This is a genomic window from Roseinatronobacter alkalisoli (genome assembly GCF_028745735.1).
Classification (GTDB): Bacteria; Pseudomonadota; Alphaproteobacteria; order Rhodobacterales; family Rhodobacteraceae; genus Roseinatronobacter; species Roseinatronobacter alkalisoli.
This window is the reverse complement of record NZ_JAQZSM010000003.1, coordinates 225,458-282,087: the sequence shown is the minus strand read 5'-3', so window position 1 is coordinate 282,087 and position 56,630 is coordinate 225,458. Positions and strand designations below refer to the sequence as shown.

Genomic DNA, 56,630 nt, shown 5'->3' with positions numbered 1-56,630 from the left:
GCAATTCCCCCGGACGGGAGACTGCGCCGGATCGGGGCGGTATGAATCGGGTGTCGGAAATTCCCAAACAGCGCGGAACAAAGGCCGCAGGGTTTGAAGGGACCGTCGCGCCAGTGGCGCGGCGAAAGCCCGGAAAACGCGCCACGGGTCTGGCCGTCCCGCGGCCTGCCGATTTTGCCAGCGACACGCCAAGCCTTTGATGCCGGAATATGCCGCCTGCATAAAGTGAACTACACCAACGCTGGACCGGCAGGCCCCGGCCCACCGATCGCGCGGGCTTTATTCCCTGCGGCCCCCGTTATCCCGGCAGTTTGTCGCGCAGGAAGGACAGGGCGAGGGACAGCCCGTCATGGGCGATGCCGTGGCCGGTGCCTTTGGACACATGCGCATAGGTTTCAAACCCTGCTGCTGTCAGGGCGTCTGCGGCCTCTGACAATGACTGCGGGGGCACGACTTCGTCCTGATCGCCATGGACCAGCAGGACAGGCGGGTGCGACAGGGCGTCATCTACCAGATGTTCAGGCTGCATCAGCCGCCCCGAAAAGCCCACGATCCCGGCCAGCGCCTCGTTGCGGCGTGGGGCCACATGCAGGCTGATCATCGTGCCTTGGGAAAAGCCCACCAGCGCCAGCGCATCCGGCGTCAGCCCCTCATCCGCCAGTACCTGATCTATGAAGGCATCCAGATCGCTTGCAGCGGCCTGCAGGCCTGTCAGCGCCGCTTCCTCGGTTGAGCCGTCAAGCCATGGGATGGGGAACCACTGAAACCCCATCGGGTTGCCTGTGCAATGCTCGGGCGCGTTGGGGGCATAGAAGGCCGTGCCCGGCATATGCGGCCCCAGCGGGTCGGCCAGCCCCAGAAGATCGGCGCCATCCGCGCCATAGCCATGCACGAAAATCACAGCGGATTTTGCCTGCCCCTTGGGCGCACCTTTGCGGGCAGATGTCAGAATGCGGGTCATAGAATGCCTTCCCTGTCGGTTTCCACGCGGTAATAAGCCCAGAGTAACCCCGCTGCAACCGTGCGCCATGGCGACCAGTCAGCGGCCATATGGCGCAATGCGGCTTCGCGCGGGCGGTCGGGCAGGCCGAACAGGCGGCGCGCGGATTCCTGCAAGGCCAGATCGGCAGGGGCAAACACATCGGCCCGGCCCAGGCTGAACATTGCATAGATTTCCGCCGTCCAGCGGCCAATACCGGGCACTTCGACCAGTATGCGGGTCACGTCCGCGTCGGGCAGGGTGCGGAGTTCGTCGAAATCAATGCCTGCCGCGGCCAGCGCGCGGGCATAGCGCATTTTCTGCCCCGACAGGCCCGGCGCGCGCAGGGTCACATCATCGGCGGCCAGCACAGCGGCGGGGTTGGTCAGGCCCGCATCCACCATCCGGCCCCAGATGGCGCGGGCGGCATGGGTGCTGACCTGCTGGCTGACAATCGCTTCCAGAAGCTGGGCAAACCCGTCATCGCGTCTGCGCAGGGGGGGCGGTCCGGTCAGGGCCAGCGCATGGGCGAAGCGCGGCTCATTGGCGGCCAGCCAAGCGGCCCCTTCGGCCATGCAATCGTCTGATGTCAGAATGCGCCCGACCATCAGGATCGCCTGCGCGACAAACTGGTGCACATGTAAAATTCCCCTTTTCCTTGGCACAGTGATTGGCTAATCCTGCGCGTATGACAGACATGATTGCAACCCATGATGATGCCCGCGCAAAGCGCAATGTAATCGTGCTTGTGGCCGCGCAGGCGGTTGTGGGCGCGCAGCTCCCGGTGATTTTCATCATTGGCGGGCTGGCCGGGCAGATGCTGGCGCCCAACCCGTGCTGGGCCACATTGCCGATTTCGCTGATCGTGCTGGGGTCGATGCTGACGGCCACGCCGCTGTCGGGGTTCATGCAGGCTTACGGGCGGCGTGCGGGGTTCTGGGTTGCTTGCGGGGCAGGGGCCGTGGGGGCTGCCATCGGGGCCTATGCGCTGATGCTTGGCAGTTTCACGCTGTTCCTGCTGGGGTCGTTGCTGACGGGTGTATATATGTCCGCCAACGGGTTTTACCGTTTCGCCGCGACCGACATGGCCAGCCCCGAATTCCGCCCCAAGGCGATTTCCTATGTCATGGCGGGCGGGCTTTTGTCGGCGGTGTTCGGGCCGCAACTGGTGTCCTTCACCGCCGAAGCAATGCCGGTGCCGTTTCTGGCGACATATCTGGGGGTTATCGTTCTGAACCTTGCGGGCATGGCGCTGCTGAGCATGCTGGACATTCCGACCCCTGCGAAACCGGATCTGAGCCTGCCGCAAGGGCGGTCGCGGCGCGAAATGCTGCAAACGCCGGTGATTGCCGTGGCCATCATTTGCGGCACCGTGTCCTATGCGCTGATGAACCTTGTCATGACATCCACACCGCTGGCAGTGGTGGGATGCGGGTTTGCCACATCGGATGCGGCCAATATTGTGTCGGCGCATGTTCTGGCGATGTATGCGCCGTCGTTTTTTACCGGCCATCTGATAGCCCGCTTCGGGGCGCGCAATATCGTGGGGCTTGGGCTGGTCATTCTTGCCGGTGCAGGTGCCGTTGCCATGTCCGGCGTGGAACTGGAGCAGTTCTATATCGCGCTGATCCTGCTGGGTGTCGGGTGGAATTTCGGCTTTATCGGCGCGACATCCATGCTGACCGCATCCTATTCGGTGGAAGAACGCGGGCGCGTGCAGGGGCTGAATGACATGATCGTTTTTGGCGGCGTGTTTCTGGCCTCGCTCAGTTCGGGGACATTGATGAACTGTTCGGGGGGAACAGCCGAAACCGGCTGGCAGCTGGTCAATATGGCGATGCTGCCCTTTCTTGTGCTGGCAGGTGGGGCCTTGATCTGGCTGGCGCTGCGCCCGAGTGAGAGAGAAGCGGGATAGGGTTGCACACCTGCGGGCTGGATTGTGCGGGCGTCAGGTGAAACCGCAAGGGCATGTTGAGTTCGGCGTGAAGCGAGGTGCCGGGGGGGATGCTTTGGCACGGAGCAAAAGGGCGCAAGCCGCCGCGTCATCGGTGGGCCGTCCTGCGGCCTGCCGATGACGCCGGTGGCGTACCAGGCCTTGGATGCCGGAGTATTTCGCCTGCATAAAGTGAACCCCGCCAACGCCGGACCGGCCCACCGCTGGCGCGGGCTTTGTGCATCCCCGCAACACCCTGCTTCAGGCAATGCTTCAGGCAATGTCGCCCGTTCAGAGCATACGCAGGCGGCTCGTCACACGTCGCGCGCAGATCGTCCCCACGATATCTGAGTCGTCCTTGCAACACTGCACAGTGCTGTCGTGACCCGCGCATTGACTTTCGGCAGGCGCGCGCGGATTCTATGTTCTAACGCGCGAAAAAGACGCGAATTTTCGAGTGAGGCAGGTTATGAGCAGGCATTTTTTCGTCGCGGCCCTGATGGGGTCTGCGACCGTTCTTTCGGCATGTGGTGGTGGCAGTAGTGGTGGCGGTGCGCCCGCGGCAACGCGCAGTTCCACCAGCGTCCTGAGTCAGGGCACCGACGCGCAGGAGGGCACGTCGCGGGTTTTCGCAACGCTGCGCGAGTCCGGCGAAGTTCAGTTTCAGTTCGAAGATGGCGCGTTGCAGGACATGGTGGTGATCTGCGTGGATTATTCCGGCGCAAGCTGCCGTGTTGTCGGTGGTCCGCAAGGCACATTGGAAACCGCCACTCTTGAAGGGCGCATGGCAGGTGAGTATGCCTATGCGGGTAGTTTGCGGCTGGACCACGCCACTGACGGGCAGATCACGCATTCCTATCACCGGCTTTATCAATCCGCACCAGCCAGCGCGCCGACACTGCCAGCAATGCCGCAAGGTGTGCAGGATTATCGCGGTCATTTCATGGCCGGTGCCATCGTCAATGGCGAAGGGGGTATTGCCGAAGGAGGTATCGCGCTTACGGTCAATTTCGACAGCGCGTTGATGTCCGGCACACTGAACGGCACATTGCGCGACAGTGCGACGGACCTGCGTGCGGGGTTCAACAATGTCACCATCGACCAGCAGACCGGCCAGTTCGCCGCCACAAATACCAGCACTTTCACCTTTGATGGTGCCGTGGCGGGCGGCACGGTTCAGGGTGGGTTCTATGGTCCGCAAGCCGATGAGGCAGCAGGCGCGTTTGAAATCGGCCTGAATGACGCCAATGGCATGAGCGGGGTTTTCCTGGCCTGTCAGGGGCTTCAGGACAGCTGTGTTTCGCATGGGAACTGATGCGCGCTGCGGTTGAGGCATTGAACGCCCCCTGAATTCAGTGCAAGACGGGCGCATGCTGTCCTATCAACATATCTACCATGCCGGAAATCTGGCTGATGTGCATAAACACGCGCTTCTGGCGTGGGTGCTGGCATATCTGACGGCCAAGGACAAACCGCTGAGCTATCTTGAAACACATGCGGGGCGCGGGCTTTATGCGCTGGATGCGCCCGAGGCGCTGAAAACCGGCGAGGCAGCAGCAGGGATCACGCGGATGCAGGCGCGGTTTGCGCCGGATCATCCGTACCGCGTGGCGCTGAATGCCATCCATGCGCGCCATGGCGAAAATGCCTATCCCGGATCGCCGCTGATTGCCGCCACCTTGTTGCGCGCGCAGGACAGCATGGCATTGGCCGAACTGCACCCGCGCGAATTTGCCGCCCTTCGCACGACCATGGCGGGGACCGGCGCGCATTTGCGCCATGAAGACGGGCTGGACATGGCAATGTCCATCTGTCCACCGACACCACGCCGCGGTGTTCTGATGATCGACCCCTCCTATGAAGTGAAGGAAGATTACGCGCGCCTGCCCAAATTGCTGGGCGATCTGCGACGCAAGTGGAATGTGGGGGTGCTGATGCTGTGGTATCCGGTTCTGCAGGCGGGTATGCATGGACCGATGCTGGCGCGCATCGGGCAAGACCACCCCGATGCCGCAGTGTTCGAGATTGCATTTCCCCCTGTACGGCAGGGGCACCGGATGGTGGGCGCGGGGCTGGTCGTTGTGAATCCGCCCTGGGGCATGGCGCAGGAAGCGCAGCGTGTAAAAACCCTTCTGGCGCAGGATTGACGGGAAACCGGGCCTGTAATCCCTGAAATTGCGGCAAAACACCACTTGTTTTGCCCGATTTGGACATTACCCACTTGCGCAAACACGGTGCTGGCGCTAGGAAACCGGCAATCAAGAAGGCCAAAGGTCACATTCTGAACGGGCAGGGTCGGGCGCAAGCCACGACCCTTTGTGTTTGTTGCGCGTTCTGAACCGACCTTGATGTGGTCCTTTTGATCCCAGTCCACAGACCGGCGGAGTCAACCGTCAGGCCAGAAACATGATGAAAAAGGAACCATATCTGAATGTGCGCTAAAGCAACCATGGAAGAATTCGAGGCAATGCTCGCTGAAAGCCTCGAAATGGACACCCCTGCCGAAGGCAGTGTTGTCATTGGCCGTGTGATCGCCATCGAGGCAGGTCAGGCCATTATCGATGTCGGCTACAAAATGGAAGGCCGCGTCGAGCTGAAAGAATTTGCAAGCCCCGGTGAAGCCCCGCAGGTAGCTGTTGGTGATGATGTCGAAGTTTTCCTGGAGCGTGTCGAAAACGCCCGTGGCGAAGCTGTCATCAGCCGTGAAAAAGCCCGCCGCGAAGCCGCCTGGGACCGTCTGGAAAAAGCCTATGCCGACCAGGACCGCGTTGAAGGCGCGATCTTTGGCCGCGTCAAGGGTGGCTTCACTGTCGATCTGGGCGGTGCTGTGGCGTTCCTGCCCGGCAGCCAGGTCGATGTGCGCCCCGTGCGCGATGCAGGCCCGCTGATGGGTCTGAAGCAGCCATTCCAGATCCTGAAAATGGACCGTCGCCGTGGCAATATCGTTGTGTCGCGCCGCGCGATTCTGGAAGAAAGCCGCGCAGAACAGCGCGCCGAAGTCATCGCCAAGCTGGCCGAAGGTCAGATCGCCGATGGTGTGGTCAAGAACATCACCGAATATGGTGCGTTTGTTGATCTGGGCGGTGTTGACGGCCTGTTGCACGTCACCGACATGGCATGGCGTCGCGTCAACCACCCGTCGGAAGTTGTCACCATCGGTGAAACGATCAAGGTGCAGGTCATCAAGATCAACAAGGAAACCCACCGCATCAGCCTGGGCATCAAGCAGCTGCAGGCCGATCCATGGGATTCGGTTGGCCAGAAATACCCGCTGGGTTCGGTGCATCAGGGCCGCGTGACCAATATCACCGATTACGGCGCATTTGTTGAACTGGAAGCCGGTGTCGAAGGTCTGGTCCATGTCTCGGAGATGTCCTGGACCAAGAAGAACGTGCATCCCGGCAAGATCGTCTCGACCAGCCAGGAAGTCGATGTCATGGTTCTGGAAATCGACGGCGACAAGCGTCGCGTGTCGCTGGGCCTGAAGCAGACCCTGCGCAACCCGTGGGAAGTGTTTGCCGAAACCCACCCCGCCGGCACCGAGATCGAAGGCGAGATCAAGAACATCACCGAATTCGGTCTGTTCGTTGGTCTGGAAGGCGATATCGACGGCATGGTTCACCTGTCCGATATCAGCTGGGACCAGCGCGGCGAAGATGCGATCCAGAACTTCCGCAAAGGCGACACGGTTCAGGCCGTTGTGGCGGATGTCGATGTTGAGAAAGAGCGTATCTCTCTGTCGATTAAAGCACTGGAAAACGACAGCTTCTCCGATGCGGTCGAAGGCGTGAAACGCGGCTCGATCCTGACCTGCACTGTCAGTTCCATCGAAGAAGGTGGCATCGAGGTTGAATTCAACGGCATGAAATCCTTCATCCGCCGTTCGGATCTGGCCCTTGAGCGTGCAGACCAGCGCCCCGAGCGTTTCCAGGTCGGCGACAAGGTTGATGCGCGTGTCACATCTGTGGACAGCAAGACCCGCCGCATCGGCCTGTCGATCAAGGCGCGCGAGATCGCGGAAGAAAAAGAAGCCGTGGAACAATACGGTTCTTCCGATGCCGGTGCATCGCTGGGCGATATTCTGGGCGCAGCACTGAAAGACCGCAGCTGATCTGATCGCTGAACACGATCTGAAATAACGAAAAGGCCCTGGTGAAAACCGGGGCCTTTTGGCTTGCATCCCGGTGGTGTCGCGCGTGTAATCGCGCCATCAATCCGGTGCGGATAAAGGGGTGGGCAGTGTCAGATTCGGACGTCACGCAAGCGGCAAAATGGGATTTCTGGATTGACCGTGGTGGCACCTTTACCGATGTGATCGGGCGTGCGCCAGATGGCGGGCTGCACCCGCTGAAACTGCTGTCCGAAAACCCCGAGCAGTATGACGATGCCGCAATCGAAGGAATCCGCCGCCTGCTGGGGGGCGCGGTTGACCCCGCGCGCATCGGCACGGTCAAGATGGGCACGACAGTTGCCACAAACGCGCTGCTGGAACGCAAGGGCGAACGCGTCGCGCTGCTGATCACGCGCGGGTTCCGCGATGCGCTGCGGCTGGCTTATCAGGCACGCCCGGATATTTTCGCCAAGGATATCATCCTGCCCGACCAGCTCTATGACAAGGTTGCGGAAATTGACGAACGGCTGTTCGCCAGTGGTGAAGTGGAAACACCGCTGGACCGCGACGGCGTGCGCGCTGCATTGCAGGCGCTGCGCGATGACGGGTTTGATGCGGTGGCGATTGTGTTCATGCATGCGTGGAAAAACCCCGCCCATGAAATTGCTGTGGCCGCAATGGCACGCGACATGGGGTTCACCCAGGTTTCTGTCAGCCATGAGGTCAGCCCGCTGATAAAGCTGATCGGACGCGGCGATACGACAGTGGTGGATGCCTATTTGTCGCCGATATTGCGGCGCTATGTGGCGCGCGTGGCCGATGCACTTGGCGCAACGCCTGCCGGTGTGGCGGGGCCGACATTGCAATTCATGATGTCATCGGGCGGCATGACCGCCGCTGATGCGTTCGAAGGCAAGGACGCCATTCTGTCCGGCCCTGCGGGCGGTGTGGTGGGCATGGTCCAGACCGCACGCGTCGCCGGGTTTGACCGCGTGATCGGGTTCGACATGGGTGGAACCAGCACAGATGTTGCCCATAGCGCGGGGGAATATGAACGCGCCTTTGATACTGAAGTCGCCGGTGTGCGCATCCGCGCCCCGATGATGCGCATTCATACGGTGGCTGCGGGTGGCGGGTCAGTGCTGCATGCCGATGGCGGGCGTTTCCGTGTCGGTCCTGACAGCGCGGGCGCAGATCCCGGCCCGGCCTGTTACCGGCGTGGCGGGCCGCTGACAGTGACGGATGCCAATCTTATGCTGGGGCGGGTGAACGCGGATTATTTTCCAGCCATTTTCGGCCCTGAGCAGAACCAGAAGCTGGACCGCGACACAGTGGCGGCGCAATTTGCCGAAATCGGTGCGCGCGAAGGGAAAACCCCCGAACAGGTGGCCGAGGGGTTTTTGCGCATCGCCGTTGAAAACATGGCCAATGCCGTCAAGAAAATCAGCGTGCAGCGCGGCTATGATGTGACGAAGTACCTGCTGAATTCATTCGGTGGGGCCGGGGGGCAACATGCCTGCGCCGTGGCTGATGCATTGGGCATGAAGGCCGCGCTTATTCACCCGTTTTCGGGGTTGCTGTCGGCTTATGGTATTGGTCTGGCAACTGTGTCGGTCAGCCGCCAGCAGGGGCTTGTTCAGGAACTGGATGAGGGCAGCGTCGATACAATTGCAAATCTGCTGAGCGATCTGGAATCTGAAGTGACGCAGGCGCTGTCCCGTCAGGGCGTGGCGGATTTCACGCTGAGCGCGCGGCTGCATCTGCGCTACAGCGGCACGGATTCCGCGATCATCCTGGCCTATGATGGCGATATTGCTGCTGTGCGCGAAGCGTTCGATGCTGCGCATAAGGCGCAGTTCGGATTCAGCAGCCCCGACAAACCCCTGACCGTGGAAACAGTAGAGGTTGAGGGCACAGAGAACCGCGCGCACGGCCCGGCGGCGGCGGCACGTCAGCGACAGTCACATGACGCCCCGGCGACTGACCACACCCCCCTTTATGCGGCCGGGGAATGGCACCGCGCAGCCGTGATCCGGCGTGGTGACATGCAGCCCGGTGCGCGTGTCACCGGCCCCGCACTGATCATTGAACCCAACCAGACAATCGTTGTCGAACCGGGCTGGCGCGCGGAACTTGGGGCCGGGGATGATATTCTGCTGCGCCGCTACATGGTGGCAGAACGCGCTGCAGTCGCTGGATCGGCCAAGGCGGATCCGATCCTGCTGGAAGTGTTCAACAACCTGTTCATGAATATCGCCGAACAGATGGGGCTGGCGCTGCAAAACACAGCGCATTCCGTCAATATCAAGGAACGGCTGGATTTTTCCTGCGCGGTGTTCGACAGCACCGGTGCATTGGTGGCCAATGCGCCGCATATGCCCGTGCATCTGGGGTCGATGGACCGGTCCGTTGAAACCGTGATCCGCCTGAACCCCGACATCCGGCCCGGTGATGTGCATGCGCTGAACGCGCCTTATAATGGTGGCACGCATCTGCCCGATATTACTGTCGTATCGCCCTTGTTTGATGAAGATGGCAAGACTGTGTTGTTTTGGGTCGCCTCGCGCGGGCATCATGCCGATGTGGGCGGCACGGCACCGGGATCCATGACCCCGCTGGCCACGACTGTCGATGAAGAAGGCGTGTTGATCGATAATTTCAAGCTGGTCGAAGGGGGGCGGTTCCGGGAACAGGCACTGCGTGATCTGCTGTGCGATCATCCCTATCCGGTGCGCAATGTCGTTCAGAATATCGCGGATCTGAAAGCGCAGGTTGCCGCAAATGAACGCGGTGCTGCGGAATTGCGGCGCATGGTGGGTGATTTCGGGCTGGATGTGGTGCAGGCCTATATGGGCCATGTGCAGGACAATGCCGCCGAGGAAGTGCGCCGTCTTCTGGGCCGGCTGTCGGATTGCAGCTATAGCTATGACACAGATACCGGCGCGCGCATTCAGGTGGCCATCCGTGTGGACCGGGACGCGCGCGAAGCCGTGGTTGATTTTACCGGTACGTCACCTGCATTGGCGGATAATTTCAACGCGCCGGAACCCGTGACGCGCGCGGCGGTGCTGTATGTTTTCCGGGTGATGGTGGAAGCGCCTATTCCCATGAATGCAGGCTGCCTGCGCCCGATCCGTATTATTGTGCCGGATGGCTGCATGCTGGCGCCGCGCTATCCGCGCGCAGTGGTGGCGGGGAATGTGGAAACCAGCCAGCATGTGACCAATGCCCTGTTCGGCGCGTTGGGGGTTATGGCCAATGCGCAAGGGACGATGAACAATCTGACGTTCGGGAATGCAGAGTATCAGTATTACGAAACCATCTGTTCCGGTGCGCCTGCGGGGGTCATGAATGACGGGCGCGGGTTTCATGGCACATCAGGGGTGCATACCCATATGACCAATTCGCGCCTGACCGACCCGGAGGTTCTGGAACAGCGTTTTCCCGTGCTTCTGGAAGAGTTCAGCCTGCGCGACGGGTCCGGCGGGCAGGGGAAATGGTGCGCGGGCGATGGCACGCGCCGCGTGATCCGGTTTCTGCAACAGATGGATTGTGCCATTCTGTCATCCCATCGTAAAGCCCCCCCGCGCGGTGTGGCGGGGGGCAGTGACGGGCAGGTCGGGCGCACCGAAATCCGCCAGACCGACGGCCAGGTCAGGGTGCTGGCCGCCTGTGATCAGACAGTATTGCGCGCGGGGGATGCGATTTGCCTGATCACGCCGACCGCCGGGGGCTATGGCGCGCGGTGATTTTTCGGGGGCGCTGCAGGGCGCGTTTGCTGAAAGCCCGCGCCACCGGCGGGCCGGGGTCTGCCGGTCCGGCGTAGTAGAAGTTCACTTTATGCAAGCTCCATACCCCGGCATCCAAGGCATGAATCAGCACCAGCAAAACCGGCAGGCCGCGGGACGGCCCGCCGGTGGCGCGGGCCAGCCTTGCGGCCTTTGTTCCGCGCCTTTGGCATTTCCAACGGTTGCTTCACATCAGAATCAAGCGGGTCTGCGCGTCACCCAGCGCGCCGCAGCTTCCGGCGGTAATCATTCGCGCGCCAGTCCGCACGCGCCAGCCATTGCGATTCTGGCTGGCGGGTGGCCAGTTCGGCGCTGATTTCAACCTCGTCAAAACCCGACCGGCGGGCCATTGCGTATTGGTCGGCGATAACATGCCCCTGCGCGCGCAACCGCCCGCTGAACCCCATGCGCCGCAGCCGCGCCGCAAGGGTGAAGCCCCGCCCGTCGCTGAAGGCGGGAAACTGAACGCGGATGGCGCTGTTCTGCGCCAGTGCTTCATGCAGCGCGTCATCACTGGCGTCGGGGGCCAGATCGGCCCATGTGCCAGTGAATGTTTCGGGACCAAAGCCCGTATCGGTGACAATTATGGTCATGATGCCTGCCTTCTGATGACGCGGCCATTTGCAATATGGATGCCGCATTCCACCTTGTCCTGTCCGCGCCAGCGCCCGGCACGCGGGTCTTCGCCAGTGGCGACAGGGGCTGTGCAGGGCGCGCAGCCGATGGACAGGTATCCGTGCGCGACCAGCGGGTGGCGCGGCAGATCATGGCGGTCCATGTAATTTGCGATATCTGCGGGGGTCCACCCGGCCAGCGGATTGATTTTCAGGTGATCCCCGTCACGTTCAAACATGTTCAGGTCGCTGCGTGTGCTGCCCTGATAGCGTTTGCGCCCGGTGATCCAGCCATCGAAACCCTGCAAGGCCCCTTCCAGCGGTTGGGCCTTGCGCAGCGCGCAGCAGGTATCGGGGTCGGCGCGGTGCAGCAGATTGTCAGGGTCGCGTTCAAACAGTGCCGCCCGGTCAGGGGTGATGGTGCGCAGATCGCGCAGATCCAGCCGCGCTGCCAGGTCCCGCTGATAGGCCAGCGTTTCGGGAAACAGCATCAGCGTGTCGATGAACAGCACTGGCGTTTCGGGTGCGATGCGCGACACCAGATGCAGCAACACGGCCGATTCCGCGCCAAAGCTGGACACCAGCGCCACCCGGCCCAGTGCCCCGGACAGCGCGAAACGCAGGCCCGCTTCGGCATCATCGCCGAAGCGATTGTTCAGCGCGCTCAGATCATGCAGCATCGACCTGCTCCGTCTCGTAGAGGGCCGTCTTGAATGGCTCCGCGCCCAGCCTGCGATAGGTTTGCAGGAAGGTTTCCGCGCGGTCACGGCGCAGCACCAGATAGGCCTGCAGAATTCGTTCGATCGCAGGGACAATCTGATCATAGGCGAAACCCGGACCAGTGCGCGTGCCGATGACCGCATCTTCCGTGCCATCGCCGCCCAGCGTGATCTGATAATTTTCAACCCCTGCGCGGTCCAGCCCCAGAATGCCAATATGGCCGACATGGTGATGCCCGCAAGCGTTGATGCAGCCCGAAATCTTGATCTTCAGCGGGCCGATATCATGTTCCAGCTTCAATGAATCGACAGATTCAGCAATCTGCTGGGCAACCGGAATTGACCGCGCCGTGGCCAATGCGCAGTAATCCATGCCGGGGCAGGCGATGATATCGGATGCCAGCCCCACATTCGCCGTGGCCAGCCCTGCCGTGCGCAATGCGGCATGCAGCGCAGGCAGGTCCGCCTGCGCGACATGAGGCAGAACGAGGTTCTGTTCATGGCTGACACGGATTTCACCCTGCGCGTATTGTTCGGCCAGATCCGCGACAAGCTGCATCTGCGCATCGGTCGCATCGCCCGGGGTGCCGCCATGCGGTTTCAGGCTGATGGTGACAATGCTGTAGCCTGCCACGCGATGCGGGTGCAGGTTGGTGTCTGCCCATGCGCGGAACACCGCATTGCTGCGATAGGCCGCCTGATAGGGCGCGTCATCGCGCGGCGGCAACTCGGGTGCTGCGAATTGCTGCTTGAGCAGAGCAAGCTGCGCGGCGGCGGCATCCGCATCAAACTGCGGCGCAATCGCGGCAAACTGCGCTTCAACCAGATCGCGCACCTTCTCCAGCCCGTTTTCATGCACGGTGATCTTGATGCGGGCCTTGTATTTATTGTCGCGCCGTCCCAGCAGGTTATAGGTGCCGACGATCGCTTCCAGATAGGGCAGCAAATCCGCCACTGGCAGAAAGTCGCGGATCACCTTGCCGATCATCGGGGTGCGCCCAAGGCCACCGCCCACGATCACCTCGAACCCGGTTTCACCATCGCGCTGCACCATGCGCAACCCGATATCATGCGCCTTGGTCACAGCGCGGTCATTGGGGCTGCCGGTGATGGCGATCTTGAACTTGCGCGGCAGGAACTGGAATTCCGGGTGGTCCGTGGACCATTGGCGGATCAGTTCCGCATAGGGGCGCGGGTCTTCGATTTCATCCGCAGCAGCAGCGGCGAACTGGTCTGAGGTGACATTGCGGATGGTATTGCCCGATGTCTGAATGGCATGCAGGCCAACTTCAGCCAGCGCATCCAGAATGTCAGGCACATCGTTCAGGCGCGGCCAGTTATACTGGATGTTCTGGCGCGTGGTGAAATGCCCATACCCCTTGTCCCAGCGTGTGGCGATCATGGCAAGCTGGCGCAATTGCGCGGAACTGAGTGTGCCATAGGGAATGGCCACGCGCAGCATATAGGCGTGCAATTGCAGATACAGACCATTCATCAGGCGCAGGGGACGGAATTCTTCCTCTGTCAGGCTGCCATCGATGCGGCGTTCCACCTGTGCGCGGAACTGCCGGTTGCGTTCCGCGATAAAGGTGCGGTCGAAATCATCATACTGATACATGATGCTTATCCTTGCGATTGCTTGCCATGGGCATAGTTTGACGGGCCACGGCGGCGAAAATCTTCGCGGAAATGGGTTGGCTCCAGCCCTGATGCGCCAAGGCGCATATCGGCCAGGTAACAACCCACCACTTCGTCATGGCGCTGGCTTGCCTGTTGCAGCGCGGCGTCCGCCTGTTCCGGATCGGAAAAAGGCAGAGCATCTGCCAGATGGCGGGTCCAGTTCCCATCGTGGGACAGCCAGACGACATCGCCTTCCAGCAGCGCATTGGCAGTGATGACTTTGATCGGGGTAGTGCGGGTCATGTCAGGCGGACTCTTCTATCAGTTGGGGCAGGACAGATACGGCACCAGCAGGCGAAAGTCCCAGCAGCATGACAACAGGGCCACGCAGGGACCGCACTGAATGGGCGAGCGTTTCCAGCCGACAGGCGGTGATGGTCTGGGTTGCATGCGATGCGTTTTCAACCAGTGTAACAGGGGTGGCAGGGGCGGCGCCCTGCATCAGCAGGCGGCCCTGAATGACGCGCGCGGCGCGCTTGCCCATATAGATCGCGGCAACTGCATCCGGGCGGGCCAGCGCGGACCAGTCCAGATCGGCAATGCCGTCCTTGTCATGCGCGGTCAGGATATGCAGTCCGGTATTGCGCCCGCGCCGTGTCAGGCTGCGCCCGATTGCGGCGCTTGCCGCGCTGGCAGCCGTAATGCCGGGTGTCACGCCCCAGTCGATGCCTGCCGCGTCCAGCGCGTCGGTTTCTTCGTCAAGGCGGGCAAAAATGGCGGCATCGCCACCTTTCAGCCGTACGACATGCGCACCCTGGCTGGCGTGTTCAATCATCAGCGCGTTGATATGCTCCTGCGGGGTGGAGGGGCCGAACCCTTCTTTGCCCACGGCAATGAACAGCGCTTCACGCCGCGCGAGTTCCAGAATATCGCCCGTCACCAGCCGGTCATGAATGACAACATCGGCGCGGTCCAGCAAACGGCGCGCGCGCAGGGTCATCAGTTCGGGGTTGCCGGGACCGGCACCAACCAGATCAACGCGGCCCGCGCTTGCGGTTGTCGCAAGATGGCGGTGCAGCAATTCCTGCAGTGCGTCCTGTGGGGTGGTGCTGCCTGTGCCCGCCAACAGGTCCGGCCCGGCCTTCAGGTAGTAATCGGCCCAGAAATCACGCCGCGCGCGGCCATGGGGCAGGGCTTCTGCCTGCGGGCGGAACGCCTTGCCCGCGCTTGCAAGTGTGCCCAGACCTGCGGGCAGATGGTCTTCGATATCTTTCTTAATGGCGCGTGCCAGAACCGGGGCCGCCCCTTCGGTGCCGATTGCCACGACAACAGGGTCGCGGTCCACAATCGCGGGGGTAATGAAGTCACTGCCATCCAGATTATCGACGATATTGACCAACGCGCCAACCGAACGGGCGAGGGCCGCATTCGCGGCATCCTGCGCGGCATCTTCGGTCGCGGAATAGACCAGCCGCATTCCCGCCAGATCCTGCGCCTGTGGGGCATGTGCGATCAGGGTATGCCCCTGCGTTTTCACAGCATGGGCCAGGTCCGGTTCCGCAGCGGGCGCGAACACAGTGATCCGCGCCTGCGTCTTGAACAACAGGCGCAGCTTTGCCAGCGCGGCCGCGCCATTGCCGATAACGGCGATGTCGGCACCTGCGGTGTCAAGGTAGATCGGAAAATGCTGCATGACAGGCCTCTGATTTCTTGGTGTATTTAGAACAAAATTCTGGAATTAGTGCAATTCCCTGTGGGAAATAAGAACAATGCACCGGACTGTGGGTGCAGGTCGAAAAATATTCTTGAAAATAGCAATGCGGGTGAATGGCTGGTCCGGTTCGGACGTTCAAACCGGAACCGCGTTGGTTCCAACCCTTGAATAAGATGCACGCGCCTGGGCGGGTGGGGCGGATATCCCCCCACGGAATCACGCCAGATTGCTGCGCGCCACGTCGTTATTTCTGGTCGAGATATATGGGGAAATGGTGGGCGACCCTGGAATCGAACCAGGCGTGGGTCTCCCCGGCGGAGTTACAGTCCGCTGCCGCACCTTGCAGCTCGTCGCCCTCTGACGTGGCGCTTCGATACCGAAGGGCCGCAGCAGCGTCAAGGCCCGAAACCATGCCAACAGCCAGATATTTTGCGCAGGTGCAATGGGGCGTGCATTGGGGGTTGATCCCGCGTGCAGGGCTGCGCATGGTCAATACTGAAGGCCAATTGCGCATATGGCAGAACTGGGGGCGTGGTATGAAGAAACCCGATTGGGTCATCGACAAGGAAAAGGCGCGGCGTGCGGCGAAAACAGAATCGCTCTGGCTGTTTGGCCTGCATGCGGTGCGCGATGCGTTGATGAACCCCATGCGCGACAAGATGCGTCTGGTTGTGACACTGAATGCGGCGCAGAAGCTGGAAGACGCAATCGCGGCCAGCGGCATGACCCCCGAAATTTCCGATGCGCGCAGATTCGCGGCCCCGGTCGCGGCGGATTCCGTGCATCAGGGCGCAGCGCTGGAAGTGCGGCCACTGGACTGGGGCAACATTGCTGCGCGCTGTGCGCCGAAGGGCGGGGCGGGGCTGGTCGTGCTGCTGGACCGGGTCAGCGACCCGCATAATGTGGGCGCGATCCTGCGGTCGGCGGAAGTGTTCGGTGCCTGCGCTGTGATCGCCACGCAGCGCCATGCCGCCCCTGAAACCGGCGCGCTGGCCAAGACCGCCAGCGGTGCACTGGAACGACAGCCCTATCTGCGGGTGCGCAATCTGGCGGAGGAAATGGAAAGCCTGAAGGATATGGGCTATGTCATGATCGGACTGGATGGCGACGGGCCGCAGACGCTTGGCCAGACATTGGCTTCGGTGCCGGGCGGTCCTGTCGGGCTGGTGCTGGGGGCCGAAGGGCCGGGGCTGCGCGACAAGACTCGCGAGAGCTGCGACTATATCGCGCGCATTCCGGCGGCGGCGGATTTCGGATCGTTGAATGTGTCCAACGCGGCGGCGGTTGCCCTTTATGCGGCGCATCTGGCGCAACCGGAGCTGACGCCGTGAAAGGGGCCGTCCTGCCGCTTCTGGGGCTTGTGATTCTGGCGTCCTGCGCCTCGATCAGCCGCGAAGAATGCCTGCAAGGGGACTGGACCGCTATCGGGCTGCGTGACGGGGCGGCGGGGGAACGGCCCGATATGCAGTTTGAGCGCCACCAGCGCCAATGCGCAAAGGTGGATGTTGCGCCGGAACGCAGCGCGTGGCAGCGCGGGTATGATCAGGGGTTGCGGCAGTTCTGCACCCCCTTGTCGGGACTGGCCGAAGGGCAGCGTGGGCGCATCAACCGCAATCTGTGCCCGGCGGCGCAGGCGGCAGGGTTTGATGAAGGGCATGCGCTGGGGCTGCGCGAACATGCGCAACGGATGCGGGTTCAGAATTTATTGAATGAAATAAATAGCCTGCGTGACAGAAGTAATGTGATTGTCGGGGCGTTGGCTGCAGACAGCGACACGGGCTTGCGCGCGGAGTGGCAAAATAACCGGTCCGAAATTCTGCATCTGCAACTGGAACTGGGGCTGGAACGCGCGGCGCTGCGGCGGCTGGAACGCGAGGTGGCGGCCTTTCGCGCGCGCGTCGGCGGATGATTGAGGCAGTTTTTCCGCAAGCGCAAACCAGGTTCCCATGATTCCCGTAGCGTGGGTCAGGGCATATCAGCAAATCAGATTGGGCAGGCGTTGTTCGTTGGGGAAAGCCCCACGCGCCAGCGCATGATCGTGGCAGGCAGCATCGCAAGGCAGGTCTGATCCGTGCTGGGGCTGTCGTTTGCGCCCTTTGCGGAATTCCCAAACCTCGGCAAAAGACCGGATTCCACCTGCAGAGATTTCAAGCTGATCCGACCATGCCATCGGTCAGTGTCAGCAGGCCGCGTTCGCCCATGGCTACGCGGCGCAGAACGGCGGGATACAGGCGATGCTCCATTGGCAACACCCGTGCGGCCAGCGACTCTGCGGTGTCGCCTTGCAGCACCGGCACACGCGCCTGACCCAGAATCGGCCCGTCATCCAGTGCGGGGGTCACTTCATGAACCGTGCAGCCTGCGACCGTGTCGCCTGCGGCAATTGCACGGGCATGGGTGTTCAGGCCCCGGTATTTCGGCAGAAGCGACGGGTGAATATTCAGCATCCGCCCTTCGAACCGGGCCACAAATTCCGGTGTCAGGACGCGCATGAACCCTGCCAGCGCAATCAGGTCAGGATGCGCATCCATCAGCGGGCGCAGCAGCGCATCCTCGAATGCGGCGCGGTCGCCGCCAAAGGGGCGATGATCGACCGCCGCTGTGGCAATGCCCATGTCTTCGGCCTTGCGCAGCCCGCCAGCTGCGGGGTCATTTGCCAGTACCAGACAGGGCCGGGCAGGGTGGTCGCCCTGCATCGACTGTGCCAGCGCCACCATATTGGACCCCGACCCCGAAATCAGGATCGCAACGCGCAGGCTCATGCAAGCTGTCCAGTGTAACGCATACCCGCGCCTTCGGTCACGGTGCCGATGCGGTGGACATTTTCGCCAGTGTCGCGCAACAGATCCGACAATGCATCTGCACGGTCTGCGGCCACAACCAGCACCATACCGATACCCGCGTTGAAGGTTTTCAGCATTTCCGCCTGTTCCAGCCCGCCCGATTTTGCCAGCCAGCTGAAGACCGGCGGCAGCGACCATGCGCCAAGGTCAATATCTGCACCCAGCCCTTCGGGCAGCACGCGCGGCAGGTTTTCTGTCAGCCCGCCGCCAGTGATATGGGCCAGCGCATGCACGCCACCTGCGCGGATCGCAGCGAGCGCGGGTTTCACATAGAGGCGCGTGGGGGCCAGCAATTGCGCGCCCAAGCTGCCTGTGCCGAAGGGTGCAGGGCTGTCCCAGTTCAGTCCGGCATGTTCCACCACCTTGCGCACAAGGCTGTAGCCGTTGGAATGCACCCCGTCAGATGCCAGCCCCAGCAGCACATCGCCCGCGCCAACCCCCGCAGGCAACGCGGCGCCGCGTTCCATGGCCCCTACGGAAAAACCGGCTAGGTCGAAATCCTTGGCGTCATACATGCCAGGCATTTCTGCCGTTTCGCCACCGATCAAGGCACAGCCAGATGCCTGACAGCCCGCCGCAATGCCGTTGATGATGCGTGTGGCATCGGCCACATCCAGTTTTCCGGTGGCGAAATAATCCAGAAAGAACAGCGGTTCAGCCCCCTGACACACCAGATCATTGACGCACATCGCCACCAGATCGATTCCGATTGTGTCCAGATGGCCTGTATCAATGGCGATGCGCAGCTTGGTGCCGACCCCATCGGTTGCCGCCACAAGAACAGGGTCACTATATCCCGCTGCCTTCAGGTCAAACAGCGCGCCGAATCCGCCAAGTCCGGACATGACTCCCGCGCGCGCGGTGGCTTTGGCGGCGGGTTTGATGGCCTCGACCAATGCATTGCCCGCGTCGATATCGACACCAGCCTGGGCGTAACTCAGCCCGTTCTTTCCTTCTGACATGATCGCAGCCCTTTGCAGCAGGAGTGTTTGTTGCGCGCGATACCCGATTGCACGGCGCAGGGCAACCGATCCGATATGCAACAGGTGCTTGACCAGCGCGCGCATTCTGCGTAGCAACGCGCCCAGGCGGGCCTGTAGCTCAATTGGTTAGAGCAGAGCGCTCATAACGCTTTGGTTGGGGGTTCGAGTCCCTCCGGGCCTACCATTTCCCCGTTCCGCCCATTAAATACAAATAGTTGCGGGGCGTATTGTCATACATCTTCCGCAGGTCTGACAGTTTTTGCGTAGTTTTCGTGCGCCGCCTGACTGGCTCAACCGGGCGGTCACAACCCCCACAGAGTTCCGGGAACATTTCAAGGCGGCACGCGGGATGCGAACACGCAACGCGGTTGTCATCTTGGCGTCACCAAACACCGACACCCATACCCCGGAGAACCTGCCACCCCGCGAATTTTATCCTGCCGGTTTCAAGCTGCGAATCGGATCGCAGGAACCAGTTCGGACTCAGTAACTTGCGAGAAAGCTGGCTGGGGTGGTAGGATTCGAACCTACGATACACGGTACCAAAAACCGATGCCTTACCACTTGGCTACACCCCAACTGTGAAGCGCTGTTTAGCCAAGCCGGGGCGGGGCTGCAAGACCCTTCTGATGAAAAAATACAAGAAATGGCGGCATGGTCTTGTGCCGCCGGATCTGGGCTGAAACCGGCTATTTTCGCGGGGCGAGTCTGCATCAGCCCCATGGCCAAAGCCTCGATTCCGGCCAGACAAAGCCAGCGCAGGTTTGCGCCGGAATGCAGGACAGGCGCTGGCCCGGTCTACTTTGCGCAATACGCGCTCAATGCCGCCGGTTTTTATACCGGCAAGCTGTGATGTCACATCCCGGCAGGGGATTGCATAATCCGGTTGGTTATACCCGCCCGCGCGTCGCAAAATGCGGCAGCAGGGCGGAAAAATCGCGGCCCTTGCCGCCCTCATCCTCGACAAAACTGGCATAGAGTTCCGTGGCGCGCGCACCGATGGGCGTATGCGCATCGACGCTTTCTGCGGCCTGCTGCGACAGGCGCAGATCCTTCAGCATCAGTTCGGCGGCGAAACCGGGCTTGTAGTCATTGTCGGCCGGGCTTTGAGGGCCGATGCCGGGGGCGGGGCAATAGACGTTCATCGACCAGCTATAGCCTGATGATGTGGACACCACATCGAACATGCGCGCGCGGTCCAGTCCCAGCTTGTCGGCCAGCGCGAATGCCTCGCAGGTGACGGCCATTGTTGCGCCCAGGATCATGTTGTTGCAGATCTTGGCGGCCTGACCAGCACCGGATGCGCCGCAATGCACTGCTTTCTGGCCCATGATGGCGAACAAGGGCTGAACAGTGGCGAATGCGTCATCTGACCCGCCGACCATGAAGGTCAGCGTGCCCGCCGCCGCCCCGCCGACACCGCCCGACACTGGCGCATCCAGCGCGCCGATGCCTGCATCTGCGGCCTGCTGTGCAACTGCACGCGCACTGTCCACATCCACGGTTGAACAATCGCACAGCACAGCACCTGTGCGCATGGCGGGAATAACATTCGCAGCGACATCGCGCAGAATCGCGCCATTGGGCAGCATGGTGATGACCACATCCGCGCCGGTCGCGGCATCTGCGGCACTTGCGGCGCTGGCCACCCCGTCGGGGCAGGGGGCTGCAAGGTCGAACCCTGCCACGTCATGGCCCGCGCGCGCCAGATTTGCCGCCATCGGTCCGCCCATATTTCCCAATCCGATAAACCCGATTTTCATCCTCACCCCTTCCCGGTTGTTGCAAATGTCAGCTCATCCGGCCCGAGCGAGGCCAGCATCGCGGCCACTTCTGAGTCGGTCACGGCGTCAATCCCGTCATGCCCCCAGCGGGGGGCGCGGTCCTTGTCGATAATGGCTGCGCGGATACCTTCCAGAAAATCCGAATTCTCCATTGACCGCCATGTGAAGCGGTATTCCTGCGCCAATGCGTCGCGGATGGTGGCGCGGGCTGCGGGATTGCGCAGCATCGTCAGGGTACAGGCCATTGAAAGCGGGGAATTCCGCCGCAGGGTTTTTGCTGTCCGGGTTGCGAAATCCGACCCATCCTGTTCCAGCGCGCGGACAATACCGGCCACGCTGCCCTGCCCGAATGCCGCGTCAATCAACGGTTGATGCGCCAGCAATTGCGCCGCTGGCGACTCTGCCCCGGGCTGCAATGCATCAGGATTTCCAGTGCTGATCAGCGCGGCCTTGGCGCTGTCCCAGTCAGCTTCAGGCAGGAACATATCCGCAAAACCCGCGCGGATGGCATCTGCCGCGCCCATACGCGCGCCGGTCAGGCCCAGATAGGCCCCCAGTTGCCCCGGTGCGCGCGCCAGAAGATGCGTGCCGCCCACATCCGGAATCAGACCAATGCCGCATTCGGGCATGGCAATCTGGCTGCTTTCACCGACCACCCGGTGGCTGACATGGCAGCCCAGCCCCACGCCGCCGCCCATGACAAAACCCTGCATGAAGCTGACAATCGGTTTGCCATACTCCGCCAGCCGCGCATTCATGCGGTATTCATCATGCCAGAAGCTGCGGCCATAGGCGTAATCCCCGGCGCGGCCCGTGGCGTATATCCTTGCAATATCACCGCCCGCGCAAAACGCCTTCTCGCCGGTCGCGTCCATGATGATCAGCGCCACACTGTCATCTTTGGCCCAGTCGATCAGTGCGGCGTCAATGGTCAGGCACATCTCGTAATTCAGCGCGTTCAGTGCCGATGCGCGGGTCAGCGTGATACGGCCTGCACAGCCGTCGCGGCGAATATGAACATCCGTCATCAGCGCGCCCCCAGCATCTGGCGTGCAACGATCAGGCGCATGATTTCATTTGTCCCTTCAAGGATCTGGTGAACCCGCAGATCGCGCACCAGCTTTTCAATCCCGTAATCGGCCAGGTAGCCATAACCGCCATGCAGTTGCAGGCATTGGTCCACGACGCGGCTGCCCGCCTCGGTCACGAATTTCTTGGCCATGGCGCAGAATTTCGTCGCATCCGGCGCGCCCTGATCCAGCTTCCACGCAGCCTGGCGCAGGAATACGCGCGCGGCCTGCATCTCAATCTCCATATCCGCCAACCGGAATTGCAGCGCCTGAAACTGGTCGATGCTTTGGCCGAAAGCGCGGCGTTCGGCCATATAGGCCAATGTCGCATTCAGCGCCGCCTGTGCGCCCCCAAGGGAACAGGCCGCAATATTCAGCCGCCCCCCGTCCAGCCCGGCCATGGCATAGCGGAACCCATGGCCTTCGTCACCCAGCAGCGCATCTGCGCCCACATGGCAATCATCAAACTGCACCTGACGGGTGGGTTGAGACCGCCAGCCCATCTTGTCTTCCAGCCCGCCGAAACTCAGTCCCTGCGCGCCATCCATCACCACCAGTGCGGATATGCCGCGCGGCCCGTCCGCACCAGTGCGCGCCATGACGATATACCCATCGGAATAGCCCGCGCCCGAAATGAACGCCTTGGTCCCGTTCAGCACATAGCCTTCATTGTCGCGTTCTGCGCGTGTTTTCAGCGCGGCCGCATCCGAGCCGGACCCCGGTTCGGTCAGGCAATAGGACATGAAACAGTCCAGCCCGACCACACGCGGCAGCAATTCTGCCCGCATCTGGTCCGACCCGAACTTGTCAATCATGGCCGCGCACATGTTGTGAATGGACAAAAACGCCGCAACCGACGGGCAGGACATCGACAGCGCCTCGAATATCAGCGTGGCATCCAGCCGTGACAATCCCGCGCCACCCGCATCCTCGCGCACATAAAGCCCGCCAAAGCCCAGTTCCGCAAATTTCGCCCACAGATCCTTCGGAATGCTGCCCTGTGTTTCCCAGTCGCGGGCGAAGGGCGCAATGTGTTCGGCCCCGAACGCACGCGCCATGTCGAAAATCGCGTCTGATTCCCCGGTCAAACTGAAATCCATCACATCCTCCCAATAGGTCCGGTCCCCCGATAGTGCCGGAATCTTTCAGCAATATTTCATCTTGCCTGAAAATACGCTGCAGGGGGTGAATTGGCCGCAGGCCAGAAGGGGGGCGCGAAGCCCCCCAATCGGTGTTCAGTCCATGGCCCTGAAGTTGAACGCCGCCCCTTCCTTGATTCCGCTTGGCCAGCGGGAAGTCACTGTCTTGGTGCGGGTATAGAATTTGAACGCATCCGGACCGTGCTGGTTCAGATCGCCAAAACCCGATTTCTTCCAGCCACCGAACGTGTGATAGGCCAGCGGCACCGGGATCGGCACATTGATGCCCACCATCCCGATGTTGATGCGATGGGCGAAATCGCGCGCCGCGTCCCCGTCGCGGGTGAAGATCGCTGTACCATTGCCATATTCATGATCCATCGCCAGCCCGATGGCTTCTTCATAGCTGGCCGCGCGCACCATCGACAGAACCGGGCCGAAAATTTCCTTGCGGTAGATATCCATGTCAGGGGTTACATGGTCAAACAGATGCGGTCCGACAAAGAAGCCGTCCTCATAACCTTGCAGGCTGAAATTGCGGCCATCGATCACCAGTTCCGCACCCTGTTCCACACCGGTTTCGACCAGCCGCAGGATGTTTTCCTTCGCTGCGGCGGTTACCACAGGGCCGTAATCCACATCATCGCCTGCGGTCCATGGGCCGACTTTCAGCGCCTCGATTTTCGGGATCAGGCGTTCGCGCAGCGCGTCTGCCGTGCCTTCGCCTACGGGCACTGCAACCGAAATCGCCATGCACCGCTCGCCCGCCGCGCCATAGCCTGCGCCCACCAGCGCATCGGCGGCCAGGTCCATATCGGCATCGGGCATGATGATCATGTGGTTTTTCGCACCGCCAAAACACTGCACCCGCTTGCCGGCCGCGCAGCCGCGCGAATAGATGTAATGCGCAATCGGGGTGGACCCCACAAAACCCACCGCCTGAACGGTTTCATTGTCCAGAATCGCGTCCACCGATTCCTTGTCGCCATTGATCACTTGCAGGACGCCATCGGGCAGGCCCGCTTCCTTGAAGATTTCGGCCAGCATCAGCGGCACGGACGGGTCGCGTTCACTGGGTTTCAGGATCATCGCGTTGCCGCAGGCCAGTGCTGGGCCCATTTTCCACAGCGGAATCATGGCAGGAAAGTTGAAGGGCGTAATACCTGCGACCACGCCCAGCGGCTGGCGCATGGAATACATGTCAATGCCTGGGCCTGCGCTGTCGGTGAATTCGCCCTTCAGCATTTGCGGCGCACCGATGCAATATTCAATGACTTCCAGCCCGCGCTGAATGTCGCCTTTGGCATCAGGGAATGTCTTGCCATGTTCCGATGACAGCTTTTCCGCCAGCTTGTCCATGTCGCGGTTGATAAGCTGCACAGCCGCCATCATGACACGCGCGCGGCGCTGGGGGTTGGTGGCGCCCCATTTTACCTGTGCGGCGGCCGCGCGGGCAACGGCATCATCCAGTTCGGCCTTGGACGCCAGCGGCACACGCGCCTGCACTTCGCCTGTGGCGGGGTTGAAGACATCGGCAAACCGCCCCGATGTGCCCGAAACGTGTTGGCCGTCAATCCAATGTGAAAGCTCTCTCATGCGATCCTCCTGTCATATGTCTGGACGCAGCATAGTCTTGCATTTTCGCGCAGGGAACAGGGAATAATCCAAAATGATCTTGCATTTTTGCAATGGTTGGCATTTGCATGCCCGCATGATGGATTGGGATGACATGCGCGTTTTTCTGGCGCTTGCGCGGGGCGAAAGCCTGGGGCGGGCAGGGCAGGCGTTGCGGCTGGACCCTGCGACTGTGGGCCGACGCATCACCCGGCTGGAAGACGGGCTGGGGCGGCGGTTGTTCACACGTTCCCATCAGGGATATGCGCTGACAGATGACGGCGCGCGCCTGCTGCCCCACGCGATAGAGGCCGAAACCGCCCTGATTGCCGCCAGCGATGCGGCGCAGGCCACAGGCGGAACCGGCCTGTCGGGCCAGATCCGGATTGGCGCCCCCGATGGCTGCGCGAATTACCTGTTGCCGCAGGTGGTGGCCGCAATCTGCGCGGAAAACCCCGCGCTGGAGGTGCAGATCATCGCGCTGCCGCGCGTGTTCAACCTCTCGCGGCGCGAAGCGGATATGGCCATTGGTGTATCCGCCCCCGAAGCGGGGCGGTTATCAGTGCAGAAGATCACCGATTACCACCTGCATCTGGCCGCGTCGCGCCGGTATCTGGCAGCCCATCCCCCGATCCGTGACCTGCAGGATCTGCGCGCGCATCGGGTGATCGGCTATATTCCCGACATGATTTTTGACCGCGAACTGGATTATCTGGCGCAACTGGGGCTGGAACAGGTGGCGCTGTCGTCGAATTCGGTTGCGGTGCAGTTCAATTGGGTGCGCAGCGGGGCGGGGGTTGCGGTGGTGCATGATTTTGCCATTCCCGCCGGTGCCGATATCCAGCGGGTTCTGCCTGATGTGTTCAGCCTGACGCGCAGTTTCTTCCTGATCCGGCATCTGGATGACCGGCGTGTGGCGCGGCTGAACCGCTTTTCCGAAGCGCTGGTGCGCGGGTTGCGACAGGAAGTGGTGCGGCTGCAAGCACAGGTGGAGAACGCGGAAAACCCATAGCCGCGCACCTGACCGCTACAATTCGGTGAAGCCATGAACCCGTGCCCCCGCGCGCTGGTTCTTTTCCGGCATCAGGCGCAACAGGAAGCGCGATCTGTCTGTGGCCGATCCACCCTTGGCGAATTGCAACCCGATATGGTTGTCCCTGACCCAGCGCACTTCGGCCTGAATGACTGCCCCTTTCGCGTGCAGTTGCAGCACTTCGCCGGGGCGGGCATCCAGGCTGGACTTCAGTTTCATCCCCCTTTCGGACAGATCGACCAGATGCGACTGAAACCGCATGCCATTGCGGATTATTCCGACCGCTGCGGTCTGATGTTGTCTTGGGGGGCGGTAGCGCATGGGCGGACCTGTCGGGAATAGGGCATTACCGATTATGCGGCCAATTCCCTGATGAACAGTTAAGCGCAGCCCGCAATTCTGCGGCACAGTTGACTTGGACGGAAAATACCTTAAGATTCAGGGCAATGAAAAAAATGCGGCGAAAATGCCGTTGCAGGATCGGGCAGCAGGATGACATGGGCATGCAAGGCGTTGGCGCTTGTGGTCGTTATATGCTTTGCAGGTGGTGCCCTGCAGGCGGAACCACGCAATGGCGCGCTGGAACAGGCAGGGCGCTTTATGCTTGCCGAAGATTTTCCCGCCGCGCGCGCTGTCGCTGAAACGGCCATTCCCCAAACCCCGGAAGATAGCGTCGAGCAGGCCTGGATCATCGGCCTGTCGCACATGCGTGAAAACGCCCCGCGTGCGGCCTTGCCGCATCTGGAACGGACAGTGACACTGGCCCCGCAGGTGCCGCGATTCCGGCTGGAACTGGCGCGCGCATTATATCTGACTGAACAGGACGCGCGCGCGCGGTTTCATTTCGAAAATGCGCTGTCGGGGCAATTATCGCTGGGCGAAATTTCGGCGGTGCAGGAATATCTGACCGCGATGGACCGGCGCAGGACATGGCAGGGTCATGCCAGTTTCGCCATTGTGCCCCAGACCAACCCCACGCGCGCGTCCGGTGAAAGCCATGTCATGGTCGGCGGGGCCATCCCCTTGCCGCTGGCGCAGGCGCGGCGCGGGGTTGGCATGGATCTGGGCCTTGGCGGAACATGGCTGCCACGTCTGGGGCATGATCTGCGCGGGCGCGTGCATGTCATGGCCAATGGGCAGGTTTTTGAGGACAGTCGCCTGAATTCCTGGCGGTTGCGCAATGAATTCGGCCTGCTGACATTGGGCGATCATGGACAGCAGATCGGCGCGGGCGTCACCCTGCAAGCCGCCTTCGGGGATGGTGGCCGGTTGATGGAAGGGCTGGGCGTATATGCCAGTTTCCAGCGCCGTTTCGGGCCACGCACACATCTGAGTGTCAGGGCAAATGCCGACAGGCTGCGCTATCCGGGCGTTGCGAACAAGGCGATGGATGGCTGGCGCACGGCGCTGTCGGTCAAGGCCATGCATATTCTGACACCCCAGATCCGGCTGGATGGTGGTGTGTCGCTGGCCAAACACAACGCGCGCGCGGATTTCAACACGCGCAGCGACATTGGTGTCAGTTTCGGTGGGCAATATGCGCATGCAGGCGGCATGACCACAGGGCTGAGCGCCGCTGCATCACAGACGCAATATGCCGCATCAAATCCGCTTTTGCCGCAATTCGCCCCCGCGAGGGATACGAATGTCAGCCTGACCGCATCGCTGATGCACCGCGAACTGACGATGCAGGGTTTCGCGCCGGTGCTGCATCTGGGGGTGGAGCGTCAGGACAGCAATATCCCGTCGCGGTCCTTCAGCAATATCCGCGCCTCCATCGGGGCCACGCGGAATTTCTGAACGCGCAGCGCGGAGGGCGGGGATGACCGGCCAGAAACGTCGCAGGCCAATCAGCGGGCATGTCCCGGCCCGCCGCCGGTCTGGTCCTGTCGCCTGACGGGTGCGACCAATGCTGCGGAAATCACGCCTTGCCCGGACCTTGCAGGCCACAGATACGGCGTGAACAGACTCGCCGCATAGTGGGGCCAACCCCGGATGCAGGACCACTTTCCCGCGCACTGGCAAACTCTTGTGTTTTTCCGGCACTTTCCCCTTGCAGCCCATCCCGCAGATCATTAGACGGATCAGCGGAGACGTGGCCGAGTGGTCGAAGGCGCTCCCCTGCTAAGGGAGTAGGCCCGGAAGGGTCTCGTGGGTTCGAATCCCATCGTCTCCGCCACTTTCCCTCGCGAAAGCGTTCTCTTGATCCGGCTGCGGCCGGATTTTCCGTTGCTTTCGAGAGTTATGCGGGCGGGGCTGAGCACTGGCCGCCCCGTGATAAGCGGTCGAGTTCAGGACGAAATTAAAACTACAAGCCGTCACGCGCACGAAGCGTTGCGCGCCTGCCTGCATCATCTGAACGTATATACCCGATTTCGGCTATGTCATCGGGGCTATGACAGTCCGGGTAGGTTGAGCGCGCTGAGGGTGAGCACGGCAAGACCTTGTTCCTGCGAACAGATTCCGAGCGTCTGGCAGGGGTTCTGGTGGATGTGAAGGGCCTGCTCTCGGTCCGACCGGGCAGGTGTTCTCAAAGTTGAAGGCCAGCCTGCGACGGATCGGTACATGAAACTTCATCGATCAGATCGAAGCGCCCGGCGAAATCTGCGGCATTCACCCCGGAACGGTGTAGGAGCTACGTTCGCAGGGCCGGGTATGTATCTGGTGAAAGCCGAAATGCGTCAGCGGGTTTGGACTTCCGCTGCCAGCGCACGGGCAAGGGCGCAAAATCTTTCCAGGCTGATTTCTTCGGCGCGTGCGGTGGGGGCAATGCCCGCCTGTTCCAGCAATTCCTCGATCCTTGGGTGCAGGCCGCGCAACGCCGCGCGCAGCATTTTGCGCCGTTGGTTGAATGCCGCGGCCACCACGCGTTCCAGAACCCGTGCATCGGCGGGAAACCGTGGCTCCGTCAGGCGCGTGATATGTACCACCGCTGAACTGACCTTCGGCGGCGGGGTAAACGCTTCGGGTGGCAGGTGCAGCACCACCCGCGCATCTGCGCGCCATTGCACCATCAGCGCCAGACGGCCATAGGCTTTGGAACCGGGGCGGGCCACAATGCGTTCAGCCACTTCGCGCTGGAACATCAGCGTCAGACTGTCCCAGAAAGGGGGCCATTGCGCGGGTGTCATCCAGCGGATCAGAAGTTCGGTGCCGACATTATAGGGCAGGTTGGCAACCACTTTGACAGGGGGCGTCAGATGGGCCAGCGGGTCCACGTCCAGCGCGTCCCCTTCTATAAGCTGCAACCTGCCGGGATAGGCGTCGGCGATTTCCGCCAGCGCGGCCATGCAGCGATGGTCCTTTTCGATGGCCAGAACCTTGCGCGCCCCTTCGGCCAGCAATCCGCGTGTCAGCCCGCCGGGGCCGGGGCCAACCTCCAGAATATCAGAGCCCTGCAAATCGCCCGCTGCGCGCGCAATCCGCGCAGTCAGGTTCAGGTCCAGCAGGAAATTCTGGCCGAAACTTTTCTTGGCGCGCAGATCATGGGTGCGGATCACGTCGCGCAGGGGGGGCAGGGCGTCGATCATGCGGCGCGCCTTTCTGCCATGGTGCGCGCCATGCGCAAGGCCGCGATCAGCGATGTCGGGTCGGCCTTGTTCTGACCCGTGATATCATAGGCGGTGCCATGGTCGGGCGATGTCCGGATAAAGGGCAGGCCCAGCGTCACATTCACGCCGCCTGCGAAATCGATTGTCTTGATGGGGATCAGCGCCTGATCATGATACATCGCGATCGCTGCGTCATAGCGCGCGCGGGCACCGGCATGAAACATGGTATCAGCAGACAGGGGGCCGGAAATCACCATGCCTTCCGCGCGCAGACGGTCCAGAACGGGGGAAATGACGGTTATTTCTTCCTGTCCCATCACGCCGTTTTCGCCTGCATGGGGATTCAGCCCGGCAACGGCCAGACGCGGGGTGACCAGCCCGAAATCCCGCTGCAATGCTGCATGGGTTATGCGCAGGCTGCGCTCCAGCAGGTCTTGTGTCAGGCTGGCCGGAACATCCGACAGCGGAATATGGATCGTGACAGGAACCACACGCAGCGCGTCGCAGGCCAGCATCATCACCACATCCGCGCCGCCCGCCAGATGGGCCAGAAATTCGGTATGCCCCGGAAAGGCAAACCCGGCACCGGTTTTCAGCGCGGCCTTGTTGATCGGGCAGGTCACAAGGCCAGAGGCCGTGCCCCCCTGCACCAGGGCCACGCCTTGCCGGATGGCCGCAATCACGCCCGCACCGTTGGCGGGGTCCGGCTGACCGGGCCGCGCGGGGGCCGCGAAAGCGATATCCATGACGGCAAAATCCGTCCCCGACGCGGCAGCAGGGGTTTCAACCAGCGTGAATTCCGTGCCTGCGGGTAAATGCCGGGGATCGCCCAGCCAGACAAACGGGCATTCCCCGCCCAGTGCCTGCCACGCCTTCAGCGCAATTTCAGGACCAATCCCCGAAGGGTCGCCACAACTCATGACCAATGGTGCCAGTTCCATGCGCGCGCCCGTCCTTTGTCCGTGTCTTTCCCCCAATATGCCAAGGGGGGAGTGGGCCGCAAGGCCAAGGCGGCCCGCCACGCATTCACGCGCCGTTCAGCGCCCTTTCCATATCCAGCCGCCGCCCAGCACGCGGCTGCCTTCGGGGGCATAGAACACACAGGCCTGACCGGGGCTGACCCCTTCTTCCGGGGTCAGCAGGTCCACTTCTGCCTCTGTCTCGGACAGGGGGCGTATGATGGCCGGGGCAGGTGGGCGGGTGGAGCGCAGCTTGACCGACATTTCCCATTCCGGCTGTGACGTGAACGGCGCATCCCCCAGCCAGTTGATTTCGCGCACCGGAACAGTGCGGGTGGCCAGCGCGGTTTTCGGGCCGACAATCACGTGCCGGGCATCCGGGTCCAGTTTCACCACATAAAGCGGTTCCGCCAGCCCGCCGATTCCAAGGCCCCGCCGTTGACCGATCGTATAATGAATCACGCCGTCATGCTGGCCCAGAACCTGGCCCTGCATGTCCAAAATCTCGCCCGGGTCTGCTGCGCCGGGGCGCAGCTTTTCGATGACGGCGGCGTAATTGCCATCGGGCACGAAGCAGATATCCTGACTGTCGGGCTTGTCAGCCACGGGCAGGCCATGCCTGGCGGCCAGCGCGCGGGTTTCGGCCTTGGTACGCAGATGCCCCAATGGAAAACGCAGATAATCCAGCTGCTCAGGCGTTGTTGAAAACAGAAAATAGCTCTGGTCGCGCACGGGGTCTGCGGCGCGGTGTAACTCCGCGCCGGACTCACCGGCGAGGCGCTGAATATAGTGACCGGTTGCCATGCAATCGGCCCCCAGATCGCGGGCGGTTTCCAGCAGGTCGCGGAACTTCACCCGCTCATTGCAGCGGATGCATGGAACCGGGGTCGCGCCCGCCAGATAGGCATCTGCGAATTCATCAATCACCGAATCGCGAAATCTGGATTCGTAATCCAGCACGTAATGCGGAAAACCCATTGTTTCCGCCACGCGGCGGGCATCATGAATATCGCGGCCCGCGCAGCAGGCCCCCTTTTTGGCCAGTGCCGCGCCGTGGTCATAAAGCTGCAATGTCACGCCCACCACATCATAGCCTTCGGCGGCGAGCTCGGCGGCGACCACCGAACTGTCAACCCCGCCGGACATGGCCACGACCACCCGCGTTTGGGCGGGTGGCTTGGAAAAGCCCAGCGAATTCAGGGGCGGGTCAAAGGGCATTGGTGAACTCCGGAAGATTGCCGGAAAAATATAAGAAAATGTTAGCTATTCTCAAGGGGCAAACGACGATTTCATATACCCGGAATTAATACTGACCCGCGATTCTCCCTGCCAGACCGGAGTTTCGAAAAGGGGTAGACATGTATATCAAGAAGGTCGAGGGGCCGCGCGCGGTCACATTACCTGACGGCCGGGTACTGACATTGGCCGACCTGCCCCCAGCAAATACGCGGCGCTGGGTTGCCAGCAGAAAGGCGCTTGTCGTTCTGGCAGTGCTGCACGGGTTGACGAACCGCAAGACCGTGATGGAACGCTATGACCTCAGCGAAGAAGAATTCGCGCTATGGGAAAATGCTGTCTCCACCTATGGTGTGGAGGCGTTGAAAGTCACAAGCCTGCAAAAGTATCGGCAACCATAGGTTGTTGTTGTTCGTTTTTCAGTTCGGTAACATAGAATTAACGAATTTGGATAAATGTGGTGGAAGCGGCGATAAAGGAGAACCTCATGCGCGTTTTGCTCGTTGAAGACGACCCCACCACATCAAGAAGCATAGAACTGATGCTCACGCATTCCAATTTCAATGTGTATTGTACCGATATGGGCGAAGAGGCGATCGAACTTAGCAAGATTTATGACTATGACCTTATTTTGCTGGACCTGAACCTGCCCGACCTTGGTGGTCTTGATGTGCTGCGTCAGATCCGTCTGTCGCGGGTGGACACGCCGATCCTGATCCTTACAGGTGATTCCGATACCGACACCAAGCTGCGCGGTTTCGGCGGCGGCGCAGATGATTACCTGACCAAACCCTTCCATCGCGAAGAACTGGTCGCGCGCATCCATGCTATTGTCCGCCGCAGCCAGGGGCATGCGCAATCGGTTATTCGTACCGGCAAGGTGGCCGTCAATCTGGACGCCAAGACCGTCGAAGTGGATGGAAAGGTCGTGCATCTGACCGGCAAGGAATATCAGATGCTGGAACTCCTCAGCTTGCGCAAGGGCACTACGCTGACCAAGGAAATGTTCCTCAATCATCTGTATGGCGGCATGGATGAACCTGAACTGAAGATCATTGACGTCTTTATCTGCAAATTGCGCAAGAAACTTGTCGAAGCCACCGATGGCGAAAATTATATCGAAACCGTCTGGGGGCGCGGCTATGTGCTGCGCGATCCGGCGGCGCTGTCGGACCCTGCACCCATCAAGGCCATGACCGCCTGAACCACGCCTGCGCAGAATCAGGAACAGGTTTTGCACCTGCCGCACCCATGATGCCAAGCTGCGCGAGAGTATGCCGCGCAACAAAGCAGGAACCGGTTTTCTGCGTCCTGGACATGCGAAAGAGCACGGCGCGTGAATGTGGATGAACGTGACCTGCGTCAGCGGTGGCCGCACAATACCTGATGAAGGCACTGCCCCCTGCCGGTTTCTTGCCCCGGCGTCTTCGGGCTGGACCTGTCGGCCCGCGCCGCCTATCACATGGCTTGCAGAAGATGATGGTCAATGCGGGGGAAAGGCAGTGTCCGGCACGTCAAAAATGGACAGCAGTCAGGCTGTCCCTGTCGCTGAACTGACAAAAGCGCAGGCGCAGCAGGAACTGGCCCACCTGGCCGATCTGCTGAACCGGGCGAATACCGCCTATCACCGCGATGATGCCCCGCTCATGACTGATGCGGAATTTGACGCATTGCGATTGCGCAACGCCGCTATCGAAACGCGGTTTCCTGATCTGGTCCGCCAAGACAGCCCGACAACCCTTGTTGGTGCAGCGCCCGCTGCGGGTTTTGGCAAAATCCGGCATACGCAACGCATGCTGTCACTGGCAAACGCATTTTCCACAGAGGATGTTGAAGATTTTGTTGCCGGTATCCGCCGATTCCTGGGCCAGCCTGCGGACCATGCGCTTGCCTTCACCGCTGAACCCAAGATTGACGGGCTGTCGCTGTCATTGCGCTATGAACAGGGGCGGCTGGTCTATGCGGCCACGCGGGGTGACGGCGCGGAAGGCGAAGATGTGACCGCGAATGCACGCACCATCGCCGATATTCCGCAAACGCTGCGGGACTGTCCTGATATTCTGGAAATCCGTGGCGAAGTTTACATGACCCACGCTGATTTCGCTGCGCTGAATGCCCGGCAGCAGGATAGCGGGGGCAAGGTTTTCGCCAATCCCCGCAACGCGGCGGCGGGGTCACTGCGGCAACTGGATGCCGCGATCACCCGCGCCCGCCCGCTGCGGTTCTTTGCCTATTCCTGGGGTGCGATATCTGACATGCTGGCGGATACGCAAATGGGTGCGATCCGGCGGATGGCACAACTCGGCTTCTGCACGAATCCGCAAACCCACCTGTGCGATAACGTGCCGGACATGCTGCGCGCATATGCGGATATCGAATCCCAGCGCGCCAGTCTGGGATATGACATTGATGGTGTTGTTTACAAACTGAACGATCTGGCGCTGCAGGACCGGCTTGGTCTGCGGTCCACCACACCGCGCTGGGCGATCGCACATAAATTCCCCGCAGAACGCGCCTGGACCCGGCTGGAGGCCATCGAAATTCAGGTCGGGCGCACCGGGGCCTTGTCGCCGGTTGCGCGGCTGGCCCCTGTCACTGTCGGCGGGGTGGTCGTGTCCAACGCCACATTGCACAACGAAGATTACATCATGGGCCGCGACTCGCGTGGCACCGCCCTACGCGAAGGGCGCGACATTCGCGAAGGGGATTGGGTAGAGGTATACCGCGCCGGTGATGTGATCCCGAAAATCCGCGATGTCGATCTGACCCGGCGCCCCGCATCCGCCCCCGCCTATGTATTTCCAGATACCTGCCCGGAATGCGGCAGCCCCGCCCTGCGCGAACCCGGCGATTCGGTGCGCCGCTGCACAGGTGGCATGATCTGCCCCGCGCAGGCGGTTGAACGGCTGAAGCATTTCGTCAGCCGCGCGGCCTTTGACATCGAAGGGCTGGGCGCAAAACAGGTGGAAAGTTTCTGGCGCGATGGCTGGATTGCTACGCCGAAGGATATCTTCACACTGAAGGACCGCTTTGGCCCGGGCCAGCCGCGACAGTTGAAAAACCGCGAAGGCTGGGGCGAAAAATCTGCCAGTAACCTGTTTGCGGCCATTGACGAAAAGCGGGAAATTCCCCTTGCGCGTTTCATGTTTTCGCTGGGCATCCGGCATGTGGGCGAAGCGACTGCCAGCATGCTGGCCAACCATTTCGGCACATGGGAGGCGCTGCGCAAGGGGCTGACGGACGCGCAAGACCCCGAAAGCGCTGCGCGCGCGGAACTCCTGTCGATTGACGGTGTGGGCGAGGTGATGGCGACATCGCTGGTCACCGGATTCACCGCCGAAGGCCGGGAGCTGGACGCCCTGGCCGCGTTGCTGAACATCATGCCAGCCGAAGCGCGGGCCAGTGACAGCCCCGTCGCCGGCAAGACGCTGGTTTTCACCGGCTCGCTGGAAAAAATGACCCGGGCCGAGGCCAAGGCCCGCGCCGAATCCCTCGGCGCAAAGGTGGCGGGGTCGGTTTCGGCCAAAACCGATTTGCTGATCGCGGGGCCAGGTGCGGGGTCCAAGGCGAAGAAAGCCGCAGATCTGGGCATAGAGGTGATTAACGAAGATGAGTGGCTTTCGATGATCGGCGCGGTCTGACATGGCGGCACGACCCGAAATTCTGTTTCCGCTTTTCGCCGGGCTGGAAATACTGGACGGGATCGGCCCGAAAACAGCCAAAAATTTCGCGGCGCTGCATATCGGCACCCCGCGTGATTTACTGTTTCATCTGCCGCATGCGCTGATCGACCGGTCGCGCCGCGCGTCCATCCGCGGGCTGGATTTTCCCGGCACGGCCACTGTCGAAGTGACAGTCATGGCCCATCACCCGCCGCGCAGCCGCGGCAAACCCTACCGCGTGCAGGTGCGCGATGACGCGCAGGAATTTCAGTTGGTTTTCTTCCACGCGCGGGGGGAATATCTGCAAAAACTGTTGCCAACAGGGCAGCGGCGGCTGGTATCGGGCAAACTGGAACTGTTCGATGGCATGGCGCAGATGGTTCATCCCGATCATGTGCTGCATCCGGATGAGGCGGAAAACCTGCCATCGGTGGAACCTGTCTATGCGTTATGCGCGGGCGTTACCCAGAAGCTGATCGCCAGGGCGGCGGCGGCGGCCCTGACCCGCGCGCCGCAACTTGCGGAATGGATTGATCCTGCGCTTCTGGTGCGCGAAGGGTGGCCCGACTGGCAGACCGCAATCATTGCAGCGCATGCGCCCGGAACCCTGTCTGACGTGTTGCCGAACGCACCGGCACGGACCCGTCTGGCCTATGATGAATTTTTCGCCCATCAGATGACATTGGCGCTGGCGCGACTGCGCCAAAGGCGCAAACCGGGGCGGGCCAGTTCCGGCGATGGGGCGTTGCGCGACCGGGTTCTGGCGGCGCTGGATTACCGCCCCACAGGCGCGCAAACCCGCGCGATTGCGGAAATTGCAGCGGATATGGCCGCGCCTGTCCGGATGAACCGGTTGTTGCAGGGCGATGTCGGCGCGGGCAAGACGCTGGTGGCGCTGATGGCGCTGCTGATCGCGGTTGAAGCGGGCGGGCAGGGCGTCATGATGGCCCCGACCGAAATTCTGGCACGCCAGCATCTGGAAAGCCTGCGGCCGCTGGCGGAAATGGCGGGGGTCAGTCTTGCCCTGCTGACCGGGCGCGACAAAGCATCCGAGCGCGCGCAGAAGCTGGATGCGCTGGCCAATGGCCGCATCCAGATTCTTGTGGGCACGCATGCTGTGTTCCAGAAAGGTGTCGAATTCGCCGATCTGCGCCTTGCGGTTGTTGATGAACAACACCGTTTCGGAGTGGCACAACGCGCGGCCCTTGCCGCCAAGGGCGTGGGCGCGGATGTGCTGGTCATGACCGCAACGCCCATTCCACGGTCACTGGCGTTGGCGCAATATGGCGATATGGATGTGTCGGTGCTGGATGAAAAACCGCCCGGGCGCAAACCCGTCCGCACTGCGCTTGTGTCCACCGCGCGCATGGATGAAGTGGTGGCCCATCTGCGCCAGGCCATCGCAGAGGGGCGGCAGGCCTATTGGGTCTGCCCGCTGGTCGAGGAATCGGAGCTTGTCAACCTGACGGCGGCACAGTCGCGGTTCGAATACTTGCGCGCTGCCTTGGGTGAGGGGGCTGTGGGGCTGGTGCATGGCCAGTTGCCCCCCGCCGAAAAGGACGCAGCGATGGCCGGTTTCGTGGCGGGACGCACCCAGCTTCTGGTGGCAACAACGGTCATCGAAGTGGGGGTGAATGTGCCCAATGCCTCGATCATGGTGATCGAACGCGCCGAAAGTTTTGGTCTTGCGCAATTGCACCAGTTGCGCGGGCGTGTGGGGCGGGGCAGCGCGGAATCCACCTGCCTGCTGATGTATGAAGCACCCTTGGGCGAAACCGCCGCGCGCCGCCTGAAACTGTTGCGCGACACTGAAGACGGGTTTCGCATTGCAGAAGAAGATATGGCAATTCGCGGCGCGGGCGATCTGATCGGAACGGCGCAATCGGGCCTGCCACGGTTTCGGGTGGCCGATATGGAACGTCAGGCGGCACTGATGGCCACGGCCCAGACGGATGTGCGCAAACTGCTGGCCGATGACCCCGAATTACGCAGCCCGCGCGGGCAGGCCGCGCGCGTGGCCCTGTGGCTGATGGAGCAGGACAAGGCGATCAAATACCTTTCTGTTGGATAGTGCCGTTGATAGGTGTTCCGATTTTGTTCTTGACAACATGCAGAACAAATGAGAACAAATGGTCAACACAACAGATGGAGGGTGCCATGTTCCGCTTTCAGTCCCAATCTGACCACCATGCCTTCTGGCAGGATCTGGCCGGGGGCGTTGCCCTGACGGTTCTGGTTCTGGCCACGCTTCATCTGCCTTTGTTTGCCTGAACTGCTTGCGGGTCAGTCCGCCGCGCGATCTGCGCACCGTCCCGTGCCCCCGTCGCGTTTCTGACCCTGACTGCCGCCGCCATGGTGTCCCCATGCGCGGCGGTTTTTTCTTTTCTGGGGATTTGCCAAACCGGTCCGGGCTGTCTATCTGGGGCACGAAGCACATGAAGGGGTCGGCAGAATGACGCAGTTGCATATCATCGGTGGCGGCATGGCCGGATCAGAGGCCGCATGGCAGGCCGCAGGGCAGGGCGTGCAGGTGGTAATTCATGAAATGCGCCCGCAAACCGGCACATTCGCGCATCAGACGGAATATCTGGCTGAAATGGTGTGTTCGAATTCCTTTCGCTCGGATGATGATGAACAGAACGCGGTCGGCTTGCTGCATTGGGAAATGCGCGCAGCAGGCGGGCTGATCATGGATATGGCCGACCGGCATGCATTGCCCGCCGGGGGTGCATTGGCGGTAGACCGCGATGCATTTGCCCGCGCAGTGACGGAACACTTGCTGGCGCATCCCAATATCCGGCTGGAACGCGGGGAAATCAGCGCATTGCCCGATCAGGGGCAGTGGATTATTGCGACTGGCCCGCTGACATCCGGTGCGTTGGCCGAAGCGATTGCGCAGGAAACTGGTGCCACCGCGCTTGCGTTTTTCGACGCGATTGCACCGATTGTCTATTTCGACACCATCGATTTGTCCAAGGCGTGGTTCCAGTCGCGCTATGACAAGGGCGAGACGGAAGAACAGCGCACAGCCTATCTGAACTGCCCGATGGATCGCGATCAGTATGAGGCTTTCATTGACGCGCTTCTGGCCGCCGACAAGACCGAATTCCACGAGGGGGAAACCGCGCAATATTTCGATGGCTGCCTGCCGATTGAGGTGATGGCAGAACGCGGGCGTGAAACCCTGCGCCACGGGCCGATGAAACCTGTGGGCCTGACAAACCCGCATGCCCCCGACAAGAAACCCCATGCGGTCGTGCAACTGCGCCGCGACAATGCACTGGGGACGCTTTACAATATCGTCGGCTTTCAGACTAAGATGAAGTATGGCGCGCAGGCATCTGTTTTTAAAATGATTCCGGGGCTAGAGGATGCATCATTTGCACGTCTTGGCGGGATTCACCGCAATACGTTTCTGAATTCGCCCACCCTGTTGGATGAGCAGCTTCGCCTGCGCTCGCGTCCCAATATCCGGTTCGCGGGACAGATTACCGGCGTCGAAGGATATGTTGAATCCGCCGCCATGGGGCTGTTGGCGGGGCGTCTGGCTGCGGGCGATCTGTTGGGGCGGCCCGTCAGCGCGCCACCGCGTGAAACGGCCATGGGCGCGCTTGTTCATCACATCACCGGCGGGGCAGAGGCGAAAACCTTTCAGCCGATGAATGTGAATTTCGGCCTGTTCCCCCCGATTGATGCCAAGGGTGGGCGGCGCGGGCGGCGCGACCGCTACAAAGCCTATACCGACCGCGCCAAACTGGCCTTTTCCGATTGGCTGGCAGGCCAGAAACGCGATGCGGCCTGAAGGGCGCATCACCCGCTTCGCGCCGTCACCCACCGGCCCGCTGCATCTGGGGCATGCCTATTCGGCGTTGATTGCGGCGGAACGCAGCGGGCCGGGGCAATTCCTGCTGCGGATCGAGGATATCGACCAAAATCGCTGCCGCACAGCGTTCGAGGCGCAGATTTTTGATGATCTGCGCTGGTTGGGGTTGCGCTGGCCCCTTCCGGTGATGCGCCAATCCGACCGCTTGCCAGCCTACAGTGCGGCCTTGGAAAAACTCGCCCGTCTGGGGGTGCTTTATCCCTGCATCTGCACACGCGGTGACATTCGCGCCGCCTTGTCCGCCCCGCAGGAAGGGGTGCCGGTTATCGGGCCGGACGGGGTGGTCTATCCCGGCACCTGTCGCGGACGGGACATCGCGCAGGCGGGCGCGAATGACGCGCTGCGTCTGGATATGCGCCGCGCGCTTGGTCTGGCCGGGCAGGTCCGTTTTATGGAAAACGGCCCGCTGCACCATGGCACCCATAGCCCGGATCCTGACTGGATGATTGCTAATATCGGTGATGTGGTGCTGGCGCGGCGCGATATGGGGACAAGCTATCACCTGTCGGTGGTTGTTGATGACGCCGCGCAAGGGATCAGCGAAGTGACCCGTGGCGCGGACCTGTTTGACGCCACGGCCATACACGCGCTGCTTCAGGTATTGCTTGAACTTCCGCGCCCAAGCTACTGGCATCATGACTTAATTCGAGATGAACATGGCAAACGCCTGGCCAAGCGTGATGATGCCCGCGCCATTGCCACTTACCGCGCGGCTGGTGCCACCCCCGCCGATATCCGCGCGATGGTCAGTCTGTAAGCGGCTGCATCAGTTCGGTTTCCACACCATCCCGCACGGCCCGGTAAAAACAGCTTTTGCGGTTGGTGTGACAGGCGGGACCGGTCTGATCAACCATGACCAGCAGGCAATCGCGGTCGCAATCCAGCCGGAAATCGACCAGTTTCTGCACATGCCCGGAGGTTTCACCCTTGATCCAGAAGGACTGGCGCGACCGGGACCAGTAGGTCACCCGTCCCGTGGCCAGTGTTTGCGCGACCGCATCGGCATTCATCCAGGCCATCATCAGCACCTGACCGGTTTCATGATCCTGCGCGATCACGGGAATTAGACCTTTTTCGTCATATGACAGGGTTTGCGGATCGAAAATCATGGGTTATGTCCTGTTCTGGGCGGGCTAGGCATAGCCTGACACAGCACAAAGGAAAACCCGTCTTGAGCGATAATGCCGACCTGATAAAACTGTATTCCGGCCGCATTCTTGCGCTTGCCACGGATATTGCACATCACGCACGGCTGGAAGGGCCGCAGGCCAGTGTCAAGCGCCGTTCGCCGCTTTGCGGGTCTACCGTGACGGTTGATCTGGATATGGCGGATGGGCGCGTCAGCCGGTTCGGGCAGGATGTGAAAGCCTGCGCGCTGGGACAGGCTGCCGCCGCTGTGCTGGGGCAGGTTGTGCTGGGGCGCAGTGCGCAGGAACTGACCCTTGCGCGCGATCAGTTGCGTGCCATGCTGCAGCAGGATGGCCCTGTGCCCGACGCCCCTTTTGACGGATATGAAGTGCTGCAACCCGCGCGGGAATACCGCAACCGTCATGCGTCTATTTTATTGGCGATCGAGGCTGCGGCAGAAGCCGCCTTGACGGCACAGGCCAGCGCGCAGCACACATCCACTTGACGCGGGCAGTACAACGGCGCACAGACGCCGGCGTCTGCAATTCAATAGGCCCGACATGAGTGACCTGACCCTGCGCAATGCCACCCCGGATGATGCCGCGTCTATCTGCGATATCTGGAACCCGATCATCCGGAACACTGTTATCACCTTCAATCCGGTGGAACGTGGCCCTGCTGAAATTACTGCCATGATCGGTGAACGTCAGGCGGGCGGGCATGCGTTCATGCTGGCAGAATCGGGCGGGCGGGTGTTGGGATTCGCCAGCTATGCGCAGTTTCGCGGCGGATTGGGTTATTCCCGCTGCATGGAACACACCATCAACCTGAGTGACGCCGCGCGCGGCAAAGGGGCAGGGCGCGCGCTGTTGCTGGCGCTGGAAGATCATGCGCGCCGTGCTGGCAATCATGTGATGGTCGGTGCCATCACCGCATCAAATACCGCCAGTGTCGGTTTTCATGCGGCATTGGGCTATGAAACTGTCGGGACCATGCCGCAGGTCGGCTGGAAATTCGGGCAGTATCATGATCTTGTGCTGATGCAGAAATTTTTGTGAGTTGCGGCGTTTCGCCTGCTGCATTTCCCCCAACGCCCTGATAGCTTTACCCTATGTCGATCTGGATACGCATCGCTGAAGCGCTGAAAGCACTGGGCAAGGGGGAAAGCCTGAGCGCGGTTTTTGACCGTTTGCGCACGGCCCCCGAACGCAGCGTGGCCTTTACCATTGCAGTGATCGCGCTTGGCGCGAAACTGGCCAAGGCCGACGGGCAGGTCACCCGTGGCGAGGTGGCAACCTTCCGGCGGGTGTTCATCATTGCCCCCGAAGAAGAAGCCAATGCCGCGCGGGTGTTCAATCTGGCGCGGCAGGATGTGGCAGGGTTTGACCTGTATGCCCGTAAGATTGCCAGCATGTTTCCCGCGCGTGATCCGGTGCTGGTGGACCTGATGGAAGGCTTGTTTGAAGTCGCTGTTTCAGACGGCAATTTTCACCCCGCCGAGGAAGAGTTCCTGTCGCAGGTTGCGCAGATATTCGGCCTGTCGGACCGGTGTTTCCGTTGTCTGCGCGCGCGCTATGTGGGCGATGTCGCACCAGACCCGTATGATGTGCTGGAAGTCGCGCCAGATGCGCCGCTTGATGATATCCGCCGCAGTTATCGTCAGGCGGTACGCGACACCCATCCCGACCGCATGGCCGCGCGTGGTGTCCCGCCCGAAGCGGTAAAACTGGCCGAACACCGTCTGCGCGACCTGAACCGCGCATGGGAAGAAATCCAGTCCAGCCGCGCGGCATAAAGGGCCGCGCAAACCCGCGTGACAATGCTGGCTGCATGCCCCGATATGGGATATAATGTAGATATGCGCGTGATCCCGACCATAGTGATATGCCTGTGTCTGACTGCGGCCTTACCGGTTTATGGCGAGGGCCGCGATTCAGCGCCGGAGTCAATGCAGGGTGAGGGTATTTTCGGGCTGATAGAGCGTCTGTTGCGCGATTTCGTCGATCATGCCGATCCCCATATGCGCGAGATGGAACGCAGCCTTGAAGCGGCTGAACCGGAATTGCGCCGCCTACTGGGGCAGTTGCGCGATATGGTGGATTATCATCCGCCCGAAGTGCTGCCCAATGGCGATATTCTGATTAGGCGCAGGCATCCCGCGCCGGATATCGCGGACCCGGATGCGGAAGAACCGGATCAGCCCGCGCCCGCCCCGTCAGAGGGGGCTGAAGGCACCGTTTCACCCTTTGAGCTGTAGCTGCGCCGCACGCGCACTTTCGCTTCGGCGTCCACCTGCTGGGCAAGCGCATGAAAGCGCTGCGCCGCGACTTCGGTGAACAAGTCCTGCATGTCCCGTTCCAGCACCAGTTCCAGCATATGCTTCTTGGGGAAATAGCGCAGCTCGCCCGCGTTTTCCGGCCCCTCCATGGAAAACATGGACCCAAAACGCAATGCACGGCCCAGCATTTTCGCTTCTGCCAGATCCTTCGCAGGCAACAACCCGGCGATTTCCTTGATACGCGGGCGCATGCCGCTGGTCTTGTAGCGATACATCAGTGCAATGCCCAGATAAACCCGCCCCTCATGGTCCAGCCCGCCCAGATTTGCGCGGGTTGATGTGTCGAAACAGGCATCGGCGCGGTAATCGGGATGCGCGCGCCAGTTCACATCATGCAGCAGACAGGCAGCACGGATCAGGCGCAGACGGGCCTCGGGGCGGGTGCGGTAAAGCGGCAGCAGGAAATGATACAGCTTCTTGCCAAAACCGGGCAGGCGCGCACTGGCATGTTCCATGAAATGGCACGCTTCGATCAGCGGGTCGCGCGCGCGCAGGGCATCGGGCATCTGTTCATACAGAATGCCTTCGCGAATTCCATAGCTGGAAACACAGATGAATCGCGGGCTGAAAGTATGGATCAACTGGCGCAATACCTGGGCTGCCAGCGGAACAAGCGACATGCGTTCTGCGGAAATGCCGGTACCGGCGCGCAGGCTGGCCAGATCCTGTTCCGCGATCCAGTCGATGGTCTTGCGCACAGACTTGGGCGTCATAGTGTATTCGTGCAGAACCTTCAGCGGATAGCCGCGCCGTTCCATGTCCAGCCGGGCGATTGCGCGCCATGACCCGCCAACCAGATACAGTGCATCATGATGGCTGCCGACCTGATCGCGCAGGGATTTCAGGATCGTGCTGATATGCTGGCGCAACCCCTTCTTGCCGCCCGCCACCTGTTGCAGCCGGAACGGCCCCAGCGGCGATGTCACGGTCTGGTCTACATGTCGGCCACCCACCACGGCCAGTTCCATGGATGACCCGCCAATATCGCAGACCAGCCCCTGCGCTTCGGGCCAGCCGGTCAGCACGCCCTGCGCCGAAAGGCGGGCTTCTTCCGCGCCATCGATCACGCGCATGCGCAACCCGGTTTCTTTTTCGATCAGGGCCTGAAATTCCGGCCCGTCTTCGGCTTCGCGCATGGCGGCGGTGGCAACCATGGTCAGGTTTGTCATCGCCATGCCCCGCGCCAGCAGGGCAAAGCGTTTTATGGTGGCCAGCGCGCGAACACGCCCTTCAGGGTTCAGCCGACCCGTGGCAACCAGCCCCTTTCCCAGCCCGCAAAGCACCTTTTCATTGAAAAAATAGGCAGGTGAGCGTGCTGCGCCGTCAAATACCACCAACCGGACAGAGTTTGACCCGACATCGATAACGCCCACCTGTGACAGGGCGCGGGCAGATGGGTCAGTGAAAACGGGATTGTCGAAAAGACCCGCTTTTGGCGGGGGTGCGTCGTCCGAATCCGGGACGCGCGTATTGCCATCCATGCGGCAGCTCCTGTCTGGCACAATATGGCCGCACTCTACCCGACTGCTGCGCGCGGGGTCAATCACGCAGATGCCGCAGGGCGGGCAGGGGCGCACCGGGGTAAACCTGTGCCCTGTCGCCCCTACCACTTGACGGCGGGATGGGCCATAACGGGTGCGCGCGGGCCGATTCCCCCCTTCCGCGCACGCCATACGCCGCCAGTTACCGAATTGAGAGAAGATCATGCACGACATTCGCGCCATCCGTGAAAACCCCACCGCCTTTGATGCAGGCTTTGCCCGTCGCGGGATGGGGCCGCAGTCGCAGGGAATATTAGCGATAGATCAAGCTCGTCGACTAGCGTTGCATACCGTGGAAACGCAAAAAGCAGAGATGAATTTTGCTGCCAAGGCGATTGGCTCGGCAATGGCAAAAGGTGACAAAGAAGGTGCTGAGGCACTCAAAGCAGGGTTGTCACGCCTCAAACAAGAAATCTCGGAAAATGAAAAGCTAGCGAAGGATGAAGACGCGCGGTTGCGTCAGGTGCTCGAAACCCTGCCGAACCTGCCCCTGGCCGAAGTGCCCGATGGTGCGGATGAAGATGATAATGTCGAACTGAAAACCTGGGGCACGCCGCGCGAATTCGATTTCCAGCCGGTGGAGCATTTTGAAATTGCGGGCATTGCCCCGAATATGGATTTTGCCACAGCGGCAAAACTGTCGGGCTCGCGCTTCGTGGTGCTGCGCGGGGCGGTGGCGCGGGTACATCGCGCGCTGGCGCAGTTCATGACCGATCTGCATGTGGACCAGCACGACCTGACTGAAGTGAACAGCCCCGTTCTGGTGCGTGATGAGGCGATGTATGGCACCGGCCAGTTGCCGAAATTCGCCGAGGACAGCTATCAGACCACCAATGGCTGGTGGCTGATCCCGACATCGGAAGTGACGCTGACAAATTTTGCCGCAGGCGAAATTCTGGATGGTCGCGCGCTGCCATTGCGGTTTTGCGCCCATACGCTGTGCTTCCGGTCCGAAGCGGGCAGTGCGGGCAAGGACACCACCGGCATGTTGCGCCAGCACCAGTTCGAAAAGGTCGAAATGGTGTCGGTCACACATCCCGCTGACAGTCTGGCGGAACATGAACGCATGACGCGCTGCGCCGAAGCGGTGCTGGAAAGGCTGGAACTGCCCTACAGGCGCATTGTGCTGTGCACGGGCGATATGGGGTTTGGAGCGCAGAAAACCCATGACATCGAAGTCTGGGTGCCGGGGCAGGGCAAATACCGCGAGATTTCCAGCGTGTCGGTCTGCGGTGATTTTCAGGCGCGGCGCATGAATGCGCGTTTCCGCCCCGAAGATGGCGGCAAGCCGGAATTCGTGCATACGCTGAACGGGTCAGGTGTGGCGGTCGGGCGCTGCCTGATTGCCGTGCTGGAAAACGGCCAGAGCGCTGATGGCGGCGTTGATCTGCCTGCCGCGCTGCACCGTTATCTGGGGGGTAGGACTCGCATCACCCCAACGGGGGATCTGGTCTGACCACAGACCTGCCTGAACCGCAGCATACTGTTGCGCGATGGCATCAGTCGCGGCGTTGGTTGCGCTAACGTCGCGAATTACACCTGCATATGCCCGAATTTGGCCCGCTTTGCCCGGCCTGATCAACCTGTTGTTAATTTTATCAAGGACAGGTGCCATGCGTACAATTCCCACCCCAACCCCTGCAACCACCAAGCGCCCCGGCGCGGCCCCCGGTATCAGCGCTGATATGCGCCCCGGCCACCCGCGCAATGCCGCCACACAAAAGCCCGTGACACGCTTTAGCGACTGGGCGCTGATCTGAACGCTCAGGCCAGTTCCCGCTTATATGGCCCTGTTTCGCGGCAGGGACAGCGCAAAGACACTTTGCGCGGGCGCAATGCTTTGCTAAGGAAGTGCAGGATGTGACCGTAACCCGGCACGCAGCACATTGCCCCGACCATGCCAACGCCGATTTCATCGATCCGCAATCTCGGCCCCGCGATGGAGGCCTCGTTTGCGCGTGTGGGCATCAACAATGCCGAAGAATTACGCAACCTGGGCTGTGACGCCGCCTATGCGCGGCTGCTGCAATCGGGCGTGCGGCCGCATTTCATTGCCTATTACGTTCTGGAAATGGGCTTGCAGGGCCGCCCCTGGAATGATTGCAAGGGCGAAGAAAAGCGTCGCCTGCGGGTGCGTTTTGACGCGCTGAAAGAAGAACACTGTCCGAAAACATTGCCGATTGACGCCGCGCTTGATGCGCTTGGCGTGATTACGGCCCCCATACGTCAGGATTGACCGCATGCCACGTATTTTTCTTATGATCGGTGTTGTGCTGGCGCTGGCAGCCTGCGGTAACTCCAGCCCCGAAGCCACGCGCGCGGTGGGTCCAGGCCATAACCTCTATCCGGGTGAAACACCGCAGATGCGCGCGCTGGTGCGGAAATATGCCGCAAAGCATGACATTCCCGAAGCGTTGCTGCACCGCGTTATCCAACGCGAAAGCGATTACCGCGCCCATGCCCGCAACGGCCCCTATTGGGGGTTGATGCAGATCCTGCCGCAAACCGCGCGGCAGATGGGGTTTCAGGGCGCACCAGAGGATTTGCTGAACGCGGAAGTGAACCTTGAATATGCGGGCCGCTACCTGAAAGGCGCGTGGCTGGTCTCGAATGGCGATATTGACCGGGCGGTCATGTGGTATGCGCGCGGCTATTACTATGAAGCGCGCGACCGCTGCCTGCTGGTCGCAACCGGCCTGCGCGACCGCGAAGTCCGCCGCGACTGCCCGTCCCGGCAGACGCGCGTGTAACAGCGGTTTTCAACCCTCATGATCTTTGCAAACCGGACGGCATGTACACCGATCCGGTCTGTTTTGCTGTGCAAAAAGCAGCACCATATCATGACGGACGTGCAAATTGCCGCGATGCAGCGATTATGCCTTGACATTATCTTGCGCTTAAATCATCCGTTTGGGTAAGAAAGTTGCGCGCACCTTTTGGGGCTGCGCGCCGGACCCGAACTGACCAAAGGTGCCAGGATGACTGACTCTGCAACCGGACCCGCCAAAGACAAACCCTGGCTGTTCCGCACCTATGCGGGCCATTCCACAGCCAAAGCCTCGAACGAACTTTATCGCATGAACCTGTCCAAGGGGCAGACAGGGCTGTCGGTGGCGTTCGATCTGCCCACGCAGACGGGCTATGACAGTGATCACGACCTGGCGCGCGGCGAAGTGGGCAAGGTGGGGGTGCCGGTCTGTCACCTGGGCGATATGCGCATGCTGTTCGACCAGATTCCGCTGGAACAGATGAACACGTCCATGACAATCAACGCGACTGCGCCATGGTTGCTTGCGCTGTATATCGCGGCGGCCGAGGAACAGGGCGCGGATATTTCCAAACTGAATGGTACCGTGCAGAATGACCTGATCAAGGAATATCTGTCGCGCGGCACCTATATCTGCCCACCCGAACCGAGCCTGCGCATGATCACCGATGTCGCGGCCTACACGCGCGAACATCTGCCCAAATGGAACCCGATGAATGTCTGCTCATACCATCTGCAGGAAGCGGGCGCGACACCGCAGCAGGAACTGGCCTTCGCGCTGGCCACGGCCTGCGCAGTGCTTGATGATCTGAAAACCAAGGTTCCGGCGGAACATTTCCCCGTCATGGTCGGGCGGATCAGTTTCTTTGTGAATGCCGGCATCCGCTTTGTGACCGAGATGTGCAAGATGCGCGCTTTCGTGGAATTGTGGGATGAGATTTGCCGCACACGTTACGGGGTCGAGGATGCGAAATACCGCCGCTTCCGCTATGGTGTGCAGGTCAACAGCCTTGGGTTGACGGAACAGCAGCCAGAAAACAATGTCTACCGCATATTGATCGAAGCGTTGGCGGTCACGCTGTCGAAAAACGCGCGCGCGCGCGCCTTGCAGCTTCCGGCATGGAACGAAGCGCTTGGCCTGCCGCGCCCATGGGACCAGCAATGGTCGCTGCGCATGCAGCAGATACTGGCGTTCGAGACTGACCTGCTGGAATATGATGACCTGTTCGACAACAATCCCGCAGTGGACCGCAAGGTGGCGCAACTGGTCGCGGGCGCGCGTGAAGAACTGGCGCGGATTGATGATATGGGCGGCGCGGTCAAGGCGATTGAGTATATGAAATCGCGGCTGGTGGACTCAAACGCCGAACGGATTGCGGGCATTGAAAGCGGCGCGACCGTGGTTGTGGGGGTGAATAAATTCACCACCACTGAGCCATCGCCCTTGACCACCGGTGAAGGGGCGATCATGGTCTGCGACCCTGCGGCAGAAGCAGACCAGATCGCGCGGCTGCATGCCTGGCGCGCGGCGCGTGATGACGGGGCAGTGCGTCAGGCGCTGGCCGATCTGCGCGAGGCGGCGCGTTCCGGCGTCAATGTGATGCCCGCCTCCATCGCGGCGGCGAAGGCGGGGGCGACAACCGGCGAATGGGGCGAAACAATGCGCGCGGCCTTTGGCCAGTATCGCGCGCCAACCGGCGTCAGCCGCGCACAGTCCAACCGCACCGAAGGGCTGGACCCGGTGCGCGATGCCGTGGATGCGGTCAGCAGCAAGCTGGGGCGGCGGCTGAAATTCGTGGTTGGCAAGCCGGGGCTGGACGGGCATTCCAACGGGGCCGAACAGATTGCCGCGCGTGCCCGCGATTGCGGGATGGATATTCACTATGAGGGTATTCGCCTGACCCCGGCTGAAATTGTGACCGCCGCGCGCGATGAAGATGCGCATGTGGTGGGCCTGTCCATTCTGTCGGGGTCGCATATGCCGCTGATGGAAGAACTGATGCACCTTATGCAGGCCGAAGGGCTGGCCCATGTGCCGGTTATTGTGGGCGGAATCATTCCCGAAGATGACGCGGCGAAGTTGCGCGCGATGGGGATCGCGCAGGTCTATACGCCCAAGGATTTCCAGCTGAACCGCATCATGATGGATATTATAGCCTTGGTTGACCCCGCGCCCATCGCGGCGGAGTGATTGTTCCCGAAAAGGGGGGGCCGCCCTTGGGGGGATTGACCCCTCTGCGCGCGGCATTGCCATGGCCACGCCTTCGGTCGGGTCATGCCTGTCCAGCACTGGTTTCGCCGCAAGCGTGACCACCGCTGCGCCGGAATTTGCACTTGAATACCACCCTGCCTTGTCCGATAGCGCTAAAAGCAGGACAGCAGGAGGTGGGACGTGATTGCGGGTTTCATTGCGGGGTTCTTTTCGGGGCTGGGGTTGATTGCGGCGATCGGCGCGCAGAATGCCTTTGTGCTGCGGCAGGGGCTGCGGCGTGAATATGTGGGTATTGTGGTGCTGATCTGCGCAGTCTCGGATGCGGCTCTGGTCGCGATCGGGGTGGCAGGGGCACAGATGATTGCCACCACGCTGCCGGGGTTTCAGCTGATCATGCTATGGGGCGGCGTGGCGTTTCTGACGATCTATGGTGCGTTGCGGTTTCGTGCTGCATGGCGGGGCGGCGAAGCGCTGCGCCCGACAGATGGCGCGCCGGTATCACTGACCCGCGTGGTGGCCATCTGTCTGGCCTTCACCTGGCTGAACCCGCATGTCTATCTGGATACTGTCGCCTTGCTGGGCGCGTTGTCATTGCAATATGCGCCCTGGCAATGGGCCTTCGGGACGGGGGCCATTATTGCATCTTTCGTGTTTTTCGGCGCACTTGGCTATGGAGCGCGATTGTTTGCACCGGTTCTGGCGCGCCCGCGCGCATGGGTTGTGCTGGAAGTTCTGATCGGCGTGATCATGTGGGGGATCGCCATTAAACTGGTGTTGCGCGCCGTCGCGCTGTAGCCGGAGGGCACGAATACCCTTGCTATTTGCGAAATTGGTAATAATACATTACCAATGATAGCGAGGAGGGCTGCCATGGAAATGCCGGAACCCAACAGGGCCATACTGGCCAAACGTGACCACGTTCTGGCACGCCTGCAGGCTGTGCTGCCATCAGAGGCGCTGATCACCGATGAAACGGAATGCCGCGCCTATGAATGCGATGCATTGACCGCCTATCGCTGCATTCCCATGGCGGTGACGCTGCCATCAACCACCGAAGAGGTGGCCGCCATTCTGCGCGTCTGCCATGACGAAGGCGTGCCGGTTGTCCCGCGCGGGTCGGGCACTTCGCTGGCAGGGGGGGCGTTGCCAAGCGCGGATTCGATCATCCTTGGCGTGGCCCGCCTGCGCGATGTGCTGGAGGTGAACACCCCGGACCGCTTTATCCGCGTTCAGACCGGTATCACCAACCTTGCTGTCACGAAAGAAGTGGAAGGGAACGGTTTTTTCTATGCGCCGGACCCGTCCAGCCAGCTGGCCTGCGCGATTGCAGGCAATATCGCGATGAATTCCGGCGGTGCGCATTGTCTGAAATACGGCGTGACCACCAATAACCTGTTGGGCGTGACCATGGTGTTGATGGACGGCACTGTTGTCGAGATTGGCGGGCCATATATGGATGCGGGCGGGCTGGACCTGCTGGGTGTCATTTGCGGGTCCGAAGGGCAGCTTGGTGTTGTGACCGAAGCCACCTTGCGCATTCTGCGCCAGCCCGAAGGTGCGCGGCCCGTATTGATGGGGTTTGACAGCAATGAAGTCGCCGGTGAATGCGTGTCCGATATCATCAAGGCGGGCATTCTGCCGGTGGCCATAGAATTCATGGACCGCCCCTGCATTCGCGCCTGCGAGGATTTCGCCAAGGCGGGATACCCCGATTGCGAAGCCCTGCTGATTGTCGAGGTCGAAGGCGCAGAGGCCGAGATTGACGAGCAACTGGCGCTGATCAAGCAAATTGCACTGCGCCACAACCCGGTGGAGTTGCGCGAAAGTGCATCACCGGAAGAAAGCGCCAGGATCTGGCTGGGGCGCAAATCGGCATTCGGGGCAATGGGGCAGATCAATGATTACATGTGCCTTGATGGCACAATTCCAGTGTCCAGCCTGCCATTCGTGCTGCGCCGGATTGGCGAGATGTCGCGCGAATACGGGCTGGATGTGGCGAATGTGTTCCATGCCGGGGATGGCAATATGCACCCGCTGATCCTGTTTGACGCCAACAAACCCGGCGATCTGGAACGGTGCGAGGCATTTGGCGCGGATATCCTGAAACTCTGTGTTGAGGTGGGTGGCTGTCTGACAGGGGAGCATGGCGTGGGCATTGAAAAGCGCGATCTGATGTCGGTGCAATATACCACCGCCGATATGGAAGCGCAGATGCGCATCAAGGATGTGTTCGACCCCAAATGGTTGCTGAACCCCGCCAAGGTGTTTCCGCTGAAGGCGAGTGCCGCGCGGCGGGCGGCATAAGGGTGGTGTGTTCCTCCCCCGACCGGGCCTGTGGCCCAAACCGCACCCAGCGTATTTTTGGCAGGATGAAGTCCGTAACAGGCAGAATATGGAGGCCGGAGCATGCGCCCCACGACTGAGGAAGAGTTGTCCGAAATGGTGCGCGGCGCCACCACCCCTTTGCGGATCATGGGGGGGGGCACGCGCGATATGGGCAAGCCTGTGACGGGCGCGGCACTGTCCACGGCCGGGCTGTCCGGTATCACGCTGTATGAGCCGGGCGCACTGACATTGGTGGCGCGGGCGGGAACCCCGCTGGCAGAGGTGCAGGCAGCGCTTGACACCGAGGGGCAGCGACTGGCCTTTGAGCCGATGGACATGCGCGCGCTGCTGGGCACTGAAGGTGTGCCGCGTGTGGGCGGCATGGTGGCGGCCAATGCATCCGGCCCGCGACGTGTGCAGGCAGGTGCGTGTCGTGACAGCCTGATCGGGGTGCGTTTTGTTGACGGGACCGGCGCGGTCGTCAGTAATGGCGGGCGGGTGATGAAGAATGTCACCGGCTATGATCTGGTCAAGCTGATGGCAGGCAGTTGGGGCACGCTGGGGGTACTGAGCGAATGTTCCTTCAAGCTGCTGCCGGTGCCCGAGACAGTGGCCACATTGCTCAGCCCGCCCATGTCCGTGCAGGCGGCACAAGCGGTGATGTCCGCAGCGCTTGGCACCCCCTATGAAGTGTCGGGGGCCGCGCGCGCGCTGGACGGGCATGTGTATCTGCGTATCGAAGGGTTCGCGCGTCAGGTTGCCTATCGTTGTGCGCGGTTGCGGGATGAACTTGGCGGTGACTGGGATTTACTGGATGCACCCGCCAGTGCCACGCAGTGGCAGACCATCCGCGATGTGCGGGAGTTTGCCGGGCAGACGGGCGATGTGTGGCGTGTGTCACTCAGGCCATCGGATGCTGCGGATCTGGTGGCGCGGGCGGACTGCCCGGTGGTCATGGATTGGGGCGGCGGACTTCTGTGGATGCTGGTGCCTGAAGGTGTGGACCTGCGCGCGCGTCTTGGCGTGTTTCAGGGCCATGCGACATTGGTGCGCGCGTCGCGTGCCATGCGCGCCAGCATGGCGGTATTTCCCCCGGAACCCGCACCGCTGGCAAAAATCGCGCAAGGGTTGCGCAAGAAATTTGACCCGCGAGGGGTGCTGAACCCCGGATTGATGGGCTGAGGAGAGTAGCATGCAGACGCATTTCACACCGGAACAGTTGCAAGACCCTGCAATCGCGCGGTCGAACGACGTGTTACGCGCCTGCGTGCATTGCGGGTTCTGCACTGCGACTTGCCCCACCTATGCGGTTCTGGGTGATGAACTGGACAGCCCGCGCGGGCGGATTTACCTGATCAAGGACATGCTGGAAAAGGGTCGGCCAGCGGATGAAAAGACTGTCAGACATATTGACCGCTGCCTGTCGTGCCTTGCCTGCATGACCACCTGTCCTTCGGGGGTGCATTACATGCATCTGGTTGATCATGCCCGCGAGCATATTGAGGCGACTTATAAGCGCCCCTTGTCGGACCGCATGCTGCGCTGGGTATTGGCGCGAGTATTGCCTTATCCCACGCGGTTCCGGCTGGCGCTGCTGGGCGCGAAACTGGGCAGGCCATTTGCGCGGCTGATGCCTGATGCACGCCTGCGCGCAATGCTGGAGATGGCACCGAAACATATCCCGCCTGTCAGCCGCAATGATGACCCGCAGGTATTTGCCGCGCAAGGGCCGAAAAAGATGCGCGTCGCACTGATGACCGGCTGCGCGCAGCGCGCATTGAACACCGATATCAATGACGCCACCATCCGCCTGCTGCGTCGCCTGGGCGCGGAAGTGGTGATTGCGCAAGGGCAGGGGTGCTGTGGCGCGCTGACCCACCATATGGGCAAGACGCAGGAAAGCCACGCGACGGCTGCGAAAAACATCCATGCATGGCACGCGGAACTGCAGGGCGCGGGGCTGGATGCGATTGTCATCAATACCAGCGGCTGCGGCTCCACGGTCAAGGATTACGGGCATATGTTCCGCAATGACCCATTGGCCGACAAGGCGCGCGCCGTGGCCGGAATTGCCATGGATGTGTCCGAAGTGCTGATGAAACTGGACCTGCCCAAGGTTGAAAGGCGCGGCATGAAAGTGGCCTATCACGCGGCCTGTTCGTTGCAGCATGGCCAGAAAATCACGAGCTTCCCCAAGGATTTGCTGAAACGTGCGGGGTTTGATGTGGTGGAACCGCGCGACAGCCATTTGTGCTGCGGGTCGGCGGGCACCTATAACCTGATGCAGCCCGAAATCTCTAAGGAGTTGAAATCGCGCAAGGTGGCCACTCTGGAAGCGCGCGCGCCCGATGTGATTGCTGCGGGAAATATCGGTTGTATGATGCAGATCGGGTCTGGCACGGATGTGCCTGTGGTCCACACGGTGGAATTGCTGGACTGGGCAACCGGCGGACCAAGGCCGCGCGCCTTCACGCGGTCATAGGGACGGATTGCCATTTTCTGGCCATCATGGCATGCGATATCTTCCACGAAAGCCCCTGAACCGAAGGCAGACAGATGCGATTTCTGGCCGCGCTGATAGCGATCCTGACACTTGGTGCCAGCCCCCCCGTACTGGCGCAAACCAGTGACAGCGGGCTGAAAATACTGGGTAGCGGTATGCAGATCCATGGCTGGGAAGGGGTCGGCCGTGTCGATTTCGGCCAGACGGGGTTTTGCACTGGAGCGTTGATCAGCGAAACCCATGTTCTGACCGCCGCGCATTGCCTGTATGACCGTCAGACCGGCACCCGTTTCCGCGATCAGGATATCACGTTTCGCGCAGGGTTCCGCAATGGGCGGGCGGTTGCCGAAGGGCGCGTGCTGCGCAGTGCCATTCACCCCGGCTATGACCGCGCTGGCGGTGTTTCGGCGCAGAATATCGCGCATGATCTGGCGCTTCTGGAACTGACCCACCCGATGCGCGGCTTCGGGGTCGCGGCCTTTGCGGTGCATGCGCATCCGCGCGCGGGCGAACGGATCGGGGTTGTGTCCTATGGGCGTGATCGCAGTGAAACCCCGGCCTTGCAGGAAGCCTGCGATGTGCTGGGCGAAGAAACCGACGGCATTCTGGTCATGTCCTGTTCGGTTGATTTCGGGTCATCAGGTGCGCCGGTGTTTACCATATCCAACGGGCAGGCGCGCATCGTTTCGGTGGTGTCGGCCAAGGGCGATGCAACTGTCGGCGGGCGCGAAGTTGAAGTGTCCTTCGGGGTTACGCTGGGGGCGCGGCTGGACGTGCTGCGCGCAGCCCTTGCAGATGGCGACAGGCGGTTTATCCGCGCGCCCATGGGCAATGACACTGGCCCCCGCCAGATGAGCGCGGGGGGCGGCGCGCGTTTCCTGCGGCCCTGAAATTACGTTTCCGGGGGCTTGAAAACCCGCTTCAGTTTCCCAGATCAGCCGTGTCGCAGGGGCCATGACGGACCTGTGGCACAACTGAGAAGCGCCTGTCCAAGTGTGGAGGGCGCGTAACATATCATCGCTTCACTGAAGGAGGATGCCTATGCGTCGTTTTGATCCAACCCCACTTTACCGTGCCAGCATCGGTTTTGACCATATGGCCGATCTACTGGACCGTGTCATGTCCAGTGACCTGCAAGGTCCGAGTTATCCCCCCTATAATATTGAGCGTGTGCAGGAAAATGCATACCGCATTTCCATTGCAGTGGCCGGGTTCAGCGCCGATGACCTGAGCGTTGAGGTCAAGGAAAACGCGCTTCTGATTGCAGGGCGCAGTCAGGACAGCGAAGCGGACCGCCAGTTCCTGCACCGCGGTATTGCCACCCGCGCATTTGAACGCCGCTTCCACCTTGCAGATCATGTGCGTGTGACCGGTGCCGTGCATCAGGATGGCATGCTGCATATCGAACTGGTGCGCGAACTGCCTGAAGCCCTGAAACCCCGCCAGATCGAAATTCAGGGTGCAGCCCCGCGCCAGATCATGCGCGAAGACGCTGCTGCCTGAAACTGATACTGCAAAAGGGCGCTCTGACCGAGCGCCCTTTCTACAAGTTAATGAATTCACTCGTTAACGTATTTGATACTAAGCCATACTCATTAAAATTCTGTATTGGCGTATTGCCCGCGCAATATGTTTCCGAATCCAGTCGTCACTGCCCCTTCGCAAGGACAGCATTGCATTGTGGGGGCTGATCCGGCCTGTATCAGGCCGCGCCGGCAATCATGAAAATTTCATCCTGCGCATTGCGTCGGGCGCGTTTGGCGCTGCGGGTCCAGGGAAGTGGTGCTTGCTGTGTCGCTTCTGCTGCTTCTGCGATAACTGCGCTGATCCAGCGAGGTTGTACTGTGGCCTGCATGTGGCAGCCCTCCTTCTTTACATACCGAATTAACCTATGGTTAAGGAATGCGCGCCAAATCAGGCATGACTTGGGCAGGGCTGTGATGATTGCGGGGCAGTTGCCCGCAGGGTTCAGAATTCGCGGAACCCGTCTGGTGGATTGACCCGGTAATACGCAAGCCGTGATGCCATGTCACCAGCATGAAGTTCCAGCTTATGTCCGTCAGGGTCCAGAAAATAAAGCGATTCCCCCTCTGACCGGTTTTCCTTCCATTTGGGGGCATGGGCCGCGATCCGCTGCGATAATGCGGCAAACTGTTCAGGCGCACAGGAAAACGCAAGATGCGTGTCATCCGCGCGATTGTCCGGTTGACCAAGTTCCAGACAAAACCATAACCCACCTGCATCCAGATACGCCCCGCGTGCCCATTGCGCACGCAGGTTCCAGCCCAGAATATCGCGGTAAAACCACACCGAACGCGGCAGATCAGCCACCACAAGCGTCACATGGTTAATCCCCGTGACGCGCGCAGGTACCGTGTCAGAACCCGTCACTGCCACCCTGTTGCCATGGCTTGATCAGATTGCCGAAACGGGTGAAGCGCCCTTCGAACGACAATTCAACGGTACCAATGGGACCATGGCGTTGCTTGCCGATGACGACTTCGGCCTTGCCATGCACCGTTTCCATGATTTCCTGCCATTTGGCCATGGCTTCCAGATCATGGTCTGACGGTTTTTCGCG

53 protein-coding genes and 4 tRNA genes (2 of these 57 running past the window's edge) are annotated in these 56,630 nt (G+C 61.3%); 33 read left to right on the top strand and 24 right to left on the bottom strand.

What is annotated here, in order from left to right; all coding sequences use genetic code 11:
- On the top strand, window positions 1-200 hold the 3' portion of the coding sequence (locus tag PUT78_RS05550) for a hypothetical protein (RefSeq protein WP_274351184.1). It extends 46 nt beyond the left edge of the window; the window shows 200 of its 246 coding nt (coding positions 47-246); its start codon lies off the left edge, out of view; it ends in the stop codon at window positions 198-200.
- A 98-nt stretch (window positions 201-298) separates the two neighbouring features.
- Here PUT78_RS05550 and PUT78_RS05545 read toward each other — a convergent pair whose 3' ends face one another.
- Together PUT78_RS05545 and PUT78_RS05540 are read right to left on the bottom strand one after the other, a co-directional pair.
- Complete coding sequence (locus tag PUT78_RS05545) at window positions 299-961, bottom strand: alpha/beta hydrolase (protein ID WP_274351182.1); 663 nt, start codon at window positions 959-961, stop codon at window positions 299-301.
- Window positions 958-1,587 carry a DNA-3-methyladenine glycosylase family protein gene (locus PUT78_RS05540; protein ID WP_274351247.1) on the bottom strand — a complete coding sequence of 210 codons (630 nt, stop codon included), beginning with the start codon at window positions 1,585-1,587 and terminating at the stop codon, window positions 958-960. Before PUT78_RS05540 ends, PUT78_RS05545 begins: the two co-directional genes overlap by 4 nt.
- Before the next feature lie 80 nt (window positions 1,588-1,667).
- On the opposite strand from PUT78_RS05540, the gene PUT78_RS05535 reads away from it, so the two are divergent.
- From PUT78_RS05535 to PUT78_RS05515, 5 genes are all read left to right on the top strand, one after another.
- Complete coding sequence (locus PUT78_RS05535) at window positions 1,668-2,894, top strand: MFS transporter (RefSeq protein ID WP_274351181.1); 1,227 nt, start codon at window positions 1,668-1,670, stop codon at window positions 2,892-2,894.
- Between the two features lie 487 nt (window positions 2,895-3,381).
- Entirely contained in the window at window positions 3,382-4,227 is an 846-nt protein-coding gene (locus tag PUT78_RS05530) for a transferrin-binding protein-like solute binding protein (protein WP_274351179.1), read from the top strand.
- A gap of 55 nt (window positions 4,228-4,282) precedes the next feature.
- Window positions 4,283-5,059 carry a 23S rRNA (adenine(2030)-N(6))-methyltransferase RlmJ gene (rlmJ, locus tag PUT78_RS05525; RefSeq protein ID WP_274351178.1) on the top strand — a complete coding sequence of 259 codons (777 nt, stop codon included), beginning with the start codon at window positions 4,283-4,285 and terminating at the stop codon, window positions 5,057-5,059.
- A gap of 284 nt (window positions 5,060-5,343) precedes the next feature.
- Window positions 5,344-7,023, top strand: a complete 1,680-nt coding sequence (gene rpsA, locus PUT78_RS05520) for a 30S ribosomal protein S1 (protein ID WP_274351176.1) — start codon at window positions 5,344-5,346, stop codon at window positions 7,021-7,023.
- Window positions 7,024-7,151: 128 nt separating this feature from the next.
- Window positions 7,152-10,772, top strand: a complete 3,621-nt coding sequence (locus PUT78_RS05515; protein WP_274351175.1) for a hydantoinase B/oxoprolinase family protein — start codon at window positions 7,152-7,154, stop codon at window positions 10,770-10,772.
- 254 nt (window positions 10,773-11,026) lie between these two features.
- Here PUT78_RS05515 and PUT78_RS05510 read toward each other — a convergent pair whose 3' ends face one another.
- The 6 genes from PUT78_RS05510 to PUT78_RS05485 all read right to left on the bottom strand — a co-directional run bounded on the left by PUT78_RS05510 (window position 11,027) and on the right by PUT78_RS05485 (window position 15,834).
- Window positions 11,027-11,404, bottom strand: coding sequence for a DUF934 domain-containing protein (locus PUT78_RS05510; RefSeq protein WP_274351174.1), 378 nt, complete (start codon window positions 11,402-11,404; stop codon window positions 11,027-11,029).
- Window positions 11,401-12,105 carry a phosphoadenylyl-sulfate reductase gene (locus PUT78_RS05505; protein WP_274351172.1) on the bottom strand — a complete coding sequence of 235 codons (705 nt, stop codon included), beginning with the start codon at window positions 12,103-12,105 and terminating at the stop codon, window positions 11,401-11,403. The genes PUT78_RS05510 and PUT78_RS05505 overlap by 4 nt, the downstream gene beginning before the upstream one ends.
- Window positions 12,095-13,762: a nitrite/sulfite reductase gene (locus tag PUT78_RS05500; protein WP_274351171.1), complete on the bottom strand. Its 1,668-nt coding sequence runs from the start codon at window positions 13,760-13,762 to the stop codon at window positions 12,095-12,097. The genes PUT78_RS05505 and PUT78_RS05500 overlap by 11 nt, the downstream gene beginning before the upstream one ends.
- Window positions 13,763-13,767: 5 nt before the next feature.
- Entirely contained in the window at window positions 13,768-14,067 is a 300-nt protein-coding gene (locus tag PUT78_RS05495; RefSeq protein WP_274351170.1) for a DUF2849 domain-containing protein, read from the bottom strand.
- Window position 14,068: 1 nt separating this feature from the next.
- Window positions 14,069-15,457 (bottom strand): siroheme synthase CysG, encoded by a 1,389-nt coding sequence (cysG, locus tag PUT78_RS05490; protein WP_274351168.1) that lies wholly within the window; start codon window positions 15,455-15,457, stop codon window positions 14,069-14,071.
- A gap of 293 nt (window positions 15,458-15,750) precedes the next feature.
- Window positions 15,751-15,834: transfer RNA gene (locus PUT78_RS05485), tRNA-Tyr, on the bottom strand.
- A gap of 180 nt (window positions 15,835-16,014) precedes the next feature.
- Between PUT78_RS05485 and rlmB the strand changes: the two genes are divergently transcribed.
- Window positions 16,015-16,809, top strand: a complete 795-nt coding sequence (gene rlmB / locus PUT78_RS05480; protein ID WP_274351246.1) for a 23S rRNA (guanosine(2251)-2'-O)-methyltransferase RlmB — start codon at window positions 16,015-16,017, stop codon at window positions 16,807-16,809.
- Window positions 16,806-17,387 (top strand): DUF2799 domain-containing protein, encoded by a 582-nt coding sequence (locus PUT78_RS05475; protein ID WP_274351167.1) that lies wholly within the window; start codon window positions 16,806-16,808, stop codon window positions 17,385-17,387. Before rlmB ends, PUT78_RS05475 begins: the two co-directional genes overlap by 4 nt.
- A 238-nt stretch (window positions 17,388-17,625) precedes the next feature.
- Here the strand turns inward: PUT78_RS05475 and purN are convergent, their stop codons facing one another.
- A complete protein-coding gene (gene purN / locus PUT78_RS05470) occupies window positions 17,626-18,240 on the bottom strand; it encodes a phosphoribosylglycinamide formyltransferase (RefSeq protein WP_274351166.1) in 615 nt (204 codons plus the stop codon).
- On the bottom strand, window positions 18,237-19,283 hold the full coding sequence (gene purM, locus PUT78_RS05465; RefSeq protein WP_274351245.1) for a phosphoribosylformylglycinamidine cyclo-ligase: 1,047 nt from the start codon (window positions 19,281-19,283) through the stop codon (window positions 18,237-18,239). Before purM ends, purN begins: the two co-directional genes overlap by 4 nt.
- Before the next feature lie 128 nt (window positions 19,284-19,411).
- On the opposite strand from purM, the gene PUT78_RS05460 reads away from it, so the two are divergent.
- Window positions 19,412-19,488, top strand: a tRNA-Ile gene (locus PUT78_RS05460).
- A 319-nt stretch (window positions 19,489-19,807) separates the two neighbouring features.
- Here the strand turns inward: PUT78_RS05460 and PUT78_RS05455 are convergent.
- The 5 genes from PUT78_RS05455 to PUT78_RS05435 all read right to left on the bottom strand — a co-directional run bounded on the left by PUT78_RS05455 (window position 19,808) and on the right by PUT78_RS05435 (window position 24,893).
- Window positions 19,808-19,882, bottom strand: a tRNA-Gln gene (locus PUT78_RS05455).
- A 312-nt stretch (window positions 19,883-20,194) separates the two neighbouring features.
- Window positions 20,195-21,067 (bottom strand): 3-hydroxyisobutyrate dehydrogenase, encoded by an 873-nt coding sequence (mmsB, locus tag PUT78_RS05450; RefSeq protein WP_274351165.1) that lies wholly within the window; start codon window positions 21,065-21,067, stop codon window positions 20,195-20,197.
- Between the two features lie 2 nt (window positions 21,068-21,069).
- Window positions 21,070-22,116 (bottom strand): enoyl-CoA hydratase/isomerase family protein, encoded by a 1,047-nt coding sequence (locus PUT78_RS05445; protein ID WP_274351164.1) that lies wholly within the window; start codon window positions 22,114-22,116, stop codon window positions 21,070-21,072.
- On the bottom strand, window positions 22,116-23,258 hold the full coding sequence (locus PUT78_RS05440; RefSeq protein WP_274351163.1) for an acyl-CoA dehydrogenase family protein: 1,143 nt from the start codon (window positions 23,256-23,258) through the stop codon (window positions 22,116-22,118). The genes PUT78_RS05445 and PUT78_RS05440 overlap by 1 nt, the downstream gene beginning before the upstream one ends.
- 135 nt (window positions 23,259-23,393) lie before the next feature.
- Window positions 23,394-24,893, bottom strand: a complete 1,500-nt coding sequence (locus PUT78_RS05435; protein WP_274351162.1) for a CoA-acylating methylmalonate-semialdehyde dehydrogenase — start codon at window positions 24,891-24,893, stop codon at window positions 23,394-23,396.
- Window positions 24,894-25,011: 118 nt separating this feature from the next.
- On the opposite strand from PUT78_RS05435, the gene PUT78_RS05430 reads away from it, so the two are divergent.
- Entirely contained in the window at window positions 25,012-25,923 is a 912-nt protein-coding gene (locus PUT78_RS05430; protein ID WP_274351244.1) for a LysR family transcriptional regulator, read from the top strand.
- 15 nt (window positions 25,924-25,938) lie between these two features.
- Here PUT78_RS05430 and PUT78_RS05425 read toward each other — a convergent pair whose 3' ends face one another.
- The gene (locus PUT78_RS05425; RefSeq protein WP_274351161.1) at window positions 25,939-26,265 is read right to left on the bottom strand and encodes a PilZ domain-containing protein; all 327 of its coding nucleotides are present in this window, start codon (window positions 26,263-26,265) and stop codon (window positions 25,939-25,941) included.
- Between the two features lie 171 nt (window positions 26,266-26,436).
- Between PUT78_RS05425 and PUT78_RS05420 the strand changes: the two genes are divergently transcribed.
- Both PUT78_RS05420 and PUT78_RS05415 read left to right on the top strand, forming a co-directional pair.
- On the top strand, window positions 26,437-27,744 hold the full coding sequence (locus tag PUT78_RS05420; RefSeq protein ID WP_274351160.1) for a surface lipoprotein assembly modifier: 1,308 nt from the start codon (window positions 26,437-26,439) through the stop codon (window positions 27,742-27,744).
- 289 nt (window positions 27,745-28,033) lie between these two features.
- Window positions 28,034-28,123 (top strand) — tRNA-Ser (locus PUT78_RS05415).
- 502 nt (window positions 28,124-28,625) lie between these two features.
- Here the strand turns inward: PUT78_RS05415 and rsmA are convergent.
- The 3 genes from rsmA to mnmA form a co-directional block, all read right to left on the bottom strand.
- A complete protein-coding gene (gene rsmA, locus PUT78_RS05410; protein WP_274351159.1) occupies window positions 28,626-29,474 on the bottom strand; it encodes a 16S rRNA (adenine(1518)-N(6)/adenine(1519)-N(6))-dimethyltransferase RsmA in 849 nt (282 codons plus the stop codon).
- Window positions 29,471-30,436 (bottom strand): 4-hydroxythreonine-4-phosphate dehydrogenase PdxA, encoded by a 966-nt coding sequence (pdxA, locus tag PUT78_RS05405; protein ID WP_274351158.1) that lies wholly within the window; start codon window positions 30,434-30,436, stop codon window positions 29,471-29,473. The genes rsmA and pdxA overlap by 4 nt, the downstream gene beginning before the upstream one ends.
- A gap of 96 nt (window positions 30,437-30,532) precedes the next feature.
- A complete protein-coding gene (gene mnmA, locus PUT78_RS05400; RefSeq protein ID WP_274351156.1) occupies window positions 30,533-31,672 on the bottom strand; it encodes a tRNA 2-thiouridine(34) synthase MnmA in 1,140 nt (379 codons plus the stop codon).
- A 140-nt stretch (window positions 31,673-31,812) separates the two neighbouring features.
- Between mnmA and sciP the strand changes: the two genes are divergently transcribed.
- From sciP to gluQRS, 6 genes are all read left to right on the top strand, one after another.
- Entirely contained in the window at window positions 31,813-32,091 is a 279-nt protein-coding gene (gene sciP, locus PUT78_RS05395) for a CtrA inhibitor SciP (protein WP_274351154.1), read from the top strand.
- Window positions 32,092-32,177: 86 nt separating this feature from the next.
- On the top strand, window positions 32,178-32,894 hold the full coding sequence (gene ctrA / locus PUT78_RS05390) for a response regulator transcription factor CtrA (protein WP_274351153.1): 717 nt from the start codon (window positions 32,178-32,180) through the stop codon (window positions 32,892-32,894).
- A gap of 316 nt (window positions 32,895-33,210) precedes the next feature.
- A complete protein-coding gene (gene ligA / locus PUT78_RS05385; RefSeq protein WP_274351152.1) occupies window positions 33,211-35,331 on the top strand; it encodes an NAD-dependent DNA ligase LigA in 2,121 nt (706 codons plus the stop codon).
- Between the two features lies 1 nt (window position 35,332).
- Entirely contained in the window at window positions 35,333-37,423 is a 2,091-nt protein-coding gene (gene recG / locus PUT78_RS05380; RefSeq protein WP_274351151.1) for an ATP-dependent DNA helicase RecG, read from the top strand.
- Between the two features lie 381 nt (window positions 37,424-37,804).
- Window positions 37,805-39,154, top strand: a complete 1,350-nt coding sequence (gene trmFO, locus PUT78_RS05375; RefSeq protein ID WP_274351150.1) for a methylenetetrahydrofolate--tRNA-(uracil(54)-C(5))-methyltransferase (FADH(2)-oxidizing) TrmFO — start codon at window positions 37,805-37,807, stop codon at window positions 39,152-39,154.
- Entirely contained in the window at window positions 39,144-39,992 is an 849-nt protein-coding gene (gluQRS, locus tag PUT78_RS05370; RefSeq protein WP_274351149.1) for a tRNA glutamyl-Q(34) synthetase GluQRS, read from the top strand. The genes trmFO and gluQRS overlap by 11 nt, the downstream gene beginning before the upstream one ends.
- Here gluQRS and hisI read toward each other — a convergent pair.
- Entirely contained in the window at window positions 39,982-40,344 is a 363-nt protein-coding gene (hisI, locus tag PUT78_RS05365; protein WP_274351148.1) for a phosphoribosyl-AMP cyclohydrolase, read from the bottom strand. The two genes, gluQRS and hisI, sit on opposite strands and share 11 nt — an antisense overlap.
- 62 nt (window positions 40,345-40,406) lie before the next feature.
- Here hisI and PUT78_RS05360 point away from each other — a divergent pair, with 62 nt between their 5' ends.
- The 4 genes from PUT78_RS05360 (at window position 40,407) to PUT78_RS05345 (ending at window position 42,620) form a co-directional block, all read left to right on the top strand.
- The gene (locus PUT78_RS05360) at window positions 40,407-40,868 is read left to right on the top strand and encodes an iron-sulfur cluster assembly scaffold protein (RefSeq protein ID WP_274351147.1); all 462 of its coding nucleotides are present in this window, start codon (window positions 40,407-40,409) and stop codon (window positions 40,866-40,868) included.
- A gap of 55 nt (window positions 40,869-40,923) precedes the next feature.
- Entirely contained in the window at window positions 40,924-41,421 is a 498-nt protein-coding gene (locus tag PUT78_RS05355; RefSeq protein ID WP_274351145.1) for a GNAT family N-acetyltransferase, read from the top strand.
- Between the two features lie 53 nt (window positions 41,422-41,474).
- Window positions 41,475-42,158: a molecular chaperone DjiA gene (locus PUT78_RS05350; RefSeq protein ID WP_274351144.1), complete on the top strand. Its 684-nt coding sequence runs from the start codon at window positions 41,475-41,477 to the stop codon at window positions 42,156-42,158.
- A gap of 69 nt (window positions 42,159-42,227) precedes the next feature.
- Entirely contained in the window at window positions 42,228-42,620 is a 393-nt protein-coding gene (locus tag PUT78_RS05345; protein WP_274351143.1) for a hypothetical protein, read from the top strand.
- On the opposite strand, the gene PUT78_RS05340 is transcribed toward PUT78_RS05345, so the two are convergent.
- Complete coding sequence (locus PUT78_RS05340; RefSeq protein WP_274351142.1) at window positions 42,560-44,182, bottom strand: Ppx/GppA family phosphatase; 1,623 nt, start codon at window positions 44,180-44,182, stop codon at window positions 42,560-42,562. The genes PUT78_RS05345 and PUT78_RS05340 overlap by 61 nt on opposite strands.
- Window positions 44,183-44,405: 223 nt before the next feature.
- Between PUT78_RS05340 and serS the strand changes: the two genes are divergently transcribed.
- The 11 genes from serS to PUT78_RS05285 all read left to right on the top strand — a co-directional run bounded on the left by serS (window position 44,406) and on the right by PUT78_RS05285 (window position 55,552).
- Window positions 44,406-45,698, top strand: coding sequence for a serine--tRNA ligase (gene serS, locus PUT78_RS05335; protein WP_274351140.1), 1,293 nt, complete (start codon window positions 44,406-44,408; stop codon window positions 45,696-45,698).
- 157 nt (window positions 45,699-45,855) lie between these two features.
- On the top strand, window positions 45,856-46,002 hold the full coding sequence (locus tag PUT78_RS05330) for a hypothetical protein (RefSeq protein ID WP_274351138.1): 147 nt from the start codon (window positions 45,856-45,858) through the stop codon (window positions 46,000-46,002).
- Window positions 46,003-46,139: 137 nt separating this feature from the next.
- Window positions 46,140-46,478, top strand: coding sequence for a TfoX/Sxy family protein (locus tag PUT78_RS05325; protein WP_274351137.1), 339 nt, complete (start codon window positions 46,140-46,142; stop codon window positions 46,476-46,478).
- Window positions 46,479-46,482: 4 nt separating this feature from the next.
- On the top strand, window positions 46,483-46,992 hold the full coding sequence (locus tag PUT78_RS05320) for a transglycosylase SLT domain-containing protein (RefSeq protein ID WP_274351136.1): 510 nt from the start codon (window positions 46,483-46,485) through the stop codon (window positions 46,990-46,992).
- Window positions 46,993-47,220: 228 nt separating this feature from the next.
- Window positions 47,221-49,200, top strand: coding sequence for a protein meaA (locus PUT78_RS05315; RefSeq protein ID WP_274351135.1), 1,980 nt, complete (start codon window positions 47,221-47,223; stop codon window positions 49,198-49,200).
- A 204-nt stretch (window positions 49,201-49,404) separates the two neighbouring features.
- Window positions 49,405-50,016, top strand: coding sequence for a LysE/ArgO family amino acid transporter (locus tag PUT78_RS05310; RefSeq protein WP_274351243.1), 612 nt, complete (start codon window positions 49,405-49,407; stop codon window positions 50,014-50,016).
- Window positions 50,017-50,091: 75 nt separating this feature from the next.
- Window positions 50,092-51,525, top strand: coding sequence for an FAD-linked oxidase C-terminal domain-containing protein (locus PUT78_RS05305; RefSeq protein WP_274351134.1), 1,434 nt, complete (start codon window positions 50,092-50,094; stop codon window positions 51,523-51,525).
- Window positions 51,526-51,627: 102 nt separating this feature from the next.
- Entirely contained in the window at window positions 51,628-52,728 is a 1,101-nt protein-coding gene (locus tag PUT78_RS05300) for an FAD-binding protein (protein WP_274351133.1), read from the top strand.
- Window positions 52,729-52,738: 10 nt separating this feature from the next.
- Window positions 52,739-54,028 carry a glycolate oxidase subunit GlcF gene (gene glcF / locus PUT78_RS05295; RefSeq protein ID WP_274351132.1) on the top strand — a complete coding sequence of 430 codons (1,290 nt, stop codon included), beginning with the start codon at window positions 52,739-52,741 and terminating at the stop codon, window positions 54,026-54,028.
- A gap of 74 nt (window positions 54,029-54,102) precedes the next feature.
- A complete protein-coding gene (locus PUT78_RS05290; protein WP_274351131.1) occupies window positions 54,103-54,939 on the top strand; it encodes a trypsin-like serine peptidase in 837 nt (278 codons plus the stop codon).
- Window positions 54,940-55,090: 151 nt separating this feature from the next.
- A complete protein-coding gene (locus tag PUT78_RS05285; RefSeq protein WP_274351130.1) occupies window positions 55,091-55,552 on the top strand; it encodes an Hsp20 family protein in 462 nt (153 codons plus the stop codon).
- 199 nt (window positions 55,553-55,751) lie between these two features.
- On the opposite strand, the gene PUT78_RS05280 is transcribed toward PUT78_RS05285, so the two are convergent.
- The 3 genes from PUT78_RS05280 to PUT78_RS05270 all read right to left on the bottom strand — a co-directional run.
- The gene (locus PUT78_RS05280) at window positions 55,752-55,904 is read right to left on the bottom strand and encodes a hypothetical protein (protein WP_274351129.1); all 153 of its coding nucleotides are present in this window, start codon (window positions 55,902-55,904) and stop codon (window positions 55,752-55,754) included.
- A 113-nt stretch (window positions 55,905-56,017) separates the two neighbouring features.
- Window positions 56,018-56,440, bottom strand: coding sequence for a VOC family protein (locus tag PUT78_RS05275; RefSeq protein ID WP_274351128.1), 423 nt, complete (start codon window positions 56,438-56,440; stop codon window positions 56,018-56,020).
- Window positions 56,427-56,630 carry the end of a replicative DNA helicase gene (locus PUT78_RS05270; protein ID WP_274351127.1) on the bottom strand. Its footprint extends 1,281 nt past the window's final position, so the window shows 204 of its 1,485 coding nt (coding positions 1,282-1,485); its start codon lies off the right edge, out of view — the gene reads right to left on this strand; it ends in the stop codon at window positions 56,427-56,429. The genes PUT78_RS05275 and PUT78_RS05270 overlap by 14 nt, the downstream gene beginning before the upstream one ends.

Excerpts from the sequence above, each read along its gene's own strand:
- PUT78_RS05545 (WP_274351182.1), bottom strand. The coding sequence starts at position 961 with ATGACCCGCATTCTGACATCTGCCCGCAAAGGTGCGCCCAAGGGGCAG.
- PUT78_RS05540 (WP_274351247.1), bottom strand. The coding sequence starts at position 1,587 with ATGGTCGGGCGCATTCTGACATCAGACGATTGCATGGCCGAAGGGGCC.
- PUT78_RS05535 (WP_274351181.1), top strand. The coding sequence starts at position 1,668 with ATGACAGACATGATTGCAACCCATGATGATGCCCGCGCAAAGCGCAAT.
- PUT78_RS05530 (WP_274351179.1), top strand. The coding sequence starts at position 3,382 with ATGAGCAGGCATTTTTTCGTCGCGGCCCTGATGGGGTCTGCGACCGTT.
- rlmJ (WP_274351178.1), top strand. The coding sequence starts at position 4,283 with ATGCTGTCCTATCAACATATCTACCATGCCGGAAATCTGGCTGATGTG.
- rpsA (WP_274351176.1), top strand. The coding sequence starts at position 5,344 with ATGTGCGCTAAAGCAACCATGGAAGAATTCGAGGCAATGCTCGCTGAA.
- PUT78_RS05510 (WP_274351174.1), bottom strand. The coding sequence starts at position 11,404 with ATGACCATAATTGTCACCGATACGGGCTTTGGTCCCGAAACATTCACT.
- PUT78_RS05505 (WP_274351172.1), bottom strand. The coding sequence starts at position 12,105 with ATGCTGCATGATCTGAGCGCGCTGAACAATCGCTTCGGCGATGATGCC.
- PUT78_RS05500 (WP_274351171.1), bottom strand. The coding sequence starts at position 13,762 with ATGTATCAGTATGATGATTTCGACCGCACCTTTATCGCGGAACGCAAC.
- PUT78_RS05495 (WP_274351170.1), bottom strand. The coding sequence starts at position 14,067 with ATGACCCGCACTACCCCGATCAAAGTCATCACTGCCAATGCGCTGCTG.
- cysG (WP_274351168.1), bottom strand. The coding sequence starts at position 15,457 with ATGCAGCATTTTCCGATCTACCTTGACACCGCAGGTGCCGACATCGCC.
- rlmB (WP_274351246.1), top strand. The coding sequence starts at position 16,015 with ATGAAGAAACCCGATTGGGTCATCGACAAGGAAAAGGCGCGGCGTGCG.
- purN (WP_274351166.1), bottom strand. The coding sequence starts at position 18,240 with ATGAGCCTGCGCGTTGCGATCCTGATTTCGGGGTCGGGGTCCAATATG.
- purM (WP_274351245.1), bottom strand. The coding sequence starts at position 19,283 with ATGTCAGAAGGAAAGAACGGGCTGAGTTACGCCCAGGCTGGTGTCGAT.
- mmsB (WP_274351165.1), bottom strand. The coding sequence starts at position 21,067 with ATGAAAATCGGGTTTATCGGATTGGGAAATATGGGCGGACCGATGGCG.
- PUT78_RS05445 (WP_274351164.1), bottom strand. The coding sequence starts at position 22,116 with ATGACGGATGTTCATATTCGCCGCGACGGCTGTGCAGGCCGTATCACG.
- PUT78_RS05440 (WP_274351163.1), bottom strand. The coding sequence starts at position 23,258 with ATGGATTTCAGTTTGACCGGGGAATCAGACGCGATTTTCGACATGGCG.
- PUT78_RS05435 (WP_274351162.1), bottom strand. The coding sequence starts at position 24,893 with ATGAGAGAGCTTTCACATTGGATTGACGGCCAACACGTTTCGGGCACA.
- PUT78_RS05430 (WP_274351244.1), top strand. The coding sequence starts at position 25,012 with ATGGATTGGGATGACATGCGCGTTTTTCTGGCGCTTGCGCGGGGCGAA.
- PUT78_RS05425 (WP_274351161.1), bottom strand. The coding sequence starts at position 26,265 with ATGCGCTACCGCCCCCCAAGACAACATCAGACCGCAGCGGTCGGAATA.
- PUT78_RS05420 (WP_274351160.1), top strand. The coding sequence starts at position 26,437 with ATGACATGGGCATGCAAGGCGTTGGCGCTTGTGGTCGTTATATGCTTT.
- rsmA (WP_274351159.1), bottom strand. The coding sequence starts at position 29,474 with ATGATCGACGCCCTGCCCCCCCTGCGCGACGTGATCCGCACCCATGAT.
- pdxA (WP_274351158.1), bottom strand. The coding sequence starts at position 30,436 with ATGGAACTGGCACCATTGGTCATGAGTTGTGGCGACCCTTCGGGGATT.
- mnmA (WP_274351156.1), bottom strand. The coding sequence starts at position 31,672 with ATGCCCTTTGACCCGCCCCTGAATTCGCTGGGCTTTTCCAAGCCACCC.
- sciP (WP_274351154.1), top strand. The coding sequence starts at position 31,813 with ATGTATATCAAGAAGGTCGAGGGGCCGCGCGCGGTCACATTACCTGAC.
- ctrA (WP_274351153.1), top strand. The coding sequence starts at position 32,178 with ATGCGCGTTTTGCTCGTTGAAGACGACCCCACCACATCAAGAAGCATA.
- ligA (WP_274351152.1), top strand. The coding sequence starts at position 33,211 with ATGGACAGCAGTCAGGCTGTCCCTGTCGCTGAACTGACAAAAGCGCAG.
- recG (WP_274351151.1), top strand. The coding sequence starts at position 35,333 with ATGGCGGCACGACCCGAAATTCTGTTTCCGCTTTTCGCCGGGCTGGAA.
- trmFO (WP_274351150.1), top strand. The coding sequence starts at position 37,805 with ATGACGCAGTTGCATATCATCGGTGGCGGCATGGCCGGATCAGAGGCC.
- gluQRS (WP_274351149.1), top strand. The coding sequence starts at position 39,144 with ATGCGGCCTGAAGGGCGCATCACCCGCTTCGCGCCGTCACCCACCGGC.
- hisI (WP_274351148.1), bottom strand. The coding sequence starts at position 40,344 with ATGATTTTCGATCCGCAAACCCTGTCATATGACGAAAAAGGTCTAATT.
- PUT78_RS05355 (WP_274351145.1), top strand. The coding sequence starts at position 40,924 with ATGAGTGACCTGACCCTGCGCAATGCCACCCCGGATGATGCCGCGTCT.
- PUT78_RS05350 (WP_274351144.1), top strand. The coding sequence starts at position 41,475 with ATGTCGATCTGGATACGCATCGCTGAAGCGCTGAAAGCACTGGGCAAG.
- PUT78_RS05340 (WP_274351142.1), bottom strand. The coding sequence starts at position 44,182 with ATGGATGGCAATACGCGCGTCCCGGATTCGGACGACGCACCCCCGCCA.
- serS (WP_274351140.1), top strand. The coding sequence starts at position 44,406 with ATGCACGACATTCGCGCCATCCGTGAAAACCCCACCGCCTTTGATGCA.
- PUT78_RS05330 (WP_274351138.1), top strand. The coding sequence starts at position 45,856 with ATGCGTACAATTCCCACCCCAACCCCTGCAACCACCAAGCGCCCCGGC.
- PUT78_RS05325 (WP_274351137.1), top strand. The coding sequence starts at position 46,140 with ATGCCAACGCCGATTTCATCGATCCGCAATCTCGGCCCCGCGATGGAG.
- PUT78_RS05320 (WP_274351136.1), top strand. The coding sequence starts at position 46,483 with ATGCCACGTATTTTTCTTATGATCGGTGTTGTGCTGGCGCTGGCAGCC.
- PUT78_RS05315 (WP_274351135.1), top strand. The coding sequence starts at position 47,221 with ATGACTGACTCTGCAACCGGACCCGCCAAAGACAAACCCTGGCTGTTC.
- PUT78_RS05305 (WP_274351134.1), top strand. The coding sequence starts at position 50,092 with ATGGAAATGCCGGAACCCAACAGGGCCATACTGGCCAAACGTGACCAC.
- PUT78_RS05300 (WP_274351133.1), top strand. The coding sequence starts at position 51,628 with ATGCGCCCCACGACTGAGGAAGAGTTGTCCGAAATGGTGCGCGGCGCC.
- glcF (WP_274351132.1), top strand. The coding sequence starts at position 52,739 with ATGCAGACGCATTTCACACCGGAACAGTTGCAAGACCCTGCAATCGCG.
- PUT78_RS05290 (WP_274351131.1), top strand. The coding sequence starts at position 54,103 with ATGCGATTTCTGGCCGCGCTGATAGCGATCCTGACACTTGGTGCCAGC.
- PUT78_RS05285 (WP_274351130.1), top strand. The coding sequence starts at position 55,091 with ATGCGTCGTTTTGATCCAACCCCACTTTACCGTGCCAGCATCGGTTTT.
- PUT78_RS05280 (WP_274351129.1), bottom strand. The coding sequence starts at position 55,904 with ATGCAGGCCACAGTACAACCTCGCTGGATCAGCGCAGTTATCGCAGAA.